The organism is Hymenobacter psoromatis (assembly GCF_020012125.1).
GTDB classification, from domain to species: domain Bacteria; phylum Bacteroidota; class Bacteroidia; order Cytophagales; family Hymenobacteraceae; genus Hymenobacter; species Hymenobacter psoromatis.
The window spans coordinates 1-56125 of sequence record NZ_JAIFAG010000003.1 but is presented as its reverse complement, the minus strand read 5'-3'; the positions used below and the strand labels follow the sequence as shown (position 1 = coordinate 56125).

General features: G+C 52.0%; 58 protein-coding genes and 3 pseudogenes (1 of these 61 cut by a window edge). 19 read left to right on the top strand and 42 right to left on the bottom strand.

The window, feature by feature from the left end; genetic code table 11:
* The 3 genes from LC531_RS22000 to LC531_RS21990 all read right to left on the bottom strand — a co-directional run.
* Positions 1-1081, bottom strand: partial view of an SIR2 family protein gene (locus LC531_RS22000; RefSeq protein ID WP_223654394.1) — the 5' portion only. 350 nt of this gene lie to the left of the window's left edge; 1081 of the gene's 1431 nt are visible here — the first part of the coding sequence; it begins with the start codon at positions 1079-1081; its stop codon lies off the left edge, out of view.
* Positions 1078-1764 (bottom strand): TIR domain-containing protein, encoded by a 687-nt coding sequence (locus LC531_RS21995; protein ID WP_223654393.1) that lies wholly within the window; start codon positions 1762-1764, stop codon positions 1078-1080. Before LC531_RS21995 ends, LC531_RS22000 begins: the two co-directional genes overlap by 4 nt.
* A gap of 295 nt (positions 1765-2059) precedes the next feature.
* Positions 2060-2617, bottom strand: a complete 558-nt coding sequence (locus tag LC531_RS21990; RefSeq protein ID WP_223654392.1) for a RusA family crossover junction endodeoxyribonuclease — start codon at positions 2615-2617, stop codon at positions 2060-2062.
* A 356-nt stretch (positions 2618-2973) separates the two neighbouring features.
* Between LC531_RS21990 and LC531_RS21985 the strand changes: the two genes are divergently transcribed.
* The gene (locus LC531_RS21985; protein ID WP_223648922.1) at positions 2974-3801 is read left to right on the top strand and encodes an IS5 family transposase; all 828 of its coding nucleotides are present in this window, start codon (positions 2974-2976) and stop codon (positions 3799-3801) included.
* A 21-nt stretch (positions 3802-3822) separates the two neighbouring features.
* Here LC531_RS21985 and LC531_RS21980 read toward each other — a convergent pair whose 3' ends face one another.
* Positions 3823-4785 carry a tyrosine-type recombinase/integrase gene (locus LC531_RS21980; RefSeq protein WP_223654391.1) on the bottom strand — a complete coding sequence of 321 codons (963 nt, stop codon included), beginning with the start codon at positions 4783-4785 and terminating at the stop codon, positions 3823-3825.
* A gap of 252 nt (positions 4786-5037) precedes the next feature.
* On the bottom strand, positions 5038-5901 hold the full coding sequence (locus tag LC531_RS21975) for a sigma-70 family RNA polymerase sigma factor (RefSeq protein WP_223654390.1): 864 nt from the start codon (positions 5899-5901) through the stop codon (positions 5038-5040).
* A 512-nt stretch (positions 5902-6413) separates the two neighbouring features.
* Between LC531_RS21975 and LC531_RS21970 the strand changes: the two genes are divergently transcribed.
* From LC531_RS21970 to LC531_RS21960, 3 genes are read left to right on the top strand one after another with little or no spacing between them, the layout of a single operon-like run.
* Positions 6414-6809: an IS110 family transposase gene (locus LC531_RS21970; RefSeq protein WP_223654389.1), complete on the top strand. Its 396-nt coding sequence runs from the start codon at positions 6414-6416 to the stop codon at positions 6807-6809.
* Positions 6810-6839: 30 nt separating this feature from the next.
* Positions 6840-7094, top strand: coding sequence for a hypothetical protein (locus tag LC531_RS21965; protein ID WP_223654388.1), 255 nt, complete (start codon positions 6840-6842; stop codon positions 7092-7094).
* Positions 7095-7097: 3 nt separating this feature from the next.
* Positions 7098-7391 carry a transposase gene (locus LC531_RS21960; RefSeq protein WP_223654436.1) on the top strand — a complete coding sequence of 98 codons (294 nt, stop codon included), beginning with the start codon at positions 7098-7100 and terminating at the stop codon, positions 7389-7391.
* A 28-nt stretch (positions 7392-7419) separates the two neighbouring features.
* Here the strand turns inward: LC531_RS21960 and LC531_RS21955 are convergent, their stop codons facing one another.
* Positions 7420-8406: an IS110 family RNA-guided transposase gene (locus LC531_RS21955; protein ID WP_223654386.1), complete on the bottom strand. Its 987-nt coding sequence runs from the start codon at positions 8404-8406 to the stop codon at positions 7420-7422.
* A gap of 408 nt (positions 8407-8814) precedes the next feature.
* Between LC531_RS21955 and LC531_RS21950 the strand changes: the two genes are divergently transcribed.
* Entirely contained in the window at positions 8815-9060 is a 246-nt protein-coding gene (locus LC531_RS21950) for a hypothetical protein (protein ID WP_223654385.1), read from the top strand.
* A 652-nt stretch (positions 9061-9712) separates the two neighbouring features.
* Complete coding sequence (locus tag LC531_RS21945) at positions 9713-10024, top strand: hypothetical protein (protein WP_223654384.1); 312 nt, start codon at positions 9713-9715, stop codon at positions 10022-10024.
* 243 nt (positions 10025-10267) lie between these two features.
* On the opposite strand, the gene LC531_RS21940 is transcribed toward LC531_RS21945, so the two are convergent.
* From LC531_RS21940 to LC531_RS21925, 4 genes and pseudogenes are all read right to left on the bottom strand, one after another.
* Entirely contained in the window at positions 10268-11383 is a 1116-nt protein-coding gene (locus tag LC531_RS21940; RefSeq protein WP_223654379.1) for a hypothetical protein, read from the bottom strand.
* Positions 11384-11634: 251 nt separating this feature from the next.
* Positions 11635-12598: pseudogene (locus LC531_RS21935) on the bottom strand (IS481 family transposase).
* 381 nt (positions 12599-12979) lie between these two features.
* The gene (locus LC531_RS21930; protein ID WP_223654376.1) at positions 12980-13879 is read right to left on the bottom strand and encodes an IS3 family transposase; all 900 of its coding nucleotides are present in this window, start codon (positions 13877-13879) and stop codon (positions 12980-12982) included.
* On the bottom strand, positions 13876-14184 hold the full coding sequence (locus LC531_RS21925) for a transposase (protein ID WP_223654375.1): 309 nt from the start codon (positions 14182-14184) through the stop codon (positions 13876-13878). Before LC531_RS21925 ends, LC531_RS21930 begins: the two co-directional genes overlap by 4 nt.
* Positions 14185-14387: 203 nt before the next feature.
* Between LC531_RS21925 and LC531_RS21920 the strand changes: the two are divergent.
* From LC531_RS21920 to LC531_RS21905, 4 genes and pseudogenes are all read left to right on the top strand, one after another.
* Positions 14388-14624: pseudogene (locus LC531_RS21920) on the top strand (transposase); the annotation flags it as partial.
* A gap of 137 nt (positions 14625-14761) precedes the next feature.
* A complete protein-coding gene (locus tag LC531_RS21915) occupies positions 14762-15235 on the top strand; it encodes a DDE-type integrase/transposase/recombinase (RefSeq protein WP_223654374.1) in 474 nt (157 codons plus the stop codon).
* Positions 15192-15503: an integrase core domain-containing protein gene (locus tag LC531_RS22955; RefSeq protein ID WP_223654371.1), complete on the top strand. Its 312-nt coding sequence runs from the start codon at positions 15192-15194 to the stop codon at positions 15501-15503. The genes LC531_RS21915 and LC531_RS22955 overlap by 44 nt, the downstream gene beginning before the upstream one ends.
* A gap of 225 nt (positions 15504-15728) precedes the next feature.
* Positions 15729-15887, top strand: coding sequence for a hypothetical protein (locus LC531_RS21905; protein ID WP_223654369.1), 159 nt, complete (start codon positions 15729-15731; stop codon positions 15885-15887).
* Between the two features lie 169 nt (positions 15888-16056).
* On the opposite strand, the gene LC531_RS21900 is transcribed toward LC531_RS21905, so the two are convergent.
* The 4 genes from LC531_RS21900 to LC531_RS21885 form a co-directional block, all read right to left on the bottom strand.
* Positions 16057-17424, bottom strand: coding sequence for a DNA cytosine methyltransferase (locus LC531_RS21900; protein WP_223654361.1), 1368 nt, complete (start codon positions 17422-17424; stop codon positions 16057-16059).
* A gap of 24 nt (positions 17425-17448) precedes the next feature.
* The gene (locus LC531_RS21895) at positions 17449-19545 is read right to left on the bottom strand and encodes an ATP-binding protein (RefSeq protein ID WP_223654359.1); all 2097 of its coding nucleotides are present in this window, start codon (positions 19543-19545) and stop codon (positions 17449-17451) included.
* 11 nt (positions 19546-19556) lie between these two features.
* Positions 19557-20384 carry an IS5 family transposase gene (locus LC531_RS21890; RefSeq protein WP_223648922.1) on the bottom strand — a complete coding sequence of 276 codons (828 nt, stop codon included), beginning with the start codon at positions 20382-20384 and terminating at the stop codon, positions 19557-19559.
* 83 nt (positions 20385-20467) lie between these two features.
* Positions 20468-20683, bottom strand: a complete 216-nt coding sequence (locus tag LC531_RS21885) for a hypothetical protein (RefSeq protein WP_223654357.1) — start codon at positions 20681-20683, stop codon at positions 20468-20470.
* Positions 20684-20794: 111 nt separating this feature from the next.
* On the opposite strand from LC531_RS21885, the gene LC531_RS21880 reads away from it, so the two are divergent.
* The gene (locus LC531_RS21880; protein WP_223654434.1) at positions 20795-21199 is read left to right on the top strand and encodes a very short patch repair endonuclease; all 405 of its coding nucleotides are present in this window, start codon (positions 20795-20797) and stop codon (positions 21197-21199) included.
* Here the strand turns inward: LC531_RS21880 and LC531_RS21875 are convergent.
* Genes LC531_RS21875 through LC531_RS21865 form a run of 3 tightly spaced genes read right to left on the bottom strand, consistent with a single transcriptional unit; the run spans position 21196 to position 22534 of the window.
* Positions 21196-21924 carry a hypothetical protein gene (locus LC531_RS21875; RefSeq protein WP_223654355.1) on the bottom strand — a complete coding sequence of 243 codons (729 nt, stop codon included), beginning with the start codon at positions 21922-21924 and terminating at the stop codon, positions 21196-21198. The genes LC531_RS21880 and LC531_RS21875 overlap by 4 nt on opposite strands.
* A gap of 53 nt (positions 21925-21977) precedes the next feature.
* Positions 21978-22214 (bottom strand): hypothetical protein, encoded by a 237-nt coding sequence (locus LC531_RS21870; protein ID WP_223654353.1) that lies wholly within the window; start codon positions 22212-22214, stop codon positions 21978-21980.
* A 5-nt stretch (positions 22215-22219) separates the two neighbouring features.
* Complete coding sequence (locus tag LC531_RS21865; RefSeq protein WP_223654351.1) at positions 22220-22534, bottom strand: hypothetical protein; 315 nt, start codon at positions 22532-22534, stop codon at positions 22220-22222.
* A gap of 314 nt (positions 22535-22848) precedes the next feature.
* On the opposite strand from LC531_RS21865, the gene LC531_RS21860 reads away from it, so the two are divergent.
* From LC531_RS21860 to LC531_RS21850, 3 genes are all read left to right on the top strand, one after another.
* Positions 22849-23106 (top strand): hypothetical protein, encoded by a 258-nt coding sequence (locus tag LC531_RS21860; RefSeq protein ID WP_223654349.1) that lies wholly within the window; start codon positions 22849-22851, stop codon positions 23104-23106.
* Positions 23107-23325: 219 nt separating this feature from the next.
* Positions 23326-23523, top strand: coding sequence for a hypothetical protein (locus LC531_RS21855; RefSeq protein WP_223654347.1), 198 nt, complete (start codon positions 23326-23328; stop codon positions 23521-23523).
* Between the two features lie 19 nt (positions 23524-23542).
* A complete protein-coding gene (locus LC531_RS21850; protein WP_223654345.1) occupies positions 23543-23872 on the top strand; it encodes a hypothetical protein in 330 nt (109 codons plus the stop codon).
* Between the two features lie 217 nt (positions 23873-24089).
* On the opposite strand, the gene LC531_RS21845 is transcribed toward LC531_RS21850, so the two are convergent.
* Positions 24090-24611 carry a recombinase family protein gene (locus LC531_RS21845; protein ID WP_332874904.1) on the bottom strand — a complete coding sequence of 174 codons (522 nt, stop codon included), beginning with the start codon at positions 24609-24611 and terminating at the stop codon, positions 24090-24092.
* Between the two features lie 302 nt (positions 24612-24913).
* Positions 24914-25186 (bottom strand): hypothetical protein, encoded by a 273-nt coding sequence (locus LC531_RS21840; protein WP_223654343.1) that lies wholly within the window; start codon positions 25184-25186, stop codon positions 24914-24916.
* Positions 25187-25985: 799 nt separating this feature from the next.
* On the opposite strand from LC531_RS21840, the gene LC531_RS21835 reads away from it, so the two are divergent.
* Positions 25986-26963 carry a site-specific integrase gene (locus LC531_RS21835; RefSeq protein WP_223654341.1) on the top strand — a complete coding sequence of 326 codons (978 nt, stop codon included), beginning with the start codon at positions 25986-25988 and terminating at the stop codon, positions 26961-26963.
* A gap of 216 nt (positions 26964-27179) precedes the next feature.
* On the opposite strand, the gene LC531_RS21830 is transcribed toward LC531_RS21835, so the two are convergent.
* Positions 27180-28187 carry a YncE family protein gene (locus tag LC531_RS21830; RefSeq protein ID WP_223654339.1) on the bottom strand — a complete coding sequence of 336 codons (1008 nt, stop codon included), beginning with the start codon at positions 28185-28187 and terminating at the stop codon, positions 27180-27182.
* A gap of 607 nt (positions 28188-28794) precedes the next feature.
* Between LC531_RS21830 and LC531_RS21825 the strand changes: the two genes are divergently transcribed.
* Positions 28795-29127 (top strand): DDE-type integrase/transposase/recombinase, encoded by a 333-nt coding sequence (locus LC531_RS21825; RefSeq protein WP_332874908.1) that lies wholly within the window; start codon positions 28795-28797, stop codon positions 29125-29127.
* Positions 29128-29420: 293 nt separating this feature from the next.
* Here LC531_RS21825 and LC531_RS21820 read toward each other — a convergent pair whose 3' ends face one another.
* The 12 genes from LC531_RS21820 to LC531_RS21765 form a co-directional block, all read right to left on the bottom strand.
* Entirely contained in the window at positions 29421-31853 is a 2433-nt protein-coding gene (locus LC531_RS21820; protein ID WP_223654335.1) for an outer membrane beta-barrel family protein, read from the bottom strand.
* A 33-nt stretch (positions 31854-31886) separates the two neighbouring features.
* A complete protein-coding gene (locus LC531_RS21815) occupies positions 31887-34094 on the bottom strand; it encodes a peptidase domain-containing ABC transporter (RefSeq protein WP_223654333.1) in 2208 nt (735 codons plus the stop codon).
* Between the two features lie 1096 nt (positions 34095-35190).
* Positions 35191-36543 carry a radical SAM/SPASM domain-containing protein gene (locus LC531_RS21810; RefSeq protein WP_223654332.1) on the bottom strand — a complete coding sequence of 451 codons (1353 nt, stop codon included), beginning with the start codon at positions 36541-36543 and terminating at the stop codon, positions 35191-35193.
* Positions 36544-36606: 63 nt separating this feature from the next.
* The gene (locus LC531_RS21805) at positions 36607-36816 is read right to left on the bottom strand and encodes a hypothetical protein (protein WP_223654331.1); all 210 of its coding nucleotides are present in this window, start codon (positions 36814-36816) and stop codon (positions 36607-36609) included.
* Positions 36817-37583: 767 nt separating this feature from the next.
* Positions 37584-37790, bottom strand: coding sequence for a hypothetical protein (locus LC531_RS21800; protein WP_223654330.1), 207 nt, complete (start codon positions 37788-37790; stop codon positions 37584-37586).
* A 48-nt stretch (positions 37791-37838) separates the two neighbouring features.
* Positions 37839-38027, bottom strand: a complete 189-nt coding sequence (locus LC531_RS21795) for a hypothetical protein (RefSeq protein ID WP_223654329.1) — start codon at positions 38025-38027, stop codon at positions 37839-37841.
* Between the two features lie 14 nt (positions 38028-38041).
* Positions 38042-38269, bottom strand: a complete 228-nt coding sequence (locus tag LC531_RS21790; RefSeq protein ID WP_223654328.1) for a hypothetical protein — start codon at positions 38267-38269, stop codon at positions 38042-38044.
* Between the two features lie 14 nt (positions 38270-38283).
* Entirely contained in the window at positions 38284-38514 is a 231-nt protein-coding gene (locus LC531_RS21785) for a hypothetical protein (protein WP_223654327.1), read from the bottom strand.
* Positions 38515-38543: 29 nt separating this feature from the next.
* Positions 38544-38750, bottom strand: coding sequence for a hypothetical protein (locus LC531_RS21780; RefSeq protein WP_223654325.1), 207 nt, complete (start codon positions 38748-38750; stop codon positions 38544-38546).
* 73 nt (positions 38751-38823) lie between these two features.
* Entirely contained in the window at positions 38824-39597 is a 774-nt protein-coding gene (locus LC531_RS21775) for a head GIN domain-containing protein (protein ID WP_223654323.1), read from the bottom strand.
* Between the two features lie 1156 nt (positions 39598-40753).
* Entirely contained in the window at positions 40754-43081 is a 2328-nt protein-coding gene (locus tag LC531_RS21770; protein WP_223654321.1) for an erythromycin esterase family protein, read from the bottom strand.
* A 768-nt stretch (positions 43082-43849) separates the two neighbouring features.
* On the bottom strand, positions 43850-44239 hold the full coding sequence (locus tag LC531_RS21765) for a hypothetical protein (protein WP_223654319.1): 390 nt from the start codon (positions 44237-44239) through the stop codon (positions 43850-43852).
* A gap of 204 nt (positions 44240-44443) precedes the next feature.
* Here LC531_RS21765 and LC531_RS21760 point away from each other — a divergent pair, with 204 nt between their 5' ends.
* Positions 44444-44593 carry a hypothetical protein gene (locus tag LC531_RS21760; RefSeq protein ID WP_223654317.1) on the top strand — a complete coding sequence of 50 codons (150 nt, stop codon included), beginning with the start codon at positions 44444-44446 and terminating at the stop codon, positions 44591-44593.
* Positions 44574-45035: a DUF6169 family protein gene (locus tag LC531_RS21755; protein ID WP_223654315.1), complete on the top strand. Its 462-nt coding sequence runs from the start codon at positions 44574-44576 to the stop codon at positions 45033-45035. The genes LC531_RS21760 and LC531_RS21755 overlap by 20 nt, the downstream gene beginning before the upstream one ends.
* Before the next feature lie 45 nt (positions 45036-45080).
* Here LC531_RS21755 and LC531_RS21750 read toward each other — a convergent pair whose 3' ends face one another.
* The 6 genes from LC531_RS21750 to LC531_RS21725 form a co-directional block, all read right to left on the bottom strand.
* Complete coding sequence (locus LC531_RS21750; protein WP_223654313.1) at positions 45081-45647, bottom strand: recombinase family protein; 567 nt, start codon at positions 45645-45647, stop codon at positions 45081-45083.
* A gap of 245 nt (positions 45648-45892) precedes the next feature.
* On the bottom strand, positions 45893-47044 hold the full coding sequence (locus LC531_RS21745; RefSeq protein WP_223654311.1) for an ISAs1 family transposase: 1152 nt from the start codon (positions 47042-47044) through the stop codon (positions 45893-45895).
* Between the two features lie 89 nt (positions 47045-47133).
* On the bottom strand, positions 47134-47520 hold the full coding sequence (locus LC531_RS21740; protein ID WP_223654309.1) for a hypothetical protein: 387 nt from the start codon (positions 47518-47520) through the stop codon (positions 47134-47136).
* A gap of 1057 nt (positions 47521-48577) precedes the next feature.
* Positions 48578-49579, bottom strand: coding sequence for a S41 family peptidase (locus LC531_RS21735; protein WP_223654307.1), 1002 nt, complete (start codon positions 49577-49579; stop codon positions 48578-48580).
* A gap of 314 nt (positions 49580-49893) precedes the next feature.
* Positions 49894-50442, bottom strand: a complete 549-nt coding sequence (locus tag LC531_RS21730) for a hypothetical protein (protein WP_223654305.1) — start codon at positions 50440-50442, stop codon at positions 49894-49896.
* Between the two features lie 107 nt (positions 50443-50549).
* Positions 50550-51023 carry a hypothetical protein gene (locus tag LC531_RS21725; RefSeq protein WP_223654303.1) on the bottom strand — a complete coding sequence of 158 codons (474 nt, stop codon included), beginning with the start codon at positions 51021-51023 and terminating at the stop codon, positions 50550-50552.
* A 473-nt stretch (positions 51024-51496) separates the two neighbouring features.
* Between LC531_RS21725 and LC531_RS21720 the strand changes: the two genes are divergently transcribed.
* A complete protein-coding gene (locus LC531_RS21720; RefSeq protein WP_223654301.1) occupies positions 51497-52474 on the top strand; it encodes an IS110 family RNA-guided transposase in 978 nt (325 codons plus the stop codon).
* Between the two features lie 153 nt (positions 52475-52627).
* Here LC531_RS21720 and LC531_RS21715 read toward each other — a convergent pair whose 3' ends face one another.
* The 4 genes and pseudogenes from LC531_RS21715 to LC531_RS21705 all read right to left on the bottom strand — a co-directional run bounded on the left by LC531_RS21715 (position 52628) and on the right by LC531_RS21705 (position 55831).
* Complete coding sequence (locus LC531_RS21715) at positions 52628-53020, bottom strand: T9SS type A sorting domain-containing protein (protein WP_223654299.1); 393 nt, start codon at positions 53018-53020, stop codon at positions 52628-52630.
* A gap of 93 nt (positions 53021-53113) precedes the next feature.
* Positions 53114-53221, bottom strand: a pseudogene (locus LC531_RS23060) (hypothetical protein); the annotation flags it as partial.
* A gap of 12 nt (positions 53222-53233) precedes the next feature.
* The gene (locus LC531_RS21710) at positions 53234-55060 is read right to left on the bottom strand and encodes an RCC1-like domain-containing protein (protein WP_223654297.1); all 1827 of its coding nucleotides are present in this window, start codon (positions 55058-55060) and stop codon (positions 53234-53236) included.
* Between the two features lie 279 nt (positions 55061-55339).
* Positions 55340-55831 (bottom strand): hypothetical protein, encoded by a 492-nt coding sequence (locus tag LC531_RS21705; protein ID WP_223654295.1) that lies wholly within the window; start codon positions 55829-55831, stop codon positions 55340-55342.
* Between the last annotated feature and the right edge of the window lie 294 nt (positions 55832-56125).

The following is a 56125-nucleotide window of genomic DNA, read 5'->3' as shown; positions in this document are numbered from 1 at the left end:
TGGCAAATTGGGGAAACGGCCGCAGGACGAGCTGGTCTTCTGAGTACTTGGTGGGCTCGTCGTAAATGGCTTCCAGCGCCCCATTGATAACGGCGCTACCAATGCCTAAGCCGAAACCATTGACGACGGTGTAATTTTTCTGGATGAGGGATTTTGCAAGATTGTGTGTGAAGCCTACTCCCTGCTCTGGGGTATGCGGGGCATACGTGGCGGCACTACCAGAAATAAAAATCGTTCTCTGTTTGTACTGGGTTTCAATTTCAGCAAGCATCACAGTTATCTCCGGATAATCGTCTATGAGTACGGCGAAAATACGGTAGCTTCTACGGAGCTCTTCTAGCAGAAGCTCTTGCTTAATAGTGTTGTAGGTAAACTGCTTTTCGGTTTCTGAACCTTTGTCGCCAAGCTTTACGCGTTTGAAAATACAGTAATGGTTTTTAGTATTTGGTCCGTAATCACGCCGAACCCGGCTTAGAATGTAGTCTAGGTTGGGGTCAGTGAAACTAAAACCTAGGAAAAGGAATGTTTTAGTAACCAAGTCGCCACTAAGAGCCGTGATAAATGGCTGATGTGTCACGTTGTAGTTCTGATAATCGTACTTAGTGATGACAGCATTATCGGCATCCTCCACATCACCATGCATCTTGTAAACGATGACGTCTCGCCTCGATTTGTTTACACTGAAATGGTCGTTGCGGTACTTTACGTCGGGGCGCTTTTTGTTTTTTGAATAGGTATCCTCAATAACGCGGTCGTAGTTGGTAGTCCATATAGTGCTGATTGGTAGGCGCGTGAGGATGCGGTGGTTTTCACTTTCTCGCGCCTCCTCAGAGAATTCAGCTACTATCTTATGGTTTATCGCGTGCCTACCCCGCTGCGTATGGTGGTACTGTGCCACCGTAATCAGGTCGGTTTCCTGGTCAATGTCCAGCCGTAGTTCATCAGCTATGTCGCGTAGCAGCTCACTCCAGTTGACGTAGCCAGCAGGTACCGAAAAGCCCGCTCCCGCGAAAATGGCGGTATCTCCTTCAAAGAGGTGCTCTACGAATTTTCTTATAAAAGAAGCTTGGTCCTGTGTCATCTTTGAAGGAGGCGTTGAATTGGTTTCTTATTGTGTCTAACCCAAGAATCGTAGTCTATAAAGCTTTTCTGATTCTCGTGAACCCACAAAGTCGGCATACCCTGTAGACTATTGTCCATTGATATGTAGGGGTATAAGCTTAAGTATTCACTGCCTGAGTACGCATCACTGTTACCGATATTATTGGCGCGAATGGGCAACACAGCCGCCTTTTCCTTGAGGCCATCGAAGTAGCCTAATTCCCAAGGCATCCACTTGGATTTTGCAGCATTGACTGAGTAGGCATAAAAAAGCGATTTGCACGATTTCATGCGTTTTCGCAAGGTATCGGCCGTGTCTTTATTGACGTTGCTTCTGTCGAGCTGTGCATCATCAATCCAATCGATGTAAACGCTGTAGTTTAAATCTTCCAACTCGCGCTTAAGCCCCCAAATCTGTTCGCTGTCTCCCGTACTGTGAGATAGAAAGATGTCATAGATCTTCGTATCCTTGAGCTGCTCATTGATAGACTCATTGATAAATCCCTTTATGATATTACGTGAAAACAGCTTAGAGGTTGATTGTATATCTTGCTGAGCCCGAGCACGTAGTAGTTCTTCGGTAAAAAGAGGCATCAGTACGCTATCTAACTGAATTAATGGTTGACCTATTCTTTCGGAATGTGCGAAAATGATAACTCCCAAAGACGCAGCTAATATACTGTACTGTACGACTAATGGGCTAGTTTATTTGCTAATTCCAATAGCCGCAAACGTGTGCTACTAAACGGAAAGGCCCCTGCTATTGAAAACAGATATATTATTATATATTAGAAAATTATTTGGAAAGTCAGTTCGGCCGGTTATGCCCCGCCCGCAGGAGGCTGAGCGTGTCTTCCTTGGCCTCCAGCAGCGCCTGGGCCATCGCGAGCTGCTGGCGAAGTAGGTTTTGAAATTTGAATAATAGAAGCGGCGACTGAGGCATCAGTCGCCGCTTCTATTATTCAGAGAGTTCTTCTAAATACGCAAATTTGATGTTGCTAAACCAACTCTCCTTGGTCTTCAATTGCCGTACCCCTATGAAGAAGCCGTGCAGGGGTATGAACGCATTTACATCCTTATTAACATAAAGATTGACAACTTGTGCATCATCAATAAAGACCAATCCAGTCATGCAATCTAAAATATATTTAGCCAAGTTATCGACATCTACCTCGTTGAATCGTTTTGCATTCATATCCACACTTATAAGCACCTCCACAGGTATATCGCTAGCATATGGGTGTTCAGAACTCATTGACCCTCTAATCAGCTGCTTCAGTTCCTCACCAAAATCCTTTGTAGAATCAGGCCCTTTTTTCTTTAAGTAAAGCTCTTCGTCAGTGACTTTGCTTACTTTTCCATCTTCCTCTTCCATAACTAATTCGTAACCGGTCACAGGTTTGAACTTGTCTTGTTTGGTGGGTACAATGCTGCCTCCCATACGACCAACAAAGAAATCTAAGTCTGGATGTTTTTTAAGTATATACTTCATTTGTTCATTGTTGTGAGTTGGCATTCCTGTAATAGACCAACTGCCGAATAGATGGATGTGCTTCTGAAACCCTACAGCGGAGCATACATAGTGTGCCTAATTAATTCGGCCGGTTAAACCCACGCGGTAGAATTCACTTCAAAGTCTTAGGGCGAAAGGAAATACTAGTTTGGGTTGGGTTAGCTGTTGCGCAGGATTCCGGTGGTTTTTCCAGGTTTCATGTCCAGATTTAACAGCGACCGGCTTATAAAAATAGCAGAGCTGTCATCATATACTATTAACTGAGAACCTGTTTAGGAAGGAGGTAGCGGCGAGCAAAACGCAAAAACTCCCACAAAAGCGAGAAATTTGAGGTGCGACCCATCTCCTTTCTCTCCTTCATGGAAGTCCTGACCAAAGATATGATTATCCGCTGGATACTGCCTCATTTGCCCACCCGCACGGGTGGCCGGCGGCCGGCTGCTGACCCGGCCGAGGTCGTTGGAGCCATCTGCTACAAGCTCAAAACTGGCTGCCAGTGGCGGTGGCTGCCCGTCAGAAGCCTGTTCACGGGGCCGCCATTAAGCTGGCAGGGGGTGTACTACCACTTTAACGCCTGGGGCAAGCAAGGAGCCTGGAAAAATCTGTGGCTCACCAGCTTGCGCCTGCATCGACGCCGCCTCGACTTATCCAGCGTCCAACTCGATGGCAGCCATACGCTGGCCAAGAATGGCGGGGCCGCTATCGGCTACCAAGGCCGCAAGGCGGGCCGCACCACCAACGCCCTGTTCCTGGCCGACAACCAGGGCCTGCCGCTGGCTGTGGCCACGCCCCAGGCCGGTAACCAGCACGATACGTTCGAGTTGGAACGGGTGTTTGCCGAGTTGTGCGACTTACTCGAAGCCGCCGAGCTGCGCTTGGAAGGCTTGTTTTTGAATGCCGACAAAGCCTTTGATGTCAGTAGCTTGCGCCAAGCCTGTGCGCGGCGCGGCATCGAAGCCAACATCCCACGCAACCGGCGCTCAGCCGACTGGCAGACCGATGACGACACCCCCCTGGACCCGGAACTCTACCGCCGCCGCCTGGTCATTGAACGCCTCAACGCCTGGCTCGACGGCTTTAAGGCCCTGCTTGTGCGCTACGAAACCAGCTTGCAAAACTGGCTGGCTCTGCACTGGCTAGCCTTTACCGTACTACTACTGCGCAAAATTGCCCCGCCTACTTCCTAAACAGCTTCTGAATCAGCAGGCTTATAATCCTAATTTTTGAGCCGCGTTATGCTGGCGTATATTATCCAAGCGGGTATAGCGGCGAATCATCTCACTCGTCTTGTGCTTGGTCTGGTTCATCACTTCAGAGTCATCGGCCCCAGCCAATTTAGCCACGGTGACAAAGGATGCCCGCAGGGAGTGCGCTGAGTATTTGGAACCCAAATAGCGCTGAACAATCAAATTGAGGTGCTTATCCGTCAGCCGGCGCTCAGTGAGTCGTTCACCTTTGCGAAAGGACACAAATATCGGCCCTGTAGTACGGTCCAGCCTTTTAATCCAGGCCTCCAGAGTGCGGATGGGACATAATTTAAAATCCGGCGAATAGAAAATGGCCTTTTCCTCGGCCGCGCTGTACTGGTTAGTCTTGCTCTTGGCCAAGTTCACAATCAGGCCTTCCTCAGAAAACGACAAGTCCTCAATATTCAGCGCCGCCAGTTCCGAGCGACGAAAGGCCCCCGTAAACCCCAGCAATAAAATCACGCGGTCCCGCAGACCCGCTAGTGTTTTGCCATCGATGCTTTTTACCGTGCGCTTGAAATTGGCCAGTGTAAAGGCCGGGGCCTGTTTTTGCCGCACGCCCTTGACCCGGGCGATGCCCTCCATCAGCACCTTGAACTTCTTATCGTCCGTGGGCGAATCAATCCCCCGCAATGCATGGGCCTTCGCAACGGCCGCGCAGTGGCGCTGAATGGTGGACACCTTTTTACCCATCTCAGCCAAATGCGTCACGAATCCCGCGAGCGTATCTACCGAGCACGGCAACGGCTCCAGTCCGTGTTCGGCGCACCACAACCCGAAGCGTTTCAAATCCCCGGCGTAGGCTTTGGCCGTGTTGGCCGCGCCGCTCAGCCCGGCCTCGACGTAGCGGTTGGTGTGCTCGGCCAGGTGCGCGAGCGCCGACGAGGAGCTGACCGGAATCGAGAGGGCCGAACTGTTTTCCATGTAGCCTATATAATACGGAGTGATACGCGACTTTTTGGAGGCAAATGCGAAGGTAGGGATAAGGTCCGATAAGCGAAGGTTATCGGACCTTATTACACCAGCCGAAGTAGCGCCCTGTTTTCCCTGTCCGAAGCCCGGTTGCTATAATTGCTGAAGCGATGCTTTTGTAAAAGGCACCTTCCTGGCCTTTGCTGGAGTTGTCAGGCGCCAGCTTAGACTGGTCTTCTTAGCAAAGGGAAACTGACAAAGGGGCTAGCCCAGGTACGATTTCAGCGACTGCGAGCGCGAGGTGTGCTTGAGGCGGCGAATGGCCTTCTCCCTTATCTGCCGGACCCGCTCGCGGGTTAAGCTAAATTGCGCGCCGACTTCCTCCAGCGTTTGCGCGGCGTGGCCATTGAGCCCGAAATGGAGCGTAATGACGTCGGCCTCTCGTCGGGTTAGGGTCGAGAGTGCGCGTTGCACCTCCCGGCGCAGGGAGTCATGCAGCAAGCCGGCATCCGGCGTGTCCGCCGCCTCATCCACCAGCACATCGAGTAAGCCGTTTTGCTCGCCCTGCACGAAGGGCGCATCCATCGAGACGTGGCGGCCCGCTATTTTGAGCGTGTCCACTACTTCGGAGGTCGTCAACTCCAGCAGCTCCGCAATCTCGTCGGGCGAGGGTTCCCGCTCAAACTTCTGCTCCAGCTCGGCAAACGAGCGGCTGATTTTATTCAGCGAGCCCACCCGGTTCAAAGGCAGGCGCACGATGCGGCTCTGCTCGGCCAGGGCTTGCAGGATGCTCTGACGAATCCACCACACGGCGTAGGAGATGAACTTGAACCCTTTCGTTTCATCGAAGCGCTTGGCCGCCTTAATCAACCCCAGGTTGCCCTCGTTGATGAGGTCGCCCAGGGTCAGGCCCTGGTTCTGGTACTGCTTGGACACCGATACCACAAAGCGCAGGTTGGCTTTGGTCAGCTTTTCGAGGGCCATCTGGTCGCCCTCGCGGATGCGCTGGGCCAGGTCCACCTCCTCCTCGATTGTCACCAGGCTCACTTTGCCAATCTCCTGCAGGTACTTGTCCAGCGACTGGCTTTCGCGGTTGGTAATCTGCTTGCTGATTTTTAACTGTCTCATGCGGGAACGGCGCGGCGTAGAAAGGGCGATAGCAAGCTATAACTCCCGGGGCGGCGGCTTAGTTTGATGGCCCCAGCGGCGATGCCCCGCCGGAAGGCTCACGGCTGTGGCAAAAGACCGGCCACCGTCTAGTGAGGTAGTTTAGTATGAATGAATATCTTGAGGCATTAGATGCGCCAAGGCGGTATGCCATCTAATGCTACTCACGTAACGTTTATTGAATGTGCGTTTAATTAACATTATAAGCTCCTCTTTTACATATTTTAAACGTTATTTCACAGTATCCTATGTTCACGCACCGGCGGTAACTTGGATGGACACGAAGGAAAAGGGTGGAACAAGATTCTTTGCAGTAGAGGGCGCCCGAGCCCGTTTTACATGACAATCACCACTCTTTTCTAGGGCTACTTTGGACAGTTCCAGTAGGCCAGTAGAGCCTGTATTAGGATAGAAAAAGCTTCCCTAGACTCCTTTTTGTAGGTGCTTCCTTTCACCCCCTTTTCTCCCCGTCCATGTATGCTGCTCCTCTCCCAGTTGTAGGTCTTGACGTGAGCAAGGCCACCTTAGCCGTCTGCTATCAGCGCGGCGCCCACCTGCACCAGCTCGAAGTCAGCAATGATAAGCCTGGCTTCACACACCTACTGCAAGTCTGTGGTACTCAGTGTCTATTCGTTATGGAAGCCACCGGTACCTATTACCTGGCGCTGGCTTACCACCTGCACGAACAAGGTGGACAAGTGGCTGTCATAAATCCGCTGGTTATCAAGCGCTTTATCCAGATGCATCTGGGTAAGGGCAAGACTGACCGCAAAGATGCCCAGTGGCTACTGCGCTACGGCCAGCAGCAATCGGTCAAGGCTTGGCAGCCAGACGAAGTAGTCCTGGTCGAGTGTCGCCAACTAGAGTAGGCAACCGAACAGTTAATAAAGCAGAAAACAATGGTAGCCAATTCGTTAGAAGCCTTACAGCAACAACCTATTGTCAGCCCGATTGCCCAGAACCGGCTTCAGCAAACATGGCAACTGCTCGACGACCAGATTCGAGCGCTCGAAGCCGAATTACTGACCTTGCTTGAGCAGCGTTTTGCGCAGGAAATGAAGCTTTTACAATCCATTCCCGGCATTGGCCGCAAGACGGCGGGGATGTTGCTTTTGTTTGCGGGTGGGTTTACCCGCCTCGATAACTATCGCTAACTCATTGCCAAAGCGGGCCTCTCCCCACGCGAGCACACCTCGGGAACCAGCGTGCGCGGCAAAGCGCGCATTACCAAGATGGGTGGGGCCTTATTACGCGGTAAATTATTCGTGTGCAGCTTCTCGGCCAAGAAGTCGAACGCCGCCTGCAAAGCCCTGTATGAGCGCCTCGTGGCCAAAGGTAAAAACGGCAAAGTGGCCCTGATTGCCGTCTGCAACAAGCTCCTTAAACAAGCCTTTGCTATCATCAAATCAGGCGTGCCCTACCAAGCTGATTTTGCTAAATCCCCTGCTTAAAGCTCGGCCGTTTAACACAGTTCATGAACTATGTTAAAAAGCAAGGAAGTGGGCGTAAAACAGGCTGATAGTTGGGATCAAAATCCTGGTCGAACTTGACGACGGCAAATGCCTGGCGAAGCAGCTTGTTGACGACGGCTATCAGGGCCACCTTGGGCGCTTTGCCCGCCGCTTTCAAGCGCTGATATAATTCCTGGCAGGGCTTATTGTAGCGAATGGCGGACCAGGAAGCCATGTAGAGCATACCGCGCAAGTGCGGGTCGCCGGTCTTACAGATACCCTTGGTTACCTGCGACTTGCCCGACTGATAAATGACCGGTACCACACCGATATACTTGGCTAATGCTTTCGCGGAGTGAAACTGCGCAAAACCGCTGGTCACCTCAATCAGGGCCGTGGCAATCGTGGTAGAGATGCCTTGAATCGAAGTCAGCCGCCGCAACTGGTCGGGAAAATGCTGCTTGGTTAACTGCTCTAACTCGGACGTGACCTCGGTAATGGCGGTCTGAAAGTGGCTGAGCACCTGTTGCAAGCTGCTCCCTACTTGCGCGTCTTGCACCGGCAAGGGCGAAAAAGCGTGCTGGAGATTGGCTAACGAACGCTGCTGTTTTTTATAGTGGCGCAGTAGCGTCCGCTTTTGCTTGAGCCGCAGCAAGACGTCGCTCTCCATCGTGTAATGCGGGGGCTGGACCAGCTGCCCATACCGGGCCAAGAGCACGGCATCGCTTTCATCCGTTTTGGTCACCGCCAGCTGCAACTGGGCAAAATGATGACTTTGCTTCGGATTGATGACCGAAACGACCACCTGCGCCTGGCAAAGCAAATAGGTCAGCAGGACGGAATACGAGCCGGTGGCTTCCAGCACCACCTGCGCCTGGTCAGGCAACTCCTTGATTAGCTTACGAATCGCGTCCGGCGCATTCGCAATGCTGCGCACTTTCCAACTCGTCGCGGTCTGCGGCAAGGCTACGGCTAGCGTGTCCTTGGCTACATCGATTCCAATATACATCTTCATGATAGACAGGGGAAAAGAGATGGGGGAAAAAAGTCAAACGCTGCCAGTTTTAGGGCCTAACATACTACACGCGGGGTTGGCCAGTTGAACTATCCAGGCTGTCAAAACTGACCAGGGTGGGTCGAGACATGAACTACGGGGTTAGCCCCATGTAAAGAGCGGACTTGTTCACCCTGGCTGCGCTTGTTGGTACTCAAGGTACTCGTAACCAGACTTATTTGCTTCGCGCCTCAAACGTAGTATGTAAAAAGGCGACCACTGTTTAAATCACCGTTTTCCTGAACGCATGTCCTGCTAGGCTGGCCAACCAGGTAGACACGGCCACACGAACCTGGGTGCTGGCCTATTTTTCTTCTATATCTTAGCCCGCTGGAAGAACTCACCTTTCTGCTTTTGCCGCCCCGCCCTATGCTCCTGCTCCAGTTCTACGCCCATCTGTTGTTCCGGGCGGCCGCGCTGCTCACGACGGGGCTCGCCCTGGTCTGCCTCGCGGTCATCGTGGTGGTGGGTGGGGCCCTGCCGGGCGTGGAACTGGACAAGCTGGTGACCCGCGCGGCTACGGCGTTGCACCGCGACGCCTGCCGGCTGCTGGCTTCGGCCCGGACCCGCAAAGCCCCTGAGCCCACCGTTTCTGGGTCCGGCGACGCCGGGTAAGACCCGGGGTTTGCCTCCCTCGAAAAGCCGCTGCACCTGCTGGGTCGTAGCGGCTTTTTGGTGGGTATTTATTTTCACATAACCCCCAAAAGGAGGCACTGGGGGCCCTTTATTGCCAGGAAAGAGCTGTCATTGCCTCTAGCAGGGGTTCTTCTTGCAAAAGGGCAATTTTACACGCTAAGCTTCCTTATCAGAAAGGGTAGCCCAAAAACAGGCTAGAAAAGGGCGATTCCAAACAATCCAGCGGGTATGCCAATCTCATCAAAAAGGATTTCCTTTCTGATAATACAAAGGAGGGTTGCTGACAATACTCACTGAATCAAGTCATTAATTTCTTATCGTGTAAATCCGCCCTTTTGCAACAAGAACCCCAGCTACAACAAGGTGGGCACCGGCCAGTGGCGCTACAGCCAGCGCGGCGAGTCGCGTGCTACCATTACACCCAGCAGTGGAGCCTTCACAGGTGCTGCCTGGCCGAGAGGCTGAGCACGCTCTGGACTAGCCCGCAGATGTGATACCAGCCGGTACTAGGTGCCGAGTGAGTGCCGGTGACGCTAAACAGCGGCAGCTCCCCCGTGCGCCGCATAGGTGTGGGCCGGATTGAGATGTCGATAGCGATGACGGTTGCGCGCTTGGCCTACGCGCAGGGCCAATGAGCACCACCGCCAACGAAATCTGGCTGGCCGGCGAGCGCCTCGACCTCGACAGCGAGACGCAGCTGCTGCCCACGTTACAAGCTAACGACCGCACCAAGCTCGAGTCGATACAATCCGATTACTCGCCCGAGTTCTCGGTACCTGGCAACGCGTATAACCACCGCCTGCTGCGCCACGCCGCCAGTAGCCAACCCACCCAGGGCGCGGCGTACCGGCACGTGCCGTGCGTGCTCACCTCGGGCGGGGTAGAGACACTACCTCTGGCGCTTATTAGCTATGTTTTTTCCGACCTGGCAAATGTTTTTTAGCTTCCCGATTCCCATGCTTTTCCCCACTGCGCATATATGTATGTTGATTGGCAGTTGATTGCTGTGGTACACCTTGAGGTACGGTACTCACATTTGTGCTTGTATTAGGCGCCGTTTGCTGTGGTGCCTGCTGAGCTGCTTGCGCGTGCGTCTGCTGTAGACAGAGAAAGAGGAACGGGAAAGCAATTGTCTTTTTCATGGCAGATGAATTGATATTTGACTTATTAGGAAAGACGTATCACATTAAAGATTTCGTTGCATTTTTTTTTGTTGCCTTGGTGTATCCAGTTGCTGATTTTTTAATTGTTGCTCACTTATCGGGTATTGCTGGTTCTGTTGTTTTGGCTCAGTAGAGCCAGCAAACCATACTCTAGAGCTAAAGGGGTCAAAAACTATTTGTTTATAGCCAATTAAAAACGAAGCTCCGATTTGAGCTGCTGCATTAGGCCATGTACCAATACCCGAACATCCCTGCGAGGTAGTGCCATCCTTCACAAAAATAAATGCATTGTGTTCTACTGATGCGGGTTTGCCATCAACGCCTATTACTTCAAAATCATAACCAGGCCCGAGGCGGTACGCAGTACCCTTATCACTACTACCATTACACATAGTCAAATTTATATTTTTTACTTCTATTAGAGGAATACCGGCTGACTTAATTGCGTTAAAAAATGCAAGGTTCACGTTAACGGTATGCGGATAAACGCTATCGTCATAAGCTGGGTCAAGTTGCGCGATAGCTGTAATACCACCTATTTTGACAGGGACTGTTGGCACGTTGATAGTTGTAGCAGGATCCTTAAGTCGGCTAAAGTTATCCGCATAATAACCGTCTGTTGATACAGGTTTAAAACCAGCTTTCATCAAGGCTTCGTCAGTGCAAAATGCTTCTTTTTTTGACTTATATAAGAATTTATTTACGTAGTCTAACGTAAAGACAAACTCCATAAAGAAATCCGTGCCTAGTATTCCAGCTTGTTGTAAGTCGGTGTTATTAACTGTCGTTTTTCTGGCAATAAGCTTGACTGCACCAGTACGACCAAAGAAATCAAATCTATCAAAATAATATGAAAATTCATATGATATAGAATTTCCATTATTTGGCACTGGTTTTATTCCCTGCTTAAACCCTGCTGGGTCTATAGATGTCACATTACTAGCAAAGTCTACTACAAATTCGCCTTCAGCATCACCCAGCTTTACAAGTATGTAAGGCATATTCCGATCAATCTTTATAGCGCGTTTCTCTCCAAAACAATCATTAAGACTATTAGAAGTTGCCGGCGCTTGTGCATTGACAACTAAAGCAGCGGCTGAAAATGCTACCAGAATGGAGGAAGAAATAAGGCGGTTCATATTGCGAAAAGATATTTTCTCAAACGTACTACCTGATCACAGCTTAGAATTCGGTGCTAGCACTGAATCTCAGGCAGGCTAAGTCAGAGGCTATTTTGTGCCTGTTTGGGCGCTGTGCCACAAAAGACCCACTCATCCTAGGAGTACCTAAAAGTAGTCGATAGCTTTGAAATAACGAACTTATTTCTAGCAACATGACCGACCAGCAGAGCCCTGCTATTACCCTACCCATTTCTTGGGCTGAGCTTACTCTAGGTGTATAGTCCCAGGGTGAGGTGGGTGGGGTCACGGATAAAAGTAGTCGGGTTTAAGTGCCATTGTTGGCAAATAAATTCGTGCGGGGTTTTGCCCCGTAACCGTTTAAGGCGTTTACCGTGGTTATAAGCCAATAAAAAGGCTTGCAGGTGCTCATTGAGTTGGGCCGTGGTCTGGTAGTGATACTGGCGCACCGTGGCCTCTTTCAGGGTGCGGTTAAAGCGCTCGACCTGCCCATTAGTCCAAGGATGAGCGGGCTTGGTAAAACGGTGCTCGATGCCGTGCTCGTCGCAGACGCGGTCAAAAATGTGCCGCCAAGCGTACACCTGGTGGGGCATGTTGCCGAATTGAGTGCCATTGTCAGTCAGTACTTTATGCACTTTGTAGGGGATGGCGGCCAGTACCCGGCGCAAAAAGTCGGCGGCCAGCAGTTTCGTGGCGCGGGGGTGGAGTTCGGCGAAGGCCAGCTTGCTGGTGCGGTCAATGGCGACGAAGAGGTAGACGCGGCCTTCTTCGGTATGCACTTCGGCAAAGTCCACGTGCAGGTAGCCAATCGGGTAGTCCTTAAATTTCTTTTTCTTCTCGGCTGGGGCCGGGGCCGGTAGGCGACTAATGCCGTGGCGTTGGAAGAGGCGGTGCAGGGCCGAACGCGAGAGCTGCGGGATGGTCCCAAATGCTTAGGCGCATTTCCTGCAAAGCGTAGAGGCAGTCATCGAGTGGTAGTTGGGTCTGCTGGCGAAAAGCGACCGCGCCGGCTTCCTGCTCGGCCGTAAGGACGGTGGAAACCGGCTTTGGCCCCATCGGCGCGTCGGTGCTCGTGCGCCGGTTACGCCACTTGGTCACCGTCTTCACATTGACCCCATAACGCTTCGCTAAGCTTTGTGCGCTTTCCTGACTTTGCTGGATGCTGCGTCGTACTGCCGGCGTTGTGCGGGCGCTGCCGTGAGGTAATTGTCCCATAAGTGCTGGCGAAGTTCGGTCGTAAAAAGCCCTCCATCACATCCTGGGACTATACACCTAGCCCAATACCTAGCCCTGGCAACACCCGGCGCCCTCTCGCTTGCGGTTGTCCTGCCTGACCTTGCGCCCGAAAAGCTGGCTCAGCTCGGCGAAGCCGACCAGCAGCTACTCGCCGGACGCGTGCTCGCTGAACTTGACGAGTAGGTGCAGGCCGACCTGTTACCCACGCCCGACCTGCTAGAAATTGGGCTAAGTGCTTATGGCCTCTACATGCAGGCGCAGCAGTACCTCGCCACAATTCCTGATGCCCACCCGCTAGCGCACGGTGCCTATCTCTACGCGCTCTATCGCGAGCCGACAGGGTGCAGTGAGGTGGTCCGATTATGCTGGACAGTTTAGGGCATTAAGTTGAAGAAGCTGTTGATGAGTATGATAGGGTGTCTGGTAGTTGATGCTGGAATGCAGGCGCTCGTGATTGTAGTAGTCAAAATATTCGGCGACGCTGGCCTGTGCGTCCGCTAGGTCAGCAAAAACGGGCCGCTCGCGGACTTCCAGGACCTCCGTTTTAAGGCGGGACCACAGACTTTCGGCCTGCGCGTTATCATAGCAGTCGCCACGTCGGCTCTGCGAGCGCACCGCCTGGTGGTCGTGCAGCAATTGCCGATAGGCGTTGCCGCAGTACTGCCCACCGCGGTCCGAGTGAGCCAGGAGGCCCGGCATGGGCGACTGCGCCCAAAAGGCCCTTTGTAAGGCGCTGGTCACCAGCTCTTCGGGCATCGTCGCCCCAACCTGCCAGCCCACTACCAGCTTACTGGCCATATCCTGAAAAGCGCACAGATAGGCCCAGTCGCCGTTGGCCAAGGGTAGGTAGGTGATGTCACTGACCCAGACGCGGTTGGCCTGCGTGGGCTTGGGCTGGTCCAACAGCCGGTTCGGGGCGCACCGCAGCCCGTGCGTCGAGTCGGTGGTGCGCGGCGTAAACGCTTTCGGCTGGAGCGCATGCAGGCCCCGGCGGCGCATGGCCGCCCGCAGGCGCTGACGACCCACCCGGTGCCCCTTTTTTCGTAGCGCTACTTGGAGGCGGCGCGTGCCATAACAGCGCTTATGGACCCCGAAGACCTTGAGCAGCGCCGTTTCCCAAGCTGGTTCTGGCCGATTTACTGCTTGCTGTTGAACCCGTTGCCAGGCGTAGTAGCCGCTGGCCGGTACCTCCACCAGCTGGCAGAGTAGCCGCACGGGGTACTGGTTCCGCTGCGCCTCGATAAAACGGTAGCGGCTCATTGGTCCGGTGTCTGTGAGAAGATGGCGATGGCTTTTTTTAAAATTTCCAACTCCTGCGCCTGCCGCCGATTGGCGGCCCGCAGCTGGCGCAGCTCGGCGGCGGTGGCTGGGTCCAGTTCCGTCCCACGAGCGGCGGCCAGTGGTGTGAGCACTTCCTTTTGCCACTTATAAATGCGTTTGGTGTCGATATTCAGGGCGCGTGCTGCGGCCTGGGTTGAGCGACTTTCACTGGCCAAGCGCAGGGCTTCGGCCCGGAAGGCGGCATCATAACGCCGGCGTTTGCTAGGTTGGGGGCTGTCTTTCATGACGTTCGAAAGATAAGACCCTATTCTGTCCACATTTACCCGACCACCTCACAGAACCGAATCGGGTCAATTAGAGGTTGCCCACGCTGCCGTATTGGCTCGCCCAGTGGCAGAGGTGTGTGCGGATTGATACTATTTCCTAGAAAGCTTTCGCCGTGTGAATGCTGGCGGACCTTTCACTGGGGTAAGGTCACTTCAAGGCCGAAGCGCTGCGCTTGGCCGGCGAGAGCCGCAGCACGCAGGCCGCCGCGCGGCAGTTGGGCATCAGCCCCAAGCTGCTCTACCGCTGGCAGCAAGCGCAGCTCGTGGCTGAAGTGGGCAGTGAGGAAGTGGCCCGTGACCCGGAGGTCCGGGCCCTGCGCGCCCGGCTGAAGCGCGCCGAGCAGGAGCTCGATATTTTAAAAAAAGCCTTGGTCATCTTCGGCCAACCGACCCGGTGAGCACCTACCAGCACATCGCCCAGCGCGCCGCCCACGTGCCCGTGCGCCAGCTCTGCCAGGTGCTGCGCGTGGCCCCGGCCGCGTACTAAGTCTGGCAGCGCCGCCCCCAGCTGCCGGCCGCCGAACCAGCCTGGCAAGTGGCCGTGCGCGAAGCGTTTGCCTACCACAGCCAGCGCTACGGCACTCGTCGGTTACGGGCGGAAGTGCAGGCCCAAGGCCACGCCGTGGGCCGCTGGCGCATCCGCCGCGTGCTCAAAGCCCACGGCCTGCGGGCGCAGCAGCCGCGCTCGTTTGTACCGCGCACCACCGATTCGGACCCGGCCGTGCGCGCCACGCCTAACCGCTTGCTGGGCCAGCCTGCCCCCACCACCCCCAACCGGGTGTGGGTGGGCGACATCACCTACCTGCCCCGCCAGGGCGGCGGCTGGCTCTACCTGGCCGTCTGGCTCGACCGCTGCTCGCGAAAAATTGTGGGCTGGGACATGCGCTCTCGCCATGCCCGAGGGCCTGGTCAGCGAGGCCTTGCGTCGCGCCCTGGCCGTGCGCCGGCCCCCGGCCGGGCTCGTCGTGCACTCCGACCAAGGCAGCCAGTACACGGCCACCCGCTTTAAAGCCTTGGTTGCCCAACACGGCGCCGTGCAAAGCATGAGCCGGCGGGGTAACTGCTACGATAACGCCCATGCCGAATCCTTCTGGAGCCGTTTCAAGGCCGAACCACTCGACGGCGGCTACTTCCCCGGCCTGGCCGAAGCCAAGCTCGAAATCAGTCACCACATCGCCTACTACAACGCCGAACGCCGGCATTCCGCCCTCGGCTACTGCTCACCCAACCACTTCGAAACCCAACTTAAAACCACGTCCCAGTTCTGTCTGGCCTAGCTAGACCACCTCACTGGACGGGGTAGAGCTGTGGCACATATAGAACTAAAAGGGTCCCGCGCCATTTCGGCCGGGGCTTTTTTGTTTCGTTAATTCTAGCTTCAGTAGCTCAGTGCCGCTGGAAGATTATGAGCAGGGGTTGCGACTGCCAGGGGAATGAAAAAGCTTCGACATTTGGCCTGCACCACGACGGACGCTAGGGGCAGGGCCATGTCCACGGCAGCTTTGAGTTCGTCCTTGAGCAGCTTGCGGGCCGTTTCCAGGGCGGCCGCGGCGGCCTCGTGGGCGCGGGTTAATGCTGGCGTGGGGCGTGCCGCGCTGGGCGCGTACCTGGTGCAGTTCGTCGTCCCAGTGCTCGGGCCTCACCACGACCCCGGTGCCTAGGCGCAGGCAGTGGCCCTCCCACCAGGTGGTAAGCTAGATTTGGGCGGTGCTGTCGCTGGCCAGGCGGTTGAGGCGCAGCTGGTAGGTTAATTCTATCGGTGGGTAAATTAAAGCCCAGCGCATAAGAGAGTGTCTTCACGCGCTGGGCTTAAAACTAGGTAGGCTAGGCTTACGCCGTGCAATCGTCAGCAGGAGGAGTAGCTAGGGCTAGTTGTAGCTGCTGGGTAACGCCAAACTTTGTAACGCCGCGCTGGTGACACCGGTGGTTGGCGGGCATCATTTCCGCTACGGGCGGGATTTCACCGCGTAGTAAGTGCCGTAACACGTTGCCATGCAGCTCAGTGAAGCGTGGTGGTACGGCTTCGCCAATCATCTGCCGGATTTTACCCAGTGCTCCCTTAGCCAGTACTTCGCCCCACTTAAAATCGTCAGGAAAGGTCTGAAGCCGGGCGCACTCGCGCACGCTGAGCAGGCGGTGCTCTGTGGGATGAATGTTGATGTCGCTGCCCAGGTGGCCGCTGGCCGTTGTGACCGTGGAGGCGACGGCGTGTTCACTCATGCGGCGGTAGCTAGAGCTGCGAAAGCCGTTGATGAGCCGCACCGTGCCATCCTTCTCGCGCACGATGGGCCGTAATAGCGGTTGGCCGCACTGCGGGCACGCGTGGTCGTTAGGACCAATAACTTGCTGGGAGTTGTCGCAGTTACTTTCACACTGCGTGTTGTCCCAGGCGCTGCCACCGTTCGGAGCTGTGGCAGCCGTCATAAGGTAGCGGCGGTCGTCTTCGGCCCAGCGGCCTACGGAGTGCAGCCGGTCTCCAGGCGTGGTGGCGGTGTGGTCCCAGCGCGGGTCGAGCGGGGGCAGGGGGTGCTCCTGGAAGTGCTGCCCGAAGCTGACGCGGTTGCCGGCGTGCGTGAGAGCCGGAAAAGGCGTAAGGCCCTGCGCAATGAGGGCATCCAGTGCCGGCTCGCCGCGCCGGATGAGCGTAATGAAGCAGCGCTTACGCGTTTGAGGCACGCCGTAGTCGGCCAAGTCTACGATGACGGGAAAGAAGTAGTACTCCGCTCCAATGCGCTCCAGCAGCAGGCGCGGGGCTGAAATGCCCCGGCCCGTTTCGGGGTGCGGCACGAGCTTGGTGAGGAACTGCGGCACGTTTTCGAGCACCACCATGCGGGGGCGCAGGCACTGAATGACGTCGGCTACTACTTCCACCAGCAGGTTGCGCTGGTCGCGGGCCCCATGCTCGGGGTTGTCGCCCCGGCCCATGCCCGAGCGGGCCGAACTCATGCCCTGGCAGGGGGGACAGGCGCAGAGCAAATCGGGCCGCTCGGTGCGGGTCCGCCGGAAAAACCAATCCATTACGACGTCGCGCCAGGTTTTGCGCAGGTCGCCGGCGATGCCAATGGCACGGGGGTGGTTCAACTTACACACTTCCAAACGTTGGCGCTCCAACTCGGCCATGATTTTGAAGCCAAAGCCGGCTCGGCGGTAGCCAACATCACCGGCTCCACAGTTGGAAAAAAGGCTAACAGCTTGCATGGCGAACTAAAAACATTTCCAAAATTACGCTATGGGTTCGTCAGTGATAACATTAGGGGCACTTTCGTCAGTCTGGGGCCGAGGCATCAGTGCAGCAGTTACTTGTGCTATATCTAGCATTGGAACCTCAGGATGAATGCGTTGCGAAACGAATAGTTTTTGGCGTTGCGCCTCCTCAATAAAGTCGCGATGCACACGCTGGGTTCTCGTTAAGAAAGCGGACCAATTATGTTGGATGAGTCTTCCATTGGTAACTAACTCCTCGTAAGCTCTTTTGCTTACGCTAGTCAACTTAGTGCCATCGCACACGAGCGTAATCTGATAACTGTTTCCGTAGCCGCGTAAGAAACTTTGGTTGCCTGGGTCATTCATGAACTCGTCCATGTACTCGAAGTAATTGACTAACCTGGCCATATCAGTGTTATCAAATTCATGCCCAGGCTTTTTAATTTCGACTAGTTGGATGGAACGCTCCTCCTCGAGCAATACGAAATCAGGGCGTTTTCTCTTTCGCCCATCGTTGTCGAGTCTAGATAGGGATATTTCCTCACCAGTTTTGTGGAAATAAAATTCCTCAAAGCGCTTACGCACAGTAGCAAGCGATTTGTTTGAAGTAACGGGTGCCCATTGAGGGTCTACTAGCCAAGGAGCCTCTTCCAATAAGGCTTGCAATTGGTCTTCGTCAACGGTGTGGTCGTCTTTCAAATTATGAAGCTTGTCGATGATGTCGATTCGCTTCGATGCAATACTACCAAAAGAGGAAAGCTCTGCTATTTGCGCTATCTGCAAAATGCCGGAAACCATAGAGAACTGCGTGTCAACAGCGGCGGCGGCCTTACGTAGTTGGTCGTCCAGCGTGATGTGCGGAGCCAGCATTATTACCGTATTGATAGTTGCCTGAATGGAAATGGGATTGCGCACCTCGTCCTCGCGCATTCGTTGGGCAAACATGGTAGCAAGTTCCCGAGCCTGCTGACGGATTTGCCCTTGCTCAGGGCCAGGATAAGCGTGTTGGATTTGGTTGTTTACGTCCGACGTATCGTTAAAAACCATCAGCATTTTTTCACGCATCGGTTCCAAAGAGAGGCTACCAATACTAGACACGACGCGCTGGCCCCACTTTTCAAACTGTTGCCCAAGTTCTTCAGACCATAAAATGTCTTTGCGGTCTGTTTGGATAAGGTCCTCTTCCTCATCCAGCCAGTCAGCCTCTAGATAGCCTACCAAATAGGAGCGTACCTGAAATTCACCCGTAAAGCCCGACTTCTTGTTGAATAAATTTGTTTGAGCGGCAATTTTACCTCGGCAATAAATGCGCACGCCAGCCATTAGGTCGTCTCGGTACGACTGGTCAGAGTAGGCCATCCAGCCGGCGATGGGGTAAACCCGGCCACCGTACGTAAAGCCAGCTTCGATGCCTTGGTTTTCTTCGCCGTCGGGGTCGAGGGCGTACCGAAGTGCTAACTTACCCTCTTCGGCACTGGCTGTGCCAGTGGGAGCTTCGAAGCGTATTTTCGTGTGCTTCATGGTCTTGACGGCGAACTTGCCGACCTCATGGGCGGTCGTGTCGCCGGCTGCGTTATCGTACAGCTCAAGACGCCAGTTTGGGCTAGTAATGCCGAATCGTTGTGCGAGCTGACGCTGCATGCTTTTAATCTCGGGAACTTGCCGACGAGCAAAATCGGCCAACGTAATTCTGGTGCCCGTATGCTCAGCTAGCGTCCCATCTTCTTTTCCTAGGTCGGGGTAATAAGGGGCATCGGTGGGCGACATGATGTTGTTGATGTCCATGATGAAGTTCGATACTTGATAGTACTCCTTTCCATCATCACCCTTAATGGATTCACCGCCAGCCGTCCATACTTCTACTTTCTCGCAAATGCCGAAGGGGGCTAGTTTTCCTACACCCTTGCGACCCATGACATCACGGCCAAACACCCTTGATTTTGGACCTCTCTTTCTGTCATTTCTGCGCTCCCCACCAATCGTCAAGAAAAAGGCGTTCACCTCTTCCGTGCTCATGCCGTGGCCGTCATCCTCAATGATTATTTCCCACGGCGTGTCGCGCACGAGCTTGCCGTTTTCCTTCCGAGCTAGCCACTGGCCGCCAGGAACGTACACTTTGAAGCTGTTTAGGAAGTAGGCGGGGCAATTTTGCGCAGTAGTAGTACGGTAAAGGCTAGCCAGTGCAGAGCCAGCCAGTTTTGCAAGCTGGTTTCGTAGCGCACAAGCAGGGCCTTAAAGCCGTCGAGCCAGGCGTTGAGGCGTTCAATGACCAGGCGGCGGCGGTAGAGTTCCGGGTCCAGGGGGGTGTCGTCATCGGTCTGCCAGTCGGCTGAGCGCCGGTTGCGTGGGATGTTGGCTTCGATGCCGCGCCGCGCACAGGCTTGGCGCAAGCTACTGACATCAAAGGCTTTGTCGGCATTCAAAAACAAGCCTTCCAAGCGCAGCTCGGCGGCTTCGAGTAAGTCGCACAACTCGGCAAACACCCGTTCCAACTCGAACGTATCGTGCTGGTTACCGGCCTGGGGCGTGGCCACAGCCAGCGGCAGGCCCTGGTTGTCGGCCAGGAACAGGGCGTTGGTGGTGCGGCCCGCCTTGCGGCCTTGGTAGCCGATAGCGGCCCCGCCATTCTTGGCCAGCGTATGGCTGCCATCGAGTTGGACGCTGGATAAGTCGAGGCGGCGTCGATGCAGGCGCAAGCTGGTGAGCCACAGATTTTTCCAGGCTCCTTGCTTGCCCCAGGCGTTAAAGTGGTAGTACACCCCCTGCCAGCTTAATGGCGGCCCCGTGAACAGGCTTCTGACGGGCAGCCACCGCCACTGGCAGCCAGTTTTGAGCTTGTAGCAGATGGCTCCAACGACCTCGGCCGGGTCAGCAGCCGGCCGCCGGCCACCCGTGCGGGTGGGCAAATGAGGCAGTATCCAGCGGATAATCATATCTTTGGTCAGGACTTCCATGAAGGAGAGAAAGGAGATGGGTCGCACCTCAAATTTCTCGCTTTTGTGGGAGTTTTTGCGTTTTGCTCGCCGCTACCTCCTTCCTAAACAGGTTCTTTGACTAATTGTGCGTCGGCATCGTAACTATTCGCTACCAGCTCTGCCACTACGGCGGCGGCCCGGTCGTACATTTTAACGCCCAGTTTATCGACGGTCTGCCGAGAAATGGTCACTTTGTATTTAGTCGATGCTGGAGCGGCGGCTTCGCCAGCAGCAGCTACTGCGGGGTCAATAGATTCAGGGGTGGGAGTGGGGGACATAAGTCAAGTTTGTTTTGTATGTAGGTAGTGAGTTCGCCGTCAGTAAAAGCAAGCACAAAGTCTCCTAGCACTTCGCTCATCGTTAGCACGACGCCGCAAGACCAGCGGCGCATGGCCAGGGTGAAGAGCGAACACACCACGCCAGAGCTCGTGGTGCGCCAGTACCTGCACGCGGCGGGCTTCCGCTATCGGCTGCACGACAAAAGCCTGCCGGGCAAGCCCGACGTAGTGCTGCCCAAATACCGGGCGGTCGTCTTCGTGCAGGGATGCTTTTGGCATGGGCATGGGGCAGCGTGTTTGCGGGGTGGGAGGCCACCAAAGGCTAACGCGGACTTCTGGCAGGCCAAGTTCTCTTACAACCAAGAGCGTGACCAACGTACTCAAGCTGAACTGCGAGCGGCAGGGTGGAGGGTGGTACTTGTGTGGGAATGTGAGTTGAAAAAGAGTGAAAGAGGGGCTACACTGCACCGGATAACAAATGAGATTCTTGCAGCCGACGATGTATGGTTCGATTAAATGGGCGAATTCTCATCGACAAAAAACTCTCTCACCACAGCTAATCTCATATTCGGGCTCTGATACTGTGCGGTGCATTGACACGCAGTTGCCGAGTGGTCGCGATATTTTAGCTTTATGCTAGACGCGCCAACCTTTCCTTCCTTTGCAGCAGCCAGAAATGACGCTACGGCCATTTTAGAATAGTTAGTTTGCGCGCTTCCATAAGGGAAGCGCTGAGTATAATCGACGATTATTGTGCGTAGATAAGGCTTCAGACGAACGGTGCCCGCCACATTACGCAGCACGATGTGATGTCCTGGGTCCCGTGGGTCGTAACCTGCTTCTAGTTCCTCAATGGATGTAAACCAGCGCTCGTTTGATGGGGTGTCTACATCCCAGTGGATGGGATTGGTTTTGGTTACCCAAACGAATGGTAACCAGTCCTGCTCTAATAAGGACAAATCAAATTCGAGTAGCACAGGGCCGTAAATGTTGCGCTGGTTGAGTAGTTCGTGCATATCCGACGCATCAAAAAACAAATCGTACCATACACCCAGGGCACGGTCTTTTCTATCGGATTGCTGAGCTGTTTGGTCTAGTCCTGCCTCGTGAATGACGCCGCGTGCCAACAGGCGTCCACTCCTAAAAAAGGTGCACACGGTCCGGACGGTATTTGCGTGGCGCAGCCATTCAACCCCCTTCTCCCGGAAGACCCTTAGGGCTTCTGTTGATTTGAGTTCCATTGTGAATGAGCTGATTAGGCGGATTATAGGTGGCGTATATGGATTGTTGAGAGCTAGCCGATTGCCTTCTCCAACTCCTCCTTTAAGAAGCGATAAGTCATGCCTACTATAAGTGTATCATTCATGATGCCAGTAGGATAAAGTCCGATTGTCTTTAAAACAATGCGTGAGGTATCTGGCCCGTGTGCTGAGACCGTCGCAATGGCATCTATAGCAACGAGCGTAGAGGAGAATCCACTTGTAGGAGTGCCACCCACAGGTTGGGTAGGTATTTCAACGAAGCCTTTCATAGTACTTAATTAGGTCGGTTATAGCTGGCGCGCAGCAGGTTAATAGTTTCTTCCTTTGAGGCAATAATCGTATCCTTGGCCGCCAGTAGGTCATCCTTGGCAGCGAGCTGAAGCCGTAGCTGCTCTACCTCGTTCTTATAGGTGTCGCGCTCCTTTTCGCAATCGCCGATAGTGTAGTTAGCGTCGCCTTCCACGTTGCCGATGGCTTGGCCACCACCTTTGAACATGACATTGGTGTTCGTGATGTTGCGGGCCTCTGGATAGTTATTTAACAATGTATCCCAAGCCTCGGGTGTAGCCGACTGAGCACCGTGGCTCACTCGATTGATAAAATCAGCCTTCCTGCCGAGAGCAAGGCTAATTGCTCTATCTGAGGTTATTCCATTAGCCTTCATGACCTGCCTAGCTACAGACAGAAATTTCTCGTCAAGTTCAGTCTTGGGGCCGCGGACCCTTTCATCTTTCTGCTTAGGCATGTAAAACCATGGCGCTGATTATCTACTATTTGTAGACTATTTGAGTGCATGTATCTCATAATATGAGATACATGCACTCAAAATGTTTGTATGTTTGTCATGTCGTGACAACGCCCATGCAATAAAGCACGGATGATGGGAATCGTGTCAAACACGCCATGCACCTTCCGCTGACTACTGAAAAACAGAAGTACTTCCAGCTAATGGCGCTGGTGTGCGAGGACCTCGCCACCACGGCTATTGACAGGCTCGTGCGTAGTGGCCACGAGGCCTCGTCGGCGCAGCTCACGGCCGTGCGCCAAAGCCGCAAAATCGACTTGCCCTGGTTAATCGATTTGGTAGAGGCGGGCTTACCCGAGTTTAAGGTGCCCGCCGAGTTGCGGCCCGTCGCCACGCTTCAGTCCCTGTTTCAGTAATGGAAGTCCGCGCCCCCTACCATTCAACCGCGCCCAAGGGCCCGCGTAACTTGGCGGCTCCGCTGGCCGCGTGGCTGAGCAGTAGGGACGAGCGCTTTCAGTTTATAGCGGTTTTGTGGCTAACGTATCTCTTTATAGAGCGACTCACCTGGTGGTAATAAATAATTTAACTACAAAAAACAGGTACACGGTTCACGAAGCCGCTATAGCTATGAATGGGTGGCCGGCCCCAGCCCCGACGCCGCCTGCCGCCTGCAAGTTTGCCCAGGCAGCCAGGCGCAATTCGAGCCCTTGTTCACGGCTCAAAAGGTGCGCCGCCTCAAAGAGGTCCGCCTGCTACTGCTGATCAACGTTCGCTTTTACAACACCCGCCTGCTGGCCCAGCCCGCGCCAGCCGCGTCCCTAACCGACCTTTAACCTCGTTTTATTCCGTTCCATGTACGCTACCCTGCACCTGCCCAGCACCGCCCCGCGGCCCCTTACGGCCACCGAACTAGCAGCGCTTTCCCCGCACCAGACTCCCGGCCAGCACCTGGCGCTGGGTGTGTCGCCCGCCGACGCAGTCCTGGCTGAGCTGCTAGGAACGTCCATCCCCGGCGAGACGCTCGCTAGTGGCCCGGCCTACCTTATCATAGTTCCCGAAAACGCGGCCGAATACGGTTTCGCGCCCACGCCAAGCGCTACGGCCGACTTCGCTCGCCTAACCGGTATGGAGCCCGACGAGGACGAGCCCCTAGTAGGCCCGCTGCTCTTCATCGAAGCCTAGCCCTTCTAAGATAAAAACCGGCGCATACGCCGCCCGACGCCAATGCCCCAGCAACTGGCGAGCAACACTCCCATGCCCTTTTGTTTATACTTCTCTTTCATCTAGCAGCTTATTTTTCAAGCATCTTAACACCAATACGCCCGGCCCCGCACGCCTACCAAACATGGTGGAGTTGGCCCAGCTCACTGGCCTGCTACCAGCCGCCCTAGCCCTGCTGCTAGATGGCAGACTTGGCCAAGAGTCGCTGAACACCCATAGCAAAGAAGGCCTTGCCGCGACGAGTGCGGTAGCCGCCATCATTTAACTGTTGGGCTATTTCCTGTAGCGTATGTCCCTGCGCGTGGAGCAGCTGGCCCAGCTTTGAGGCTTGGCGGTTCTGCTGGTTGTCACGGGCGTTGGCTTTGCGCACCTCCAAGCCCTTTGCGGTGGCGGCCGCATCCAGGTTAGCAGGTGTGCCCAGTTGCGTGCCCCTCGCCTTCTTCGCGGCCAGTGCCTCTTTGGTGCGCTTCGAGATGGTTTCGCGCTCATGCTGGGCGATAACCGCAAACAACCCCACCGTTAAGGTATTGGCATCGGGCATGTCGCAGCAGACGAACTGCACCCCCGAGTCACGCAGAGCGAAGATGAAGCCCGCGTTGCGGCTCAGGCGGTCGAGCTTGGCTATGAGCAGCACGGCGCTGGCGTCCCGGGCGGCGCCGATGGCAGCGACCAACTGCGGCCGATGGTTTTTTTTTGCCACTCTCGACCTCCACGAACTCAGCCAGTAGTTGACCTGGCTTGCCAGCGAAGGCCAGCACCGCTGCCCGCTGGGCTTTTAGGCCAAGACCGGAGGCGCCTTGCTTTTGAGTAGGGACGCGGTAGTAAGGAACGTAGCGGGTGAGTGACACAGTAACAGGGAAACAACAGGGAATAAACTGGATTTTGCGGCCTATTTCCGATAAAAAGAAAGGCAGCAGCGTGCCACTAACGCCAAGAATAAACTGAGTTTTTGTGACAGATTTTCGACAAAAGGAAGTCGGCCCAGATTTGGGCCGACCATCATCAGATAAAACTTGGGGCATGCGCCAAAATGAAAGAAAAGGGCAAGTGCCGGGCAAGTGCTTGGTTGACGCAGTTCAAAAGTTGCTGCTCCGTCAGCAACGGGCGCCCCTCTAGCAAATAGTTGTAGTAGTCCGTCTTGACTACGGAGTTCTGCCAGGGGCTCCCTTCAGCAGCAACCCTAGCCACCTCGAAAGCCAGCCGGCCCGCTTCAGGAGTCGGCTGTATTTTCTGAAAGGCTAGTAGCCACTCTTCATTAGACCAGGGGTAGCTCATAATAGCAGGCGTAAAGCAGGCGTGAGGTTGCAATTATACTCCATAACATTTTCTAAACGGACGTTTAACATATGTTAAGTAACTGTTTGTCAATATTATATAACTTACTTTCTAAAGTGGTTTTAGCGCTATTAGCACTACCTGCGCACCATGGCGTAGAAAAAGTAGTTAGCTCCATCTCCTAAGTGTTTGAGGCTGGGATATTTGCTCCTTACACTTCCTACTAGTTGTTGAGGGGGCCGGCTTGCCGGTGAGCCGTTTACTGCCTAGCTTTCGGTATTTCCACGCTGCCCCACCTGATGCTTCAGCCTCGCTCACGGCGTTCTCAGCAGCGTCGGCGCCGGCGGCGTGTTGTGCTAGCGGTATTGCTCGGCGTGGCGTTGGCGGGTGGGGCGTACCTGCTACACTAAGGAGTTGCCCAGTTTTTGGGGGGGAGTGCGGCTGAAATCCGCTTTTTCACCTTAGTACCGATAATTAAGCTCTTTCTTATCGATACTAAGTTTCAGGGGAGGTCGCGCAACCCCGGAGGATAATGACCGCCGGAGCTGGCTGCTACTCTATATTATATAGACGCCTGGGTGAGGCATGGGGAATGACTGGGCTCTACGCTAGGTAAATAGCACTTTTTCAGTAAAAATAGCACTTTGTCAAGTAAACTGTACTAATTAAGTATAATTTGCCTTTTCTGCTGATTACCCCCGATAACATTTACTTATCGAGGGTAATTTATGCCTACTTTTGCGTCCTCTTTTTTGATGGCCTCTAATTCAGGGGAGCGTTGTGTAGTGCCCGACCTGCCATGGAAAAACTCCCGCTTCCGACCGAACCTCGTGCTGTCGGCACCGCCCGACACATTGACGACTACGCTGAGTCGGCCGCGCGTTATGTACAGACCGGGCAGCAAGGCGCCGCCAATACCCAGCGCGCTTATGCTGGCGATTGGAAGCGCTTCACTGCGTGGTGCCACGAGCACGGCCGCCCATCCTTACCCGCCGATGTGCCGACCGCCGCGGCCTTTGTCACGTCGCTAGCCGAAGCCGGCAAAAAGGTGGCCACCATCCAGCGTCACTGCGCCTCCCTGAGCAAGGCCCACCAACTGGCCGGGCTGCCCACGCCCACCGACGACCGTCAGTTCAGAGTATTGCTCGAAGGCATCAGCCGCGAGAAAGGCGTGCGCCAAAAACAAGCGCCCGCTTTTACGCTGGCCTACTTCAAGCGTGTGGTGCAGGGCATCGACCTAGACCGGCCGGACGGGATCCGGGACCGGGCGCTTTTACTGCTGGGGCTGGCCGGCGCGTTCCGGCGCGACGAACTGGCCAGCCTCGACATCGAACACCTGCGCTTTGATGACGACGGCCTCGTGGTCGAGCTGCCCAAGAGCAAAACCAACCAGAAGGGCGAGGCCGAGGAGAAAGCCATCTTCTTTGCCCCCGACCGGCGCAGCTGCCCGGTGCGGGCGGTCAAGGACTGGCTGGAACTGCTGCACCAGCAGGGGCAGACGAGCGGGGCCCTGTTTCGCTCGTTTCACAAGGGGCAGCGCCTGAGCCGCCGCCGGCTGAGCACGTTTAGTCTGAACGAGATTGTGCAACTGCGCCTGGGGATGCCCTACACGGCCCACTCGCTGCGCGCCTCGTTTGTCACCATTGCCAAGCTCAACGGGGCGGACGATGCCGAGGTCATGAACCAGACCAAGCACAAGACGACGAGCATGATTCGCCGTTACACCCGCCTCGATAATATCCGGCAGCATAATGCGGCCCAAAAACTGGGCTTATAATGCCCAAGAAATGGGAGCTATATACTAGGAGTAGCTCGCTGACTGTTTTACAGCGGCGGGCGAGCGCAAATAGGCAGGGCGTGAAGAGGGGGCGGGCAGGTCCTGCACGCTTTCCTTGTAATTATCCGACTTGCGCTGGTTTAGTTTGGCCCATTTTATGGGGCAGATGCCCCTGTTGATTCGTTAAACGTCCCTGAAGTAGTCCTCAGTTAAGGACTACTTCCTTTCAACAGTCAGTATTTCAAATGTTCCCGGTACCATTTCTGGACGAAAGGTATCTTTGGTCGCTGGTTTAAAGGAAGCGGAGGGCAGATAAACCTTGTGCGTTTTTTGGTCCACCGCAATCGTTCGGGTGCCCGGTTTCGTGATGACGTTGCCGACTAACCGGAATTTATTGGCCGACAGCTCCTGAATAACGGTCAACGTGCCCTCGCCATTGGCGGAATAAGCCGTTTTTAAGCCGTTATCAAACCCCGCGCCGTCGGCCCCGTCCCCGGTCGGGAAACTGGCCACGACCTTACCGTTCGTTGCATCCATCACGATCAGGCGTTTGTTGCCACACGTGGCAAATAAGCGCATGGCTTGCCGGTCCATGCTCAGACCTGAGGCCCCCGTGCCGGGCTTATTGGGCCAGTGATGGGTGACTTTAAAGGTCGTGGCATCGATTACGTCTATCTCCGCTTTCTCGGCATTGTTCACGTAGAGGTGGCCCTTGCCGTCGCTTACCGCGGTTTCGGGCCAGCCACTCAGTTGGACGGTGGCGACCACCGCATCAGCCGTGGGGTCGATCACCGTCATGTTTTTACTGCGGCCGTTGCACGTAATCACTTTTTTAGAAAAGTCATCGTAGAAAATGGCATCCGTGAATTGCCCGGTGGGCACGTGGGCCAGTAGTTTATTGGTCGCCAGGTCAAATACGAGCACTTGATTCAGAGTGCCGTTGCTGATATAGCCTTTGCCCAAAGAAGGCACGAGGGCAATGCCGTGCGCATCCTTTTCGACGTGAATAACCCCCAGGGAGTCGCCGGTAGTTTTGTTTAAAATGTTTACTTGCGACCCATAGGTAACATATAATTTTTCAGAAGCGGGGTCGACCGTCATGTAATCGTAGCCTCCCCCACCTTTAATAGCGAAGGCCGCACTAATATGGTAGCTTGAGGTAGTTTGGGCGTAGGATACGGCTGCTGTTAAGAGCATTGCTGCCAGAAAATAAGGCGTTTTCATCGGCTTGTTTTCGTTTTAGTAGTTGACTGTACCGGGCAAATCGGCCACGCCAACCCAGGCAATGGCCGAGAAGGATAACCAGCGCTGCGAATGAAATGGGCGCATCGGCAAGGCTTGCCTAGGGGCACGTTTGCCAGCCGGAAAGGGGGAAGGTACTGCCATCCTTTAACAAAGGCGTAATGGTTCGAAAGGTAAAGCAGGTTTATTCAACCAGCGGTTCAAGTGCGCCCGTCTTCTGGATAGCGTCCGCATAGGGCCTGTTATCAGGCCCTATGCGGTGTGAGGCCAATCATCAGAAAGGTATCAGAAGTAAACCTTATGGTTCCTAATCCCTTCCACTCACAAAAAAACATTGCCGGGCGAGGCAAGGCTTTTTTGCAAGCATAAAGAACGGAAGGAAAGTTAAATTTGACTAGCTACCTATTCGGGCGACTACGGCGTGGGGCACTAATGCGTGAGCACGAGCATGAATACATGAAGCGTGAGTTACCGTGTTTTCCAGGCACCAGTTTCGCAAGTATCCTAACCTGATTAAGGAGTTGACCCGTTACGACCCAATCAAGTATGGGTTGCCGTCATCACGTACTAATCCACCGAAGCTGGCTGCCTGTACGTTTCGCTACTCACTGATGTATACTCGCACCGCATCAGGGGCTTTGCCGTGGCCGAGACGCTGGCCACCCTTCGTTGTCGCCGGGTGCTGGAGATGACTTTGCGCCAGATGACCAAGCGAGCTGGTCGGCAGTTAATTCACGACAGCGACCCAGGTATCCAGTATTGTAGCAAGGAATACCTGATTGTATTGACAGCGTGGCAAGCGCAGGTGAGCTTGACGAAAAACTCCGACCTAATGGAAAACTCGTTGGCTGAATACATCAGCGGCATCAGGAAACAGCAGCACCTGAGCCAACAGCAGGTGTGCTCTCTATATGAAGCCTAACAGCACCTGAAGGGACGGTGTTTATCTACAACTACAAACGGCCGCAACTGAGTTTAATATGCAGAGCCCTAACGAAACACGTAGTAATTGGAAACCACTGGAGCGACGCTGGAAAAACTAATACAAACCGCTCGTGACAGCAGCCCCAAGATGAAGTAGATTTAGGCCTGTCGCCAAAACGGACAACCAAATTTTAGACTATCTTAAAACTGTCAACTTATTTTCAGGACGAGACAATTAAATTTTTTGAAACTTAATCAATTGTTTTGATAAGCTATAAAATTTAAATTTACTTAATGGCTTGCTCTATTTTCCTCTTCTGTACTTCCAGAATATTTATTTTGGCGATTAAATGTAGATTTGCCAAATGAATATGTAAATCTTATATTTATTTGCTGAACACCACGTTTTTGCATATTATTAATATAAAAATTATTGTAGTAACCATAAAAAGATTCTCTATAAAAGTTAAATATATCACTAATATTAATTTGAGTATTAATCTTTTCTTTAAAAAAACTTTTTTGCAAACCAAAACTAATGCTGGAATTACTTTTAACAGTATATACCTGTGAAGCGCTAGGGCCACTATAATAATAACTCAAGTTGAGGTTAAATTTATTCGGTAATGTAAATGCATGCTGTCCATATAAATAAACAGAAAAAGCACCATTATTAATATAATTATTATCAAAAAAAGAAGTTGTTTTAGTATGATAAAGTACCAAGTAATGATGAATCTTCCACCATTTCACGAAACTATAGTCAAAATTTGATTCTATAGAAAAGTTTTGTACTTTATCTAAATTTGTTCTGATATAAGCCAGTGTATTATTTACAGGGTTATGAAGTGGAAGTTGTGCGAATTGATTCGCAAATATAATATGTTTTAATGTTATATTTAAGTCTTTATAATGATAACCTATGTCAGTAGAGGTGATTGTAGATGGCAAAAGAAATGGATTACCTTCATTGTATGTGTAAGGGTTTGTATAGAACCTAAATGGATTGAGATCGAAAAAAGTAGGCCTGCTTAATTTACGAGAAAAATCTAATGATAAGTTAGTTGTCTTACTAAAATTGTGTTGAAAGCTGAAACTTGGAAGTATCTTCAAGTAATTTCTATTAACAGATTGATTCAAAGTTAATGAATTTCCTTGGGATTTAGTGTTTTCGAGACGAACTGCTAAATCAAAAGAATTATTTTTTTTGTCAAAAGTATAGCCAATGTATCCAGCATTTATTCTCTCTTTATACAAAAATTGATTGCTTTTAGAATAATCATGGTAAAGTTTATTTGGTTCGCTTACTCTAATACTATCAAAATCAGCTTTGTTATCTGTATCTGTATTTGTATTTTTCATGCCAGCACTTATCTTACTACCTTTATTAAATGTTTTGGTATAGTCGATTCTAAAAGAAAAAATATTGGTAGTACTAGGATAATTACTAATTAGAACGCTAGGAAAATTGTTAATATCAGTTGGTGCATTAGTAAAATCACTCACAAAGGTTTGCTCCTGTTGATAATTATAATGTATAAAGTCCAGATACGCTTGTAAGCTTGTCTTTGATGGTTCCAGCGTTAACTTGTAGCTTAAATCAGTCCCTATAGATAGGTTTTTTTTGAGTGAGGTGGAAAGAGTTGGCAATGAATAGTTGCCATTCGAGTTTAGAATGTCCGTAGTATTTTGAGTTACATCATTGCCAGTTGTAGAAAGGCCTTTTATTAAAAAACCTATTGTATTTTTTGTATTAAAACTATAGTCTGAGCTAGTTTGAAACGATACCGGATTTGTATGCAAACGTGCGAGACCATTGATATTAAATGTCTCAAAATTACCAAGCGCATCAGCAGAAACTCTAGATGAATTTGATAACAAAAAATTATTTGAAATATTGGTCGATAACCGAATATAGTTGATCCACTTCTTAGTCTTATATGTAATACTGACTCCTGTTTCACTTCCTAAGAATTTCCTATTAACATACCCGCCACCGTATAAATTCCCCTTTATTCCCAAATTCTTATCTCGCTTAAGTTTAAGTTCAATAACTGCTTTAGTATCTCCGTCATATCGAGCCGATGCGTTAGGCATAATTTCAATACTCTCAATATCCTCTCGAGCTATAGATTTAAGCTCGTCACTAGTAAGAGGAATTTGTTTTCCATCCATGTATACAACTGGTGAGACACCATTTGCTAGCAATATATTTCCTTGTACATCAACTCGAATCCCAGGCGACCTGCTTAACACGTCAAGTGTGTTAGTAGCTGTTTTTAAATAAGAACTATTCATGTTTACAGTAATTACGCCGAGTTTCTGCGTAACCAATGGTGGTTCACCTGTAACGATTACTTCTCCAAGTACCTTAGAGTCAGTTTGTAATGAAATTACTCCTAATGAATAATTTGAATTAGTGCGAGTTAAATTAATAGTTTTGCGCAACGTATTCTGATAGCCAAAGGATTTTATTAAAATCGAATACTGACCTAACTTCAAGGATGAGAATGAAAAATGCCCTAAAGAATCAGAAATTGTAGAGAGAATTAGATTAAGTGAGTCTGATTTATTAAATAGTAAAATATTAGTTCCCAATATGGGCTTTTTATTTTCATCACAAACTGTTCCAGATACTAAATTAGACTCAGCTAGTTGAGCATAACTTATCTGCCAAGTTAAAATTGGAACAATTACTAAGATAAGCTTAATGAATTGCTTCATTTCGAATTGATATTGATTTCAATGTTTTAATAATTATTTTCCTAATTCAAGCTGATTTTTGATTAGATTATAATAATAAGATTCATTGTTTATTAATTCTATGTGTGTGCCACTTTCTACTATTGATCCTTTCTCAAGAACAAGTATTTGATCTGCATTCCTAACAGTACTTAATCTATGAGCAATTACTACAACAGTCTTATTTTTGAAAAATGATTGAAGATTAATCATTATCTGTCTCTCGTTATTTGCATCTAAAGAGCTTGTTGCTTCATCGAAAAAAATAAAAGTGGGATTCTTGTAAACAGCTCTAGCAATTAATAAACGTTGTTTTTGACCGCCACTAAGTTCTATACCAGTTCTCCCTATTTTTGTGTGATAGCCCATCGGTAAATTTAAAACAAACTCATGGAGGCAAGCAATGTTTAATGCTGAAATTAACTTCTCCTCATCAATATTAGTATCACTCAAAGAAATATTTTCACCAATTGTTCCACTGAAAATATAACCGTCTTGTAAAACAACTCCACATTGCTTTCGCCAATATTTAACATCTAGTTCGCTGAATACTATATCGTCTAGTAAAATTTCTCCGCTTTGTGGGTAATAGAAACCTAATAGCAATTTTAACATTGTGGTTTTACCACTTCCACTAGCACCAACAATAGCAGTTGTTTTATTTAAAGGAATTTCAACGTTGATTCTATTAATAACTAATTTATTATAACTTCCGGGATATTTAAAACTTACATCTTTTATTTTAAAACCATTGTTAATGGATGTCGGTAAAGAAGTATTTAAATTAAATTTTTCTTCCTCTCTCTGCTGCACTTCATACATTCTCTCAAAAGATAATGTAGCATCTTGAAGGTTCCGTATAAAGTCCACAATCTGTTCAACAGGTCTAGTTACTTGCCCTAGTAGATAACTTATTGTCATAATCACTCCCATAGTCATTTTGCCTTTTATGACTTGGTCAGCACAAATAGCGATTATAAGTACATCCTTTGCTCTGTTCAATACATTCACTCCAAAGAGCTGATAATAATTAAGATTTAATGAATGAAGCACAATAGAATTTAAATTATTTTGTACCTCTTGCCAACGGTTAATTTTTTTATTCTCTGCATTATTTATTTTAATTTCTGACATCCCTGATATGATTTCATATATATTATTTTTATTTTCAGATGCAAAAGAAAATCTTGAATAATCTAACATTTTCCTCTTTTCTAAAAATAATGTCATCCATGTAATAGAAAAAATAGAACTGGTTAAACAGATTAAGAAAGACACCTTATTATAGTAAAAAATCATTCCTGAAAATACTATAAAATTTGCAATAGCAATTATAAATGATAGTAATTTATAAGTTAAGAAACTTTGTAATCTTTCTTGATCATCAATCCTCTGAATAATATCAGAATTAATTCTATTATCAAAAAAGCTAATAGGTAAACTAATTACTTTAAGTAAGAAGTCTTTAAGCATTTTAATACCAATATTAAATCCTACTTTAAGTAATATTTTTGAATTAGCAAAATCGCTCACAGCATTACCTAATATTATAGCAAATTGTGCAAGTAGTAGTATAATAACTATTGATAAGTTTTTGTGTCCAATACCTAAGTCAATAACTTTTTGAAAAAAAATTGGTAATGACCAGTTTGTTATCATAGCCACTAAAAAAAATAGTGTAGCAGCTAACAAAGAGGAGGAATTTCCTTTTATATTTTTTTTTGTAAACAATAATACTCTCTTTAATACATTCTCATCAGCTAGAGGAAGACCTTGAATTGGTTCAAAGAAGTTTCCATCCGGTATAAGTACCAGTGCTACTCCTTTTTCGTCGTTATTTATCCAATTATTCTCGAAGTCTTCAATGCTGAGATTAATCTTGCCGTATGCAGGATCTGCGATGCTCAATTTAGTTATTATATCATTTTTCTTAACAATTCCGTACAATACAATAAAATGGTCTTGTTTCCAATGTAGTATCACTGGCAATGGAATTTCTGATAGCTGTTCTATACTAATTTTCACAACAAGAGAGTCCATGCCGAAGCTTTTAGCGGCGACAAAAATGTCATGTATGCTAATTCCAACTTTAGTAATTGTAAAAAAGCTTTTAATTTGATTCAAGGTGAGTGTGCGATTATAATAAGATAAAACCATCCTTAAACAAGATGGTCCGCAATCCGTGGACTCCAGTTGTGGATAAAACTTAATTTTATTCGCCATTTTAATTATGTATATTTATGTAATAAAAAATTTAAATAATATCTTGTTTTAAAAATAAATCTTTAATTTGCTAAAAGTTGTTTCAATTTCTTCGTGAAACCTTGTAAGAGTTAGGATAACTGCCTGTTCGTGAGAGTCCGTTCGGGGGCTTACGCGCAATGGTCTCTGTGACGTACCCTACCCCTACTTGAGAACTCGCACACCACGTATGCCCGTTTCCATCGCTTGACCCTTAATGATGGGTGAGCCCAAATGTCAGCAACTGTACAATAGGAAGATGTATTGCACATGTCACAGCTTGATTTGACCACCGTGCAGGTATACAAGCACGCTAATAGGTTGTCCAAAAAAATGGGCCGCAAGACCTGAACCACAGCTGCAGCGGCTTGACTAGCAAGCCGTACATCGAGGCCAATGCCCACGGCTGCTTCTTTTAAAACTGCCTGCCGAAGGGTTAGAACCTCAACGTCCCGCCCTAATTCATCAAACTGGCACTGACCTATCTCATTGCCGACTACAGCTATTTCGCCGACACGCTGGTTGAAGCCCCGACTGCGTGCAGTACTGGCACTATTATTTAGCCGCAGTGCAAGCGTAGTCAATCCCTCTTCTACGATTCTATGTGCTACGCCTAACTCTAAGCAGTTGAACAACTTTGCTATCGCATCAAAAAGTTTTGCCGCGTCGCCACGCACTATGACAAGTCGGACGCACATTATTTGTCCTTTATTCGCTTAGTAGCCACAGTGCTATAGCTCCGAGACCGTTAAACTTTCTATGGTACTATTAATACTTACGTACGAGCAATAGGTATATATTATATAAATATAATTCTTCAATATTAATGTGTGTCAAATAGCTTTGATGCATTTTTACGCCACGATGGCATTCGTGTCGGCTTACATAGTGAATCAAGGCGAACAAGTTCACAATTTTTTTGCTATAGGTCCATTTCTCTGCTTACAAGTGTCAAATATTAGAGCATGTGAATTCTAGATAAATATAAATTTGCTAGTAAAGACATTAGTACACTTCTGTGCCTGCACTAATAATATTAATTGCTTTAGCTAATTAAATTGAGTTTTTAACTCGAAAATTAAGAGCTAGGCAGAAGCACCGTTTTCTGTGATTCTTCTAATAATCTGCGTTTTTCGTTTAATATTAATGCCTCTTCAAACTTTCCAATAATTATTTTATCCTTTTGCTTTTCATCAAAGCCATTTACGCAATAATCTCCTTTTCCCAAATTATCTACAGCATGTTGCGAGCAACCTCCATTACATAGGGGAAGAATACGGCATTCTAGACAAGGTTTGTTGTTAAATTTTGCCGAAAGTCTTTTGTTAAGAGAATCATTCTCCCATACAATTTCCCCTAGTTCGCTTATATAGCCTTCACGTTTTACAGTAGTAAAATCTCTGGCGGTACATTTGAATATATCGCCATTATAATTAATAGTACAACTGTTTTTCTTATCAGCGTAGCAGGAGTCACGCAAATTATTCATTGATAAATTCGAGCGAACAGGTAAACCTGCGCTTTGAAATTTATTTATGACATAATGTGTCATGTCTTCTATATCTTCACCCTTGTCCTGCCAGACACGATGAAAATCTATTAGCAATAGGTCACGTTGCGCTTCAGTTATGTCATTAATATCATCAATAATATCTAAGCACCTTTCAATTTTTGATAAAGTGTAATTTATCCGCATAGTAATTCTTATGCCTTCTTGTAGCATTGTTTTTATATTTCTTAATATTTGCTTATAAGAACCTTTGCTGGCATTGACATACCTCACTAAGTCATGATCTTGCTCTGCGCCGTCTAAAGTAACTTGCATATGCTGAGTCTTATTTTCTTTTAAAAGTTTTGCCATCGACTCTGTGACAAGGTAGGCGTTAGTTGTAAAGCTTATCCCACCATTTATTCCATTAGCAGCACACACTTCATTAAAATGCTTCATTATAGGTAGAACAATATCTTCAAAATAAAGTAGAGGCTCACCGCCAAACCAAGATAAAGAAAAGTCCTTCAGCGCTGGACTTTTTGCGGTTTGAGTAATAAATGAATTGGTCCTTTCTATTATATCATTGCTCATTCTTGAACCCTTTACATGGGTTTCGTAGCAATACCAGCACTTGAAATTACAATTCATTGTTGGATTAATTGTGAGCCGGTAGATACTTTCGTTTAGATCGACCAATCTGCTTACTTCTTTAACTTGTTCGACTTCATTTGATTCATTTTCAACTATATATCCACCTTCTACTAATGCCTCATAAAATTTTGGATGCACCTCTTGAAGATTATCGATACCCTCTGATTTACCAGCGATAAACAAGTCTTTCAGTAATGGAAGGACAATGAGATAATTATCCGTAAATCCGTTGTGCAAGAAAAATTCATTTCCATACGGAAGCAGCGAGGTGAATTGGCTAATTTTCATTTTTGAAATTCTTTAAGATTTAAATTTTAAAAATAATACTTTGGATGAATTACAAAAAAAACGCTATCCTCCACAACCAAATTCACAGTTTGAGTTTGATGTTTTGCCGCATGAAGACACACAATTCCCTCCATTGCAGTTATCAGCTCCTTCAAAATCAGTTATTTTTGGTGCGCTTATAATAGCAAATCCACCTATCAAGTATCCTTGCTTATCTTCAGCAAGTTGCTCTAGCTTATTGAATAAGCTTTGTATGTTACTGAGCTTTTCCATAAATTACTGAAATGGGTTTGAGAATCTGAATGAATTTGAACGAGGATTAGGTGGTGTTAGGGGGTTAAGTTAAAGTTAATTGATTGCGGCATATTATCATGTTGGCAATGATTTAGCTAGGTTTAGTGGGAGCGCGGGTCAACCTTTAGTCAATAGCTTTGCAGCGAAAGCCGTTGAGCCAGGTAAAGGTGCGCTCCATTATCCAGCGTATGGCCACCGGACTTGGCCGCAGGTACTGTTCGAGCTACTATCGATTTGAAGAAGGCCAAGCGTAGCCAGATGGCGGGCAAAGCGTCCGCGACAACTCTTATTCGTCACAATTATCATTAGCCGCTGGCACCAATTATGCCGGGCTGGTAGCAGAATGAAAGCTGTTGCCCTATGATAGCCGTTCGATGTATGGATACAAAAGCCAGAATAGGAATTTTCACAACATGCAAAATTTAGCGTTTAATGCTTTTGACGCTCTTTCCCTCATCTAGGCCCTGTGCTCAAAGATGCGCGAGGCCAACCGCGCTCTTTGGCTGTCGAAGCACACCTAACAACGGCGTGGTTAGCCGACTAGCGGCTAGGTAGTCTTGGTTGGCCTTATCTATCAGCGTCTGTAACAGGCTGTTCGACAACCAGTGGCAAAGTAACATACGCTCGACCAGAACTGGCTGGCTACGCTATTGATAACCAGTCTGACTGATAAAGCCTGACTATTGAACCTGGAATCGTTTCAATTATTGCATCAGTAATGTTGCTAAACCTTAGATTAGAATCAATTAGCCACATGCGATTGCTATACAATTGGTGTTTGTAGTTTTACAGCCTGGTGCGCAGTTGCCACCAGAACAATTATCTGTCCCTTCAAAGATGTTCATTTGAAGACCACCTATGGCGGCAAATCCACCGATTAGATGTCCCTGTTGATCTTCAGCGAGTTGTTCCAGTTCGCTAAACAACTCGCGCAAATTACTGAGCTTTTTCATGAATAAGGTTGGTTGGTGAAAAAATGGTTTTAATTGTTATCAATACCACTACAAACAAGTTGCGTTTGCAGAACCACACCCAACTGCACAGTTGCCTGTGTGATCGTTATCACCTGCAATTGCGGGAATTTCTAAAGTATTAATAGCGGCAAATCCACCGATTATATGTCCCTGTTGGTCTTCAGCGAGCTGTTCCAATTCGTTGAACAACTCGCGCAAGCTGCTGAGCTTTTTCATGATTCTTAATTAAATTATGTCATTTGCAAACAAGACCCATTCACCGGCGTACAATTTACATTCGTAGTCGAATCCCCACAATTAGTTGAACAGTTGCCGCCGTGACAGTTATTATCACCTTCAAAGATATTCATTTGAAGACCACTTATAACAGCAAATCCACCGATTAGATGTCCCTGTTGGTCTTCAGCGAGCTGTTCCAATTCGTTGAACAACTCGCGCAAGCTGCTGAGCTTTTTCATGATTCTTAATTAAATTATGTCATTTGCAAACAAGAAGCGTTAATCGGTGGGCAATTCGCATTTGTGGTCGATCCCCCACCACAAAAAGTGGTACAATTGCTAGAACCACAGTTATCAGTTCCTTCAAATTTAACCATTTGAAGACCACCTATAACAGCAAATCCACCGATTAGATGTCCCTGTTGGTCTTCAGCGAGCTGTTCCAATTCGTTGAACAACTCGCGCAAACTGCTGAGCTTTTTCATGAATAAGGTTGATTGGTGAAAAAATGATTTTAATTAGCGCAAGCCCCTTTGCAATTTGTATTTGTGGTATCACAACCACTTATGCAATTGCCACCATTGCAGTTATTATCACCTTCAAAGATATTCATTTGAAGACCACCTATAGCGGCAAATCCACCGATTAGATGTCCCTGTTGATCTTCAGCGAGTTGTTCCAGTTCGCTGAACAACTCGCGCAAATTACTGAGCTTTTTCATGAATAAGATTGGTTGGTGAAAAAATGGTTTGTTTATGTTGAGTTTTTATACAATTAGTATTAAACGCATTGTTCTACATACGAGTTATTTCGCCACCTTGTTGTTTACTGCTTTTGAAAAGTTTACCTTTTCCTTTATATTTTATAACTGCTTCGTTAACAGCATTGGCATCCAATGAGTCACTAACAGATAATTCAACCTGACTCGCACCAGATGCATAAGCTTTGCATTCTTTAGATATCAGTTTTGAATTTTTAAATTTACTCCCTTGTGTTACATGAATGTCTAATTGATTTACTTTTCCTCTAACATTAGCAATAGAACCTCCTCGCATTATAATTTTTAAAAAATCAGATTTTATGTTTCCGTATAATTTTGCTCCAGAAGCTAAATAAAATGATACCTTCTCAGAATTATTAAATACTTCTTCAATCCTTACCTGTGCACCATCTGCAGCTTCTACGTCATAAAGTATTGGTATGGTAACATAAACTTTGAACTCTTCACGCGAATGAACCAAACCTTTCCAATTAGGGTCGTCTGAAGCATCAAAATAAATTCGTAATTTATCCTTTGTTGTTACAGTTTTTATCTTTTCCCCTAAATAAGCAGAAGAAGTTATAACGGAAACAGTTTTTTGATTGTTTTGGCTTAAATAAAGCTTTATTCCATCATCTACAGATATCTCTTGAAAATCATCAACTCTTCTTACGGTTTTGTAAATTTTTTTATAAAATAAATTTATATTATTATATGTAAAATTATCTTTTCTTGAAAAACATACCGCACTTGTTACAATTGTTATTAACAAAATAATAGAGAAAAACAAAAGTCTTATTATATTCATAAATAAATATACAAATAATAAATTTTAACTCCAATAAACGCAATGAAAAATTAAATTTCTCCGCTATTACTTCGACAAAGTTACCATACTCTTATCTTTTAAAAAGGACAAATAGGCGATATTTGTGACATCGCAAACAATGAAAAACACACAATAAAACACAATAAATAATCAACAAAACCACATATTTCATCGATTTCTTAGCTAAATGACATATTATCTTTTGCAAAAAATTGTGCATTTGTGACATTTGTTCATAAAGTTTCTTCTACTATAATGAATTTTAAATGAATTAAGAATTTCTGTGATTTTGTTAAAAATTGTTCTAATACCCTAAGGTTAAGACTCTTGTTATGCTGAACGCCCTATGCTGTCTGCACTTCACTGCCCGGCAACTACTGCCCCAGTAGCCGGATAGTATCCGCGAGCCGAAGGGTAATAAGGTCGGTGTGAGGTAGTTTAGCCAAAACGGACAGAGAGAAGTCTTAACTTTCCTGTCCATGCCTGACAAATCAAATGCCGGTGGCTCGTCCGCCACTCGTAAGAAATACACGTCGGCCTTTTAGGCGAAGTGTGTGCGTCAAGTTACTGCTGGTGCCCGCCAAAGCGACTTAGCCCGTGCCCAAGGCATCTCGCCGGCCCTGTCTTGGCCGTTGGCAGCGCCAAGCGCTGGAGCAGGTCGTGCCCAGCAGCGCCGAGCGCAAAGAAATAAGCGCTTATGCGCTGAGTTGAAGCGCGTGTAGATAGAGTGGGATACTTAAAAAAAAAGCGGTGATCAGTGCCTACTTTAAGCACATGTTCTCGCAGCCTCTGTCGTGAGCAACTACCGTTTTAACGCTACTAAGGCAGTTTTGAATGACCGGCGGCTCCTGTTCTCCAAATGTGTCTCGTTTGATTATCTCGCTAATCAGTGGCTCCTACTACCCACTAACCGTGACTTATTGAGACAAATGCACTTGCTCCCTGCTAAATTCTGATGCTAGGAGCGCCTAACGGGAATTTCTGTTCCTACTCTTGCGCTACCCCTTGTTCATTTAAACGGAGGTTTCCCTGAACAAACCGCCCTGCTGAGCGCTGAATGCAGGGTTTTAACGTGCAGCCACCAGGTTTGGAAGCACCTCGTTTAACCTTTGGACCAAACTTTTAACCGAGGCCATCATTCGCGGATTTCGTCGACAAACAGCAACCCGTCAAACTCCAGGCGAGGTTGGTGGAGGTGGAACTCCTGCGCGGGGGCCGGCCGCCGAATGTCGCGGAATAGCTGTTTCTGAAACAGCCAGGCCGACTCGTCGCTCAATGGCAGCGCCCGCAGGGGCAAAAAGGCGGCGGGTAGTCCAGCCGCGTGCAGCCACTCCTCGACCGTGCCCGGGTACGCGGGTTGCGCGGCCGCTAACCCGGTGGTACTGGCCGCGTACGAGCCCCGGTGGAACGCCGTGCCCACGGCCACGTAGGCCGGGCCGTACAGGGCCCGCAGCCATTCCCCCAGGGGGCGGTCGTCGTCGGCGGTCAGCGCCACCAAGTGGTTGGGGCCCCAGACTGCCAGCTTGGCGGCCGGGTGCTGCTGGCCGAGCCAGTACACGTTTTCGGCCAGGGCGCCGCTTTGGTACAAGGCGCGCTGCTGGCTGGACAGGGTGTAGGCGGTGGTGTATTGGTCCAGCAGGCGCAGCAGTTGCTGCGGCCCCGCGAGCGCTGCTGGAGCGGCCGGCCGGCCGCTGGTTTTGGCGTGCACGTCCAGGTAGGTCGCCAGTTCCTGCACCCGGTGGCGGGCCGTCACGGCGGGCGGCCCCAACTCCGCGGGCGAGGCCCCCGGCCGCACGGTATGCGTCAAGGTAAGCAGGGCTTGTTCGGCCTGGCCCAACAATTCCCGGGCGGTGGGTTCCTGCCAGGCGGGTGCTTGACGCAGCGCGGCCAGCGCGGCCAGCGGGTCTTGGGGCCGCACCCCGGCCACGTGCAGCCGCACGACCCCAGGGCGCTGGTTGTAGGTGCGCAGCCACTGCACCAGGGCTCCCAGGGGTGGGCTATTCCAGTCGGCCCCCAAGTGGCTCAGCAAGGCAGTGGGGTCGCCCGCTCCGCCCTGCACGTAGGCGTCCAGCGGCTGCGCCACCGCCATGTCGGCATCCAGGACCAGGTACGTGAACCCGTGCTGCTCGGCCAGCAGTCGGAACACGCGGAATTGCCACCGGGCCAGGTCGGCCGACCCAGGGGTGGCTTGCCCCAAGCCCACGACCCGGGCCGTGCCCAGCAACGGGCGCAACGCCGCCAAGGGCGCTCCGTCGGCCCCGGGCGGGACGGCGGGCAGGGGCAGCAGGTGCCGGCGTAGCCAAGCGGTTTCCGCCGCGGTGGGGACCGCCGCGTCCGTGGCGGGGGCGGCCGTGTAGGGCCGCCCGTCCAGGGCAAACCGCACGTCGTCGAGCCCCGTTGTGCCCGCGCCGGCCAGCCGCACGCCCAGGCTAAGCGTCAGGCGGAAATCGGGGTTGAGCTGGGGTGGCAAGGGCACGTCCACCCGAAAGGGCTGCCACCCCGGGCCAGGGGCCACGGCTAGGGGCGCCTCGCGAAATACCGGCCGGTCGCGTATCGCCGTATGGCTACGCGTCCCGGTTGGGTTGCGCGGTTCGCTCAGCAGCGCGTAGGTGAGGGTCGGGGCCGGGCCGGGGGTGAGTTGCCGCACCTGGCCGCTCACGGTCAGGGTGTGCCCCTGGTTGGTGGCGGCAATGGGCAGCGCCCCCACGTACAGGCGGGCGCCGGGGCTGCCGGCGGGCAGCGTCAGGCGCAGGCTGCGGCGGCCCCGGGCCGGGCCGGCCGAGTCCGGCGCAAAGACCGGGGCGGACAGGCTCGCGGGCAGCGGCCGCTCGAAGTCCCAGTTGGGCGGGGTGGCCGGGAGCAGGTAGGGTTCCGTGCCGGGCAGTGAGCGGTCGCGGTAGGGACGGTCTCCCACGCGCAGCTCCGCGGCGTCGAGCCAGACCTGCCCCGTGCCCTGCGCTCGAAAGCCCAGCATCACCCGGGTAGCCGCTGCCCCTACCGGCAGCTGCAGCTCCATCTGCTGCCACCCGCTATCGGTCGGCCGCCGCCGAACGCTGTCGACCTGCGCCAGCGCTTCGGCAGGCAGGGCCCCGTACACGTAGGCGTAGAGGCCGGCGGTGCCGTGGAACCCCGCCGTGCGCAGCCAGGCCCGCACCGTCAGGGTGCCCCGCACCGAGTCGGTTGGCAGCGCGTAGGTCAGGAACGCGACGCTCGGGGCCGGCTCCTCGACGTCCAGGTCGAAGCGCACGCTGCCGCGCCCCTGGTGGGCCGCGGCGGCGGTGTCTAGCACCACGTGCGCCGCGGGATTTTTGGACCACGCCCAGAACAGCAGCGGAGCGGGCCGGTTCACGTCCGGTTCAAAGCCCAAGTTGAGCCGGGCCTGCCCCTGGGCGGTCAGTGAGGTTAGCCCACCCAGCAGGACCAGTACGGAAAAGGCGCAGCATAACCGGTGGAAGGAAAGCATGGTCGGGAGGGGTACGGGCGACAAACGGGGCGAAAGGTCAGCCGTGGGCGGATACAACGTCGCTCCACGATTAGTAACCAAAGTAGCGCCGGTAAACTGAAACGGTCGAAATCGCTTCCTTCGCAAACGGCCCAACGCAGGCCCAGCTAGGTCGGGTCGGGAAAGATGTCATAAACGGGGCATGGCTGCGGAAAAGTACCACGCCGGCCGCAACGGCCATCGGGGGCCAAAATCACACTGATTCCAAGGTTGGGTTTATAACACGCATTATGTAAAGGGATTATTCTCAGAACAAGAGGGAAAAGATTGTACTTCCCCACTGCCCCCTAAATCCTGTTTGCCTAAGCCCGGGAAAGCACTTGGTGGCGAGTTTACGAAACTCATCCGGGGTCGCACTATACTAGGAACGGAAAACAACGGTAAGCCCGTTTGACCACCAAAAACGCGCTTATTTGTCTCACCAAGTCAGTAATGCAGGCACGAGTGAGCCGTTGATACGTGAGATGAGCAAAAGCTACATGCTAGTCTGGTCAGAAACTGCTTTTCTTAAAAACTGCCTTTGTAGCGTTAAAACGTACGTTTTATGAGATGGCCCGCTAGCTCAGGATTCCTTAGCGTTGTTTTCCGTTCCTACTATTGTGCGACCCCCATCCCTGCGGCGCGTTTCGTAAACTTTGAATCGTAGACGGGTTTCTTAAACTCTTTCAGCCCGCAGGGGCCCACTGGCACCAGGTGCCGGGCAGCTGCGAGGGGTTTACCCAAAAAGGGTTATTTAAGGTGAACGATTCTTAACCGAGACAAGGTGGAATCGATGCGGCCCGTTGGCCCCACCTGCCAGATTCCTTTCCCTGTTTCAAAAGCAGGAGACGTGCTCACTCGGAGCGTTTTCCGCTTTACTGCCCCACCTTCTGGCAGTTGGTCCAATTGGATGAGGCTGTCCGTTCGGGTATAGCGGCCGCGGATAATATCTTCCGAAAACAGGCCGGCGCTGGTGTAGTCGAAGGTGCCGTCGGCCCGTAATTCCAGCCACTCGCCGTATCCCGCCACGGAGTCGGTTGAAGCCTGTAAGACCACGGGGCTGGCCGTAAAATGCTGGAAGCCTACGGCCAGCAGCAGGGCACCCGCCAAGCCTACCGTGGTTTTGATGATGTTGGCCATGCAATGGACAAGGTAGCCAATGGTTCAGCAAAACGGTGGTTTTCGGTCTTGTCACGTTTCTTAAACGAACGTTTAAAAAATGTGACAGGTAGATGGCTTAGAAAATGCGCCCCTCGCTAGGCAACCAAGCTTGACTGTTTGCCTCAAACTAATCTGCTAACGGCCTCGTTATATTTGTCCTACTACTCGCTACTAGTATTACACATGGCCGCTACTACGCCAAAACTTGATTGGAGCCGCATCGTCCAGCAAATGGCCGCTGATAAAGCGCGTCTGGAAGCGGCTATCGCGGGAGATAAGCAAGCCCGCCAGCAGGTTACGTTCGCCCATCCTCTTGCGGTACCAGCTAACTAGCACCACCGACGGGGAAGAGTTCACGACCGATGCAGGCGTGCAGTATGTGGTGTACTTCTCGGAGGCCGCTGCGTATTTCCCAGGCTTTGCCGCGGCTCCTCATGCCTTTATGCTCGGGTTTATGCGGCGGGACAAGGCCAGTCAACTGGTTGACATACCGGCCCACGACCCGCGCATTCGGGAAACTATTGTTTATGTAGTAGCGCAGTTTTTCGAAGACGAGCGCCGGGTACTGGCCTATGTATGCCAACAGGGGCCACAGGAGCGGGCGCGTCATCGGCTATTTGCCGCGTGGTTCCGGCAGCACAGTCACGGGCAATTTATCCGCCGAGTTGTGGGGGAAGAACACGGCTTAGCCGCCGCTCTCATTTACCGCCAGACGAATCCTTTCGCGCAAGAATTGCAGCAGTTGCCGAGTATGGAAGACAAATTCAGGCAGTGAGGGGCTTTTAGGGTATTGGCTCATCAAAAACGTAGGGGCTACTGTTTAGCAGGCCGATGCCAGTTCGTAACGGTAACGCTTGACACTAGCCCGGCTGATGCCGGTGAGCGTGACAATCTCGGCCACCGACAAGCCTTTATCTAAGGCTTTGGCCACCTTCGCTAGCTTTTCGGCGTCACGCCCCGCGGGTCGTCCTAGATGCTTGCCCTGCTGCTTGGCTAACCTAATACCGGCCAAGCTCTTCTCGCGGTTATTCTCGCGCTCATACTGGTTGAAGGAGGAGAACACGCCAATAATCATCTTGCCGGCGGGCGTGCGCGAGTCGATGCCCAGGTCGAGGGCCCGAAAGTGCACCCCACGGCGGTTGAACTCCTCCACCAGCTGAATCGTGTGCACCGTGTTGCGGCCTAACCGGGCCAGGCGGTTCACCACTACCACGTCGCCCTCGCGCATGGTGGCCAGCAACTCGGTGAGCGCGGGGCTACTCGTGCGAGCACCCGACACTTTTTCCTGAAAGATGCGCGTGCAGCCGGCGCGGGTCAGGTCTTCCAGCTGCGTATCGAGGTTTTGGTCAGCCGCTGAAACGCGGGCGTAGCCGAAGGTATGTTGCATGGCTCAAAAAGTATGGGTCACAAACATACGTTTCAGAACCCACTTTTTGACCCACGAAAAGGGGCATTAATCAGCTCGATGGAGGGGGGTCTGAAAGGTGCGCCTTCTTGAGCCACCTCTAAAAGCACCGATTACCACGCCCACGAGCAGTAGTCGGGCTAGCGCCAAGCGCTACCGCCACGAGCTCGTTACCGAACAAGTACCGACTAGCTGACCGACCTGTGGCAAGCGCTGTACCCCAGGGCTTACGCATCAAAAGTAGCAGCGTCTTTTTGACGGGCGCAGGTTAGCAGCTGGGTCATGTATTCATCGTTCCAACCCGCGTTTCGTCGCCGGGCCCGCAGACTTCCCGGCTGGTGTTTTCCTTGCTTTAACAGGTTGAAAGCCAGTTTACGCAAGACGGCGAAGCTGCGCGTGGCTACCCGGTCACGGCTACGCGCGTCGTCTTCGCGGAAGACCACATCGAGCACCCAGTGCAGGCTATTCTCAATCGCCCAGTGCCGGCGGATGGCCTCGATAAGTACTACCGGGGCATCCGGGCAACTGGTCAGATAGTAGCGAATCTCGGCGTGGGTGCCGGGTTGATGTTGCACGTGGCGAATCGTTTCGACGGCGATGATGGCCCGCAAACCAGGCCAGTCCCGTAGGGCCGCTAGCTCGTCGCACAACGACAGCACCCAGGCCCGGCGCCGGACCCAGCGCCCTGGCCGGCAGTCAAAGGCGTCGTAAGCGGGCGCATAGGTCGCCCCGAGGTCGAAACAAGCGGTTTTACAATAGGCCACCACGGCGCGATGACACCGGCCCTGGTTGCCTTTTAAGGCCAGGATATAATCCGCCTGTTGCGCGAGCAGTTGCCGGGCGACGGCATACTGGCAGCCTAGGGCATCCAGCGTTACAATCGTATTGGTTAAGCACAAGCTATTAAGCAAGAGGGGGATAGCCATCAGTTCCTGGCCTTTCCCTGCCACCGCGACCTGCCCTAAGCTCAGCCCCTGCTGCGTGGCGAAGGCGCTGACCACATGCAACGGGGCTTGGGCCCTGCCGCGGTCAAAGGAGCGGCGGATGGTTTTGCCATCGACGGCCACCACCTCGCGCGGCAACGGCGGCGCGGTGCTGGCCATCCACTGCCGGAAGCACTGTTCCAGCGCCAGGGGGTCCACCAGCGAGAACACGCGCCGAAACGTATCGTGGGAGGGCGTACCGTGCGGCAACTCCAGGAAAGAGGTCAGCCAGACGTACTTCAGGCGCCCGTAGTGGGCGATGTCCACCCACGTTTCCGCTCCGGCCACCACGGCACACACGGCGATAACGAGCAGGTTAAGTAAGCGGTGCCGGGTACGGCCGGCACAACGCGGGTCAGGTAAGGTGGCGAAAGAAGCGACTAGCTGGCTGAGCATAAGGACCTTGACAATGCCTAAAAAGGCAAAGGTCCGCGCCTATTACACTAGCTGCTGTTTGATGCGTAAGCCCTGCGCTGTACCCGGAATCAGAGCCGGGAAAATAGAGCGTAGGTCAGGGGCTGCGCCGGACGAGTGGCAGCTACCACGAGTTGCTGTTGGGAGCGGACGAGGACCAGCGTTTTGGTGGGGTCGGTGCGCCCGCTTAGCTGTAAGGATTGAATACTATCCACCGCCACCGCCCGTCGGCTCCCAGCCCCGTGCCCGTAGAAGTAGAGGCGATACGTTTCGCGCCCCGTTTCCGAGTCGAAGTCCTGGGTCTGATAGTAGAAGCGCCCCGTCAGGTGCTGCCCATTCACCAGGGTTGCCTCGCCAGGCCGCGCGTAGGCATAGGGATTTGGAAAGATGGGGAAGCGGGCACTGGTACCGAGTAGCCCAACCGCGCCCAGCAGCAAGCCAAAGGGGAGAATGCGCATCAGATAGGTGGTTAAGAATCAGTGGATGAGTGCAAGATAGTAGAAAAGCGGCCAAGGTGCCTACGCGCAGTTGTTGAAGCTGTTCTGAGCTACCGAAGCACTAAGGGAAGTTCGTCACATTTCACTAGGTTCGTTTGGAAAACGTGACAAGAACACCAGCAGGGCCGCTAGCGGGTCCTTGTCCAACCCTGTCTGAAAGCCGGTGGCTGTTTAAACTACCAGTTGACTGAACGTCCATCCAACTCCTGGTCAGTACCTTCCCCTTTCCCCTTTTTCCTGGTTATGACACCCAACTCCCTTTTCCTATTTGGCCTGACGCTCGTGGCCCTAGGCGGTCCTGCTTCCGCCCAAACAACGCCAACGCCTGCCCCTACTACTGCCCCGCGGAAGGGAGTTGCTCCCCCTAACAGGGACGCCGCGTCCCCGCGCACCGGGTCGATGTCGGCCATAAAAATAGACACCGCTGCCTTTCGTCACTCCGGACGCCCCGCTGACGCCCTCATGATGCGCACCAAGGACCTCCCCCCATTTGCCCCATCGAAAAATTAAAGGAGCAGGTACTACGAGCATCCGCTCCTTTGTGTAAACCCCTCACAGTTGCCCAGCGCCAGGTGCCAGTGGGCCCCTGCCGGGCTGGGCGAGTTTAAGAAACTCGTCTACGATTCAAAGTTTACGAAACTCGCCGAAGGGATGAGTTTCGTAAACTCGCCACCAGGTGCTTTCCCAGGCCTGGGCAAACAGGATTTTAGGGGCAGTGGGGAAGTACCATTACTCCGTTGCCTTTCTGGGTTTTATTTCTTAACATAAGCGGTGTTCCCAGACAACTCTTGGGAAAATGGTGGTTTTGGCCCCTACTTCCTCAGTCCTCAAATTGTGGTACTTTGGCTGGAACCGGGCTTCAATGTGGGCGTTTACGAAACTCATCTACTTGGCGCGTTTCGTAAACTTCGAATCGTAGACCGGTTTCTTAAACTCATTCCATGCTAAAAGGGCCAATTGGCACCTGGCGCCGGCCAGTTGTTAGGCGTTTACCGAAAGGAGGAGTAAAGCAGAAACGCTACTTAGCCTCCAGTAACCACTTTCTAGCGGCTTCTATCGTCTTATCTTGGGTATTGGCTGGCGCGTACTCCACGACCACATCCGGGGCGATGTTGGGCAAATACGTGTTCCGGTTTTTATCCGCCATATAGCCTGTTGCTAGCAAAAGATATGCTCCATCCGAAAGCCTAAAGTCTTGATTTGTGGTCGTATATCCTGCCGAAGGCTGACCAAAGAATTTCACATTGCTTCGCCCTTTAAAGGATAGGGCAACCATCTCGCCGCTACTTGCTGTCAGCGAGTCGATAAGAACGGCTACCCTTTGCTGCGTTTTAGCCGCTTTAACTGCTGGCTGTTCCTTTCCCTTACCACTCCAGACGTACAGCGGAATTGTCTTCTTAATCGTACGCCTGGGGAAAATAAAGTAGCCATAAATTCCCTCTCCGATGAGTGGCTGAAGCCCATTAATCATGGGGTGCATATTCCCGCCCGTATTATGCCGCAGGTCGACCACCCACCCCGTTAGGTTGTGTTGGGTTTCCAACGCTTCCATCTGGCGGCGTATGCCTTGAGAGAAGTTCTGCCCTACGGAGGAATTCATCGAGCTGAGTGCCGGAATTTTGAGGTACCCGATGTCATTTCCCAAGTACTGGCTTTCGGCTTGCTTGGCCTCATAGCTGGCAGAATTCTGACTGGTGGCCTTTTCCTTCGGTATGAAAAAAGAATGCTTGTCCCCCGCGTTTCGGAGCGTTCGCAGGATATGGTCGATGACGGGCTTACAATCCTCGACAGTTGCCAGACCCCGTGATTTTTCCGTGACTTCACGGCTCAACTGACCCCAGTTAATGGAGTCAGCATACAGCGCGTTCTGCTTTATTATGTGTTGGAATTCATTCAGGTACTGCACCACTTCCTTCGAAGGCTGAACGTCTGGCGTGCTGGTTTGAGCAAACAAGCTGCTCGCGGCAAAAAAGAGTGGCAAGACCAATAATCTCATCTGTAGCTTTTTTTGATAGGACATAGCAATCAGCTGTTGGAGGTAGCTTCAGCAATTGAGAGCAGTCGCCAGATGCAGAAAAGGGAAGCGTGGTTGCCCAGAAACAAAACGGAAACAGTGGTTCAAATGAGATAACAAACTATTTTACGTATTGTAAACGGTCGTGGCCGTTGCAGAACTCCCCGTCTCGCTTAGGAACAGGTTGAATGGATGGCGGGAGCCTAAATAAAGTGGCCAGATAGACGATTCACGGCGTTGTTTGGCCACTAATAACCTCGCCTATAGATCTAAACAACGTTCTGCAACAGCCACGGTCGTTTGCAGTATGTAAAATACTACTATTCTATTGCTTTATAAGCAGTATACAGCTGGTTAAAGTAATAGTAGGCAACTCCCACTACCCCTCCTAAAACAAGACTTACAATCCCCTTATAGCTGTAGTACTGTGTGTAGTACGTGGCAGTATGATTGATTAACAACCACATCATGGTGGTCACAAGCCCGGTCCATAGTAAGCCATAGGATAAGATGTACCCGAAAACGTAGTGCATCTTTTGCTTATCCGCTGGAAGCTTATAGAGAAAGGCTGTCCACCGTTCTCCTGGTCCATAGAGTGCCTGAACCACGAATTGCCCAAAAGACAGCTGCTTTTGAGCGGGAAACAGGTTTATTTTTTTGTATATGTTTATATACAGCGCGTAACCAACGTAGACTAGCACGCAACCGATGATAAGCAGTAAACCACCCCATTGGATATGGAAAACAGAGGCAAGAGGATTTGCTTCTCGCTTCAAGTCGGGCGTAAACAGAGCGGTACAATACGCATCGTAAGCCCGAGTTAGCAGAATACCAGTCAGGATAAGCGTAAACTTGATATGCTTCTTCATAAAGGGAGCAGAAAGGTAAAAACGCTTAAATGTAGTTCTCGGAATGCTGGGCTAGGAACGCGGAGCACGCGAAAGTGCTAAACTGGGTCTCCCTCTTACGCGATGAGCTACTTCGCTTCGGCCGGGGGAAGTGGCACATACTTAGGAAAATAAGACTTCACCACCTTGCGGGTTTCCGGGTTAGATTTCATGTCTTTACCAAACGCATCGATTTGCGTTTGGTAGAAGTTTCGCTCGTCGGCTAACTCTTGGGCTACTGCTCGTTGCGAGTCATATTTCACTTGAGAAACGCCCGAAAAAGCGCCGCCTATCCACAAGCCCAACAGCACGAGCAGCACCGGCCCTAACGCTAAGCCCGTAGGCCAGCGCCAGCCTTGCAAAAAATCCACCGGCACCGACCGGGGCACGGACTCCGCGGCTTTGGTTAAGGCAGCGGCGGCGGCCGTGAGTTGGCGCGTACTCTCCTGCACGCTGGCCATAACCTGCTGCGTCCCGGCCTGGGTACCGGCCGTAATAGCCGCCTCGATGCGGGCGGCGGCCTGCTTGCCGGCGGCGGCCAGATTCTCGGGCGTGGGTAGCAAGGCCTTCTTATAGCAGAAAGGGGCTAAACTTACGCTAAGAACATATCGGATATAATATGCAATTGGTTTCTAGCTAGGTCTGATTCCCGCACGGTTCAAAAAGTTAGGTTCAATAAACCAAGTGGCTGTGCCTTTTTGGACTGCCTTTCTGAACCCGTCCTACTGAGCCAATTGGTTCAATAGGACGCAAAACGTAAAGGGTCAATAAGTTACGGCTTTCTGGCCCTCGCTTGAAACGGCTTACAGTAATCCTATGTTTGCAGCGGGCTTACATTCAGGCGCTGACAGTGACAGGGAGGAGTAAGGTCGATTACAGTAAAGGGCCTATTTGCAGCCCGTCTAAAATGAGAATCCCCTCCCTGTTCTTGGGCGACGTTGGACAGTTCCATAAGGCCTGAGAGCCTGTATTAGGATTGAAAATAGCTCCCTGGAAATCACTGTCCGAACATATTTTAGTCACTTAAATCGTTTGTATGATGGAAGTTATCTTGAATGTAGTGGGTATTGATGTGAGTAAAGCCACCCTGGCCGTGTGCTATTCCCAGCAAACGCGGCTGCAGCACACAGAAGTGAGCAATTCGAAAGCTGGCTTTGAGCAACTCGTGCGCCGGTGTGGGGTGGAGTGCTTATACGTGATGGAAGCCACCGGCTCCTATTACCTGGCTTTGGCCTACCACCTAGTCGAGCAAGGCGCGCAGGTGGCCGTTGTCAATCCACTGGTTGTCAGACGCTTTATTCAGATGCACCTGGGCAAGGGCAAAAGCGACCGCAAAGATGCGCAGTGGTTGTTACGCTACGGCCAACAACAGCGGGCTATGCCTTGGCAGCCAGATGATGCCGTGCTCGTCGAATGCCGGCAGCTGGAACAAGTGAGCGAACAACTGATTCGGCAAAAGACGATGACGCTTAACTCTTTGGAAGCCTTGCAGCAGCACCCGGTGGTGAGTGCGAAAGCCGAGCAGCACCTGCGCCAGGCGCTCAGCCGGATGGAGGGGCAGATTCAGGAGCTGGAGCAGGAGCTAGTCGGCTTATTGGAACGACACTACGCTCGGGAGATGCCTTTACTATGCTCTATTCCAGGCATTGGACGCAAAACGGCCGCGATGTTGCTACTCTTTGCTAAAGGCTTTGCACAAGTAGAGACCTACCGGCAGCTAACCGCGAAAGCAGGTCTTTGTCCCCGCGAGTACAGCTCGGGCACGAGTGTGCGCGGCAAGTCCCGCATCACGCGCATGGGCGGCGGACTGATTCGCAGTAAGCTGTTTATGTGCAGTTTCTCTGCTAAAAAGGCCAATGCGGCCTGTAAAGCACTTTATGACCGCCTCGTAGCGAAAGGCAAGAATGGGAAGCTGGCCTTAATTGCCGTGTGTAACAAATTGCTGAAGCAGGCCTGTGCCATCGTCAAATCTGGCATCCCCTATCAACCCGATTTTGCAAGAATTTCTGCCTGAAGGCTTGCTTTTGAACACAGTTCATTTTACTCCCTCGCTGCTATAAGAAGGCCTAGTTGTGGTGGCCACCTCCCCCAGATGAATGGGGCCTTATTAATCAACTCGTTAGCTGAGGACGTCCGCACGGCCAACTCCGTGGCCCGGGGTCCTCGTTTATTCGATTGCCAATCGCGTTACTGCCGTGCCCTGCCGCAGCAGGTATATCCCGCTGGCCAGCCCTTGCACCTCCAGCGTTGTGGTGCAGGGGGGTAGGGAGCGCACTTGCCGCCCCGTCAGGTCGAAAAGTACTAGCGGGGCACTACAGCCCGGCGAGACAATGGTCACTGGTCCGTGCGTGGGATTCGGATAAACGCGGAAGCGGTCCAGCTGTAGGCCGCTGCCAGCTTGAATCAGCAGCGGCTCCAGCGCATAGGAGGGCGTGCCCAAGGCACCGGTCGCATTCTCCCCCCAGCCCCAAAGCGTGCCATCCTGGCGCACGGCCAGCACCGTGGCCCAGCCGGAGGCGATAGTCGCCCAGACCTGCCCCGCCGCTACGAGCTGGGGCACGACGCTATAGTACGTATTCAGCCGGGTCCACGGGCTGAGGTAGCCCCAGCCCCAGCTCCACAAGCTGCCATCGCGCTGTAAGCCGACGCTGTGGCCATTGCCCCCCCCGACCTTGGCCCAGCCTGTCGCCGTACCAACCTGCGTAGGGGTTGAAACCCGCCGCGTAGACTGGAGGCCAATGCCGAGTTGGGCGGTGCTGTTGTCGCCCCACGCCTACAGCGTTCCGTCGCTCCGAATAGCCAGCGAGTGCCGCCCGCCAGCCCCCACGCTTACCCAGTCGTGCCGTTGCCCTACCTGAACGGGTGTCGCCCGCTGCCCCCCGGCCGTCCCGTCCCCGAGTTGGCCGTAGGTGTTATCCCCCCAGGCCCAGAGCGTACTATCCGCGCGCACGGCGAGCGTATGGAAAACGCCGACGGCCACGCTGCGCCAGCGGGCGGTTCCCACGGGTTGGGGAGTTAGGCTTTGCTGGTCTACCCCCAGCCCGAGTCCTAACTGGCCCTTCTCATTGGCTCCCCACACCCAGAGCGTACCATCCTGCCGGAGGGCCGCGTTATGGCTGTTCCCTGCCACCACGCTGGTCCACGTAGTCGCCGCGCCTACTTGCTGCGGAGTTACCCGGGAGTCGGTGGTGCCGTCACCCAGTTGGCCGCGATTATTGAAGCCCCAGGCCCAGAGCGTGCCATCGCGCCGCAGGGCCAGGGAATGAGAACTACCCGCCGCGACTAGCTGCCACGTGGTGGCGGTCCCGACCTGCGTGGGCAAACGGCGGGGGGTAGTGGTGCCATCGCCGGCTTCGCCCCAGCTGTTCTGCCCCCAGCTCCAGAGGCTGCCGTCGCGCTGCACGGCCAGGGTATGGAAATCCCCCGTGCTCACGCTGGCCCACGTAGTGGCGGGCTCCGCCTGCCGGGGGGCAAAGACGGCAAACGTCGCCAGGCTGGGATGCCCGAGAGCCCCGACTTCATTCGCTCCCCAGGCCCAGACGCTGCCGTCCGGTTGGAGGGCGACGGCGTGCTGTTGCCCCATGACCACCTGCGTCCACGTGTGGCCCGCCGTCAGTCGGGCGGGGGAATCATGGGGGGAGTAGGTGCCGTCGCCGAGTTCCCCGTAGTACGAATATCCGTAGCCCCAGAGGGTGCCGTCGCAGGCTACGACGAGCGTCGTACGCGCGCCCAGCCCGACGCTGCGGGCGGGTACAGGCAGCGTCACGGGTTGGGGCGTAAGCTGGCTGCTCAGGCCCGGCCCGAGGAAGTACCCGTAGCCCCACGTCCACACCGTGCCATCCTGCTGCACCGCCCCCGAGTTATAGGCACCCGCCGCCCCACTCACCCAGGTGTGCGCCGTGCCCAGCTGGTGGGGCACCGCGGTAGGCGCGTTACCATGAGTAATGCCCGTTTGCTGACCGTTGCCCAACTGGCCCTGCCCATTATAGCCCCATAGCCAGAGGGTACCGTCTTGCTGAATGGCCACCACGTGGGAGGCCCCCGCCGTGACGTGCCGCCACGAGCTAGCTCCTACCACGCGCCCCGGACTGGGGCGGGGGCTGGTGGAGCCATCCCCGAGTTGACCGTCGGAGTTGGTACCCCAGGCCCAAAGGGAGCCATCGCGCTGGAGCGCCAGGGCAAACCCTTCGCCCGCCGTGACACTCCCCCACTCCAGGCCGGTTCCCACCCGCCCAGGCAGGCACTGGTCGGCCCCAGTGGTACCCGTGCCGAGCTGCCCACTGCTATTCGCTCCCCAACTCCAGAGCGAGCCATCCCGCTTCAGGGCGTAGGTATTGCTGCTGCTCACGGCTACCCGCTGCCAGGTGCTGTCCGTCCCCACCTGGGCCGGGGTCAGGTGGTCGGTCGTGGTGCCATCCCCCAGTTGTCCATTGCTGTTCATTCCCCAGCTCCAGAGGGTACCGTCGGCGTGCACCACGGCCGTATGGGTATCCGTGGTGGCGACCCAGGGCTGGCGGGCCTGGGCGTGCGCGAAGCGTGGTCGACTACTCAGGAGCAGCCCAGCGCACAGCAGGAGCAGAAAGTGGGGCAGACCACGCATGGGAAAGGAGCTAAAGAAAAGAGCGCTAGTACCCCCTAAGGATAGGCCGGGTAAGGTAGCTGGGTCTATTTTCCTGGCCAGGGGTTGCATAGCTACCACAATTAAGCAACTGGGAACTCCTGCCCGCCCTGCATCGCGGCAACAACATCGTTGCATAGCTACCACAATTAAGCAACTAGTGGGCTGGCACGTAGGCAAAAATCAGCGGCATTATCTTCCCGCTAGCTATCCCGGCGTCCACTACCGTCCGAGCACGGGTAGTGATTGACTGCGCGCCGGCTACTCCCGTTTGTAGGCCAGCGAACCCGCCGGGTAGCGGCTGGCCAAGCGCCACATCTCGGACCAGGCACAGGCGATGGGCATGTTCGGCGTTCCCCGGCACTCCACGCCAAACCGACTATCCGCCGTCGTGACTTGGCCGATGGCCTGCTCTTCGATGAGGGACCCGGTTGCTTGCGCGATAATCACAAAATGTAGCGACACCTTAATCCGGCGGTAGGCCGAGCGATGGTAATCGGTGGTAATCCGTCCTTGCGCTGAATCTGTCTCTGCGAGTTGGTAGCCCTGGGCCAGTAGCAGGGTGGCCAATTTGCGGTACGCAGTGCGGGCGCTGTCAGGGGTATGCACCACAATTACATTGGCGAGCTTAAAGGGCGTGGGCGCTTCCTGTCCGGCGGGTGGGGCCAGTTCTGTGGGCGTTGGGGGGGTAGGAAGGCTTTGCGCGTGCGTCGAGTAGGCCGGCAGCAGCAGGGCTAGGAGCAGCTCTTTCATGCCGGCAAGCTACCACCGCTCCGGGACTTAGGTACGTTCGACAGTCGGGTCGGTGTAAGGCTGTCCGTATTCCGAAAGTTAGCCGGTAACGAACCTGATGCGAAGCACACTCATAAAGCACGCTTAATCAGTTGTGTACTAGATAGTTTATAATAGTATAAAGCCGGTAAATCGGGCGGAATACTATTTTATACTAAATTGATTATTAGTTAATTAGCGACCCAAATGGCGGGAAATGTACTCTTGAGCAACGCCATTGTGGCAGCCGCTACATTCTCCCCTGGCTTAGCCTTC

Excerpts from the sequence above, each read along its gene's own strand:
- LC531_RS21940 (WP_223654379.1), bottom strand. The coding sequence starts at position 11,383 with ATGAACCGCCTTATTTCTTCCTCCATTCTGGTAGCATTTTCAGCCGCT.
- LC531_RS21955 (WP_223654386.1), bottom strand. The coding sequence starts at position 8,406 with ATGAAGATGTATATTGGAATCGATGTAGCCAAGGACACGCTAGCCGTA.
- LC531_RS21980 (WP_223654391.1), bottom strand. The coding sequence starts at position 4,785 with ATGGAAAACAGTTCGGCCCTCTCGATTCCGGTCAGCTCCTCGTCGGCG.
- LC531_RS21815 (WP_223654333.1), bottom strand. The coding sequence starts at position 34,094 with ATGGCGAATAAAATTAAGTTTTATCCACAACTGGAGTCCACGGATTGC.
- LC531_RS21795 (WP_223654329.1), bottom strand. The coding sequence starts at position 38,027 with ATGAAAAAGCTCAGCAGCTTGCGCGAGTTGTTCAACGAATTGGAACAG.
- LC531_RS21880 (WP_223654434.1), top strand. The coding sequence starts at position 20,795 with ATGGCCAGGGTGAAGAGCGAACACACCACGCCAGAGCTCGTGGTGCGC.
- LC531_RS21745 (WP_223654311.1), bottom strand. The coding sequence starts at position 47,044 with ATGCTCAGCCAGCTAGTCGCTTCTTTCGCCACCTTACCTGACCCGCGT.
- LC531_RS21950 (WP_223654385.1), top strand. The coding sequence starts at position 8,815 with ATGCTCCTGCTCCAGTTCTACGCCCATCTGTTGTTCCGGGCGGCCGCG.
- LC531_RS21925 (WP_223654375.1), bottom strand. The coding sequence starts at position 14,184 with ATGAAAGACAGCCCCCAACCTAGCAAACGCCGGCGTTATGATGCCGCC.
- LC531_RS21790 (WP_223654328.1), bottom strand. The coding sequence starts at position 38,269 with ATGAAAAAGCTCAGCAGCTTGCGCGAGTTGTTCAACGAATTGGAACAG.
- LC531_RS21735 (WP_223654307.1), bottom strand. The coding sequence starts at position 49,579 with ATGTCCTATCAAAAAAAGCTACAGATGAGATTATTGGTCTTGCCACTC.
- LC531_RS21830 (WP_223654339.1), bottom strand. The coding sequence starts at position 28,187 with ATGAAAACGCCTTATTTTCTGGCAGCAATGCTCTTAACAGCAGCCGTA.
- LC531_RS21875 (WP_223654355.1), bottom strand. The coding sequence starts at position 21,924 with ATGGAACTCAAATCAACAGAAGCCCTAAGGGTCTTCCGGGAGAAGGGG.
- LC531_RS21835 (WP_223654341.1), top strand. The coding sequence starts at position 25,986 with ATGGAAAAACTCCCGCTTCCGACCGAACCTCGTGCTGTCGGCACCGCC.
- LC531_RS21770 (WP_223654321.1), bottom strand. The coding sequence starts at position 43,081 with ATGCTTTCCTTCCACCGGTTATGCTGCGCCTTTTCCGTACTGGTCCTG.
- LC531_RS21930 (WP_223654376.1), bottom strand. The coding sequence starts at position 13,879 with ATGAGCCGCTACCGTTTTATCGAGGCGCAGCGGAACCAGTACCCCGTG.
- LC531_RS21760 (WP_223654317.1), top strand. The coding sequence starts at position 44,444 with ATGGCCGCTACTACGCCAAAACTTGATTGGAGCCGCATCGTCCAGCAA.
- LC531_RS21805 (WP_223654331.1), bottom strand. The coding sequence starts at position 36,816 with ATGGAAAAGCTCAGTAACATACAAAGCTTATTCAATAAGCTAGAGCAA.
- LC531_RS21730 (WP_223654305.1), bottom strand. The coding sequence starts at position 50,442 with ATGAAGAAGCATATCAAGTTTACGCTTATCCTGACTGGTATTCTGCTA.
- LC531_RS21785 (WP_223654327.1), bottom strand. The coding sequence starts at position 38,514 with ATGAAAAAGCTCAGCAGTTTGCGCGAGTTGTTCAACGAATTGGAACAG.
- LC531_RS21890 (WP_223648922.1), bottom strand. The coding sequence starts at position 20,384 with ATGGAAGTCCTGACCAAAGATATGATTATCCGCTGGATACTGCCTCAT.
- LC531_RS21840 (WP_223654343.1), bottom strand. The coding sequence starts at position 25,186 with ATGAGCTACCCCTGGTCTAATGAAGAGTGGCTACTAGCCTTTCAGAAA.
- LC531_RS21820 (WP_223654335.1), bottom strand. The coding sequence starts at position 31,853 with ATGAAGCAATTCATTAAGCTTATCTTAGTAATTGTTCCAATTTTAACT.
- LC531_RS21750 (WP_223654313.1), bottom strand. The coding sequence starts at position 45,647 with ATGCAACATACCTTCGGCTACGCCCGCGTTTCAGCGGCTGACCAAAAC.
- LC531_RS21870 (WP_223654353.1), bottom strand. The coding sequence starts at position 22,214 with ATGAAAGGCTTCGTTGAAATACCTACCCAACCTGTGGGTGGCACTCCT.
- LC531_RS21810 (WP_223654332.1), bottom strand. The coding sequence starts at position 36,543 with ATGAAAATTAGCCAATTCACCTCGCTGCTTCCGTATGGAAATGAATTT.
- LC531_RS21775 (WP_223654323.1), bottom strand. The coding sequence starts at position 39,597 with ATGAATATAATAAGACTTTTGTTTTTCTCTATTATTTTGTTAATAACA.
- LC531_RS21850 (WP_223654345.1), top strand. The coding sequence starts at position 23,543 with ATGTACGCTACCCTGCACCTGCCCAGCACCGCCCCGCGGCCCCTTACG.
- LC531_RS21860 (WP_223654349.1), top strand. The coding sequence starts at position 22,849 with ATGCACCTTCCGCTGACTACTGAAAAACAGAAGTACTTCCAGCTAATG.
- LC531_RS21965 (WP_223654388.1), top strand. The coding sequence starts at position 6,840 with ATGGTAGCCAATTCGTTAGAAGCCTTACAGCAACAACCTATTGTCAGC.
- LC531_RS21975 (WP_223654390.1), bottom strand. The coding sequence starts at position 5,901 with ATGAGACAGTTAAAAATCAGCAAGCAGATTACCAACCGCGAAAGCCAG.
- LC531_RS21900 (WP_223654361.1), bottom strand. The coding sequence starts at position 17,424 with ATGCAAGCTGTTAGCCTTTTTTCCAACTGTGGAGCCGGTGATGTTGGC.
- LC531_RS21780 (WP_223654325.1), bottom strand. The coding sequence starts at position 38,750 with ATGAAAAAGCTCAGTAATTTGCGCGAGTTGTTCAGCGAACTGGAACAA.
- LC531_RS21970 (WP_223654389.1), top strand. The coding sequence starts at position 6,414 with ATGTATGCTGCTCCTCTCCCAGTTGTAGGTCTTGACGTGAGCAAGGCC.
- LC531_RS21990 (WP_223654392.1), bottom strand. The coding sequence starts at position 2,617 with ATGCCAACTCACAACAATGAACAAATGAAGTATATACTTAAAAAACAT.
- LC531_RS21705 (WP_223654295.1), bottom strand. The coding sequence starts at position 55,831 with ATGAAAGAGCTGCTCCTAGCCCTGCTGCTGCCGGCCTACTCGACGCAC.
- LC531_RS21740 (WP_223654309.1), bottom strand. The coding sequence starts at position 47,520 with ATGCGCATTCTCCCCTTTGGCTTGCTGCTGGGCGCGGTTGGGCTACTC.
- LC531_RS21885 (WP_223654357.1), bottom strand. The coding sequence starts at position 20,683 with ATGTCCCCCACTCCCACCCCTGAATCTATTGACCCCGCAGTAGCTGCT.
- LC531_RS21765 (WP_223654319.1), bottom strand. The coding sequence starts at position 44,239 with ATGGCCAACATCATCAAAACCACGGTAGGCTTGGCGGGTGCCCTGCTG.
- LC531_RS21720 (WP_223654301.1), top strand. The coding sequence starts at position 51,497 with ATGATGGAAGTTATCTTGAATGTAGTGGGTATTGATGTGAGTAAAGCC.
- LC531_RS21800 (WP_223654330.1), bottom strand. The coding sequence starts at position 37,790 with ATGAAAAAGCTCAGTAATTTGCGCGAGTTGTTTAGCGAACTGGAACAA.
- LC531_RS21710 (WP_223654297.1), bottom strand. The coding sequence starts at position 55,060 with ATGCGTGGTCTGCCCCACTTTCTGCTCCTGCTGTGCGCTGGGCTGCTC.
- LC531_RS21985 (WP_223648922.1), top strand. The coding sequence starts at position 2,974 with ATGGAAGTCCTGACCAAAGATATGATTATCCGCTGGATACTGCCTCAT.
- LC531_RS21945 (WP_223654384.1), top strand. The coding sequence starts at position 9,713 with ATGAGCACCACCGCCAACGAAATCTGGCTGGCCGGCGAGCGCCTCGAC.